At 67.4% G+C, this 55139-nt stretch carries 55 protein-coding genes (1 of these 55 cut by a window edge); 38 read left to right on the forward strand and 17 right to left on the reverse strand.

Features of this window, described 5'->3' with window-relative positions; genetic code table 11:
- Positions 1–128 precede the first annotated feature (128 nt).
- The gene (locus AC1VNX_RS14815) at positions 129–425 is read left to right on the forward strand and encodes a hypothetical protein (protein WP_483157371.1); all 297 of its coding nucleotides are present in this window, start codon (positions 129–131) and stop codon (positions 423–425) included.
- Between the two features lie 446 nt (positions 426–871).
- Here AC1VNX_RS14815 and AC1VNX_RS14820 read toward each other — a convergent pair whose 3' ends face one another.
- On the reverse strand, positions 872–1186 hold the full coding sequence (locus AC1VNX_RS14820; protein ID WP_483157372.1) for a hypothetical protein: 315 nt from the start codon (positions 1184–1186) through the stop codon (positions 872–874).
- A gap of 189 nt (positions 1187–1375) precedes the next feature.
- On the reverse strand, positions 1376–2200 hold the full coding sequence (locus tag AC1VNX_RS14825; RefSeq protein ID WP_483157373.1) for a ferritin-like domain-containing protein: 825 nt from the start codon (positions 2198–2200) through the stop codon (positions 1376–1378).
- Between the two features lie 263 nt (positions 2201–2463).
- Between AC1VNX_RS14825 and alaS the strand changes: the two genes are divergently transcribed.
- The 24 genes from alaS (at position 2464) to AC1VNX_RS14945 (ending at position 28967) form a co-directional block, all read left to right on the forward strand.
- Positions 2464–5088, forward strand: a complete 2625-nt coding sequence (gene alaS, locus AC1VNX_RS14830; protein ID WP_483157374.1) for an alanine--tRNA ligase — start codon at positions 2464–2466, stop codon at positions 5086–5088.
- Positions 5089–5123: 35 nt separating this feature from the next.
- Entirely contained in the window at positions 5124–6140 is a 1017-nt protein-coding gene (locus AC1VNX_RS14835) for a 2-dehydropantoate 2-reductase (RefSeq protein WP_483157375.1), read from the forward strand.
- Between the two features lie 189 nt (positions 6141–6329).
- Entirely contained in the window at positions 6330–6608 is a 279-nt protein-coding gene (locus tag AC1VNX_RS14840) for a hypothetical protein (protein WP_483157376.1), read from the forward strand.
- Between the two features lie 141 nt (positions 6609–6749).
- On the forward strand, positions 6750–6944 hold the full coding sequence (locus AC1VNX_RS14845) for a hypothetical protein (RefSeq protein ID WP_483157377.1): 195 nt from the start codon (positions 6750–6752) through the stop codon (positions 6942–6944).
- Between the two features lie 102 nt (positions 6945–7046).
- The gene (locus AC1VNX_RS14850) at positions 7047–8306 is read left to right on the forward strand and encodes a D-amino acid dehydrogenase (RefSeq protein WP_483157378.1); all 1260 of its coding nucleotides are present in this window, start codon (positions 7047–7049) and stop codon (positions 8304–8306) included.
- A gap of 182 nt (positions 8307–8488) precedes the next feature.
- Positions 8489–9472, forward strand: a complete 984-nt coding sequence (locus AC1VNX_RS14855) for a Bug family tripartite tricarboxylate transporter substrate binding protein (protein ID WP_483157379.1) — start codon at positions 8489–8491, stop codon at positions 9470–9472.
- 90 nt (positions 9473–9562) lie between these two features.
- Positions 9563–10321, forward strand: coding sequence for an SDR family oxidoreductase (locus AC1VNX_RS14860; RefSeq protein ID WP_483161958.1), 759 nt, complete (start codon positions 9563–9565; stop codon positions 10319–10321).
- 56 nt (positions 10322–10377) lie between these two features.
- Positions 10378–10926 carry a cupin domain-containing protein gene (locus tag AC1VNX_RS14865; RefSeq protein WP_483157380.1) on the forward strand — a complete coding sequence of 183 codons (549 nt, stop codon included), beginning with the start codon at positions 10378–10380 and terminating at the stop codon, positions 10924–10926.
- 14 nt (positions 10927–10940) lie between these two features.
- The gene (locus AC1VNX_RS14870; protein WP_483157381.1) at positions 10941–11795 is read left to right on the forward strand and encodes an alpha/beta fold hydrolase; all 855 of its coding nucleotides are present in this window, start codon (positions 10941–10943) and stop codon (positions 11793–11795) included.
- A 41-nt stretch (positions 11796–11836) separates the two neighbouring features.
- A complete protein-coding gene (locus AC1VNX_RS14875) occupies positions 11837–12682 on the forward strand; it encodes an IclR family transcriptional regulator (RefSeq protein ID WP_483157382.1) in 846 nt (281 codons plus the stop codon).
- A gap of 10 nt (positions 12683–12692) precedes the next feature.
- Positions 12693–13532 (forward strand): SDR family oxidoreductase, encoded by an 840-nt coding sequence (locus tag AC1VNX_RS14880; protein WP_483157383.1) that lies wholly within the window; start codon positions 12693–12695, stop codon positions 13530–13532.
- The gene (locus AC1VNX_RS14885; RefSeq protein WP_483157384.1) at positions 13525–15225 is read left to right on the forward strand and encodes a thiamine pyrophosphate-binding protein; all 1701 of its coding nucleotides are present in this window, start codon (positions 13525–13527) and stop codon (positions 15223–15225) included. The genes AC1VNX_RS14880 and AC1VNX_RS14885 overlap by 8 nt, the downstream gene beginning before the upstream one ends.
- 14 nt (positions 15226–15239) lie before the next feature.
- A complete protein-coding gene (locus tag AC1VNX_RS14890) occupies positions 15240–16037 on the forward strand; it encodes an aspartate dehydrogenase (protein WP_483157385.1) in 798 nt (265 codons plus the stop codon).
- 12 nt (positions 16038–16049) lie between these two features.
- Positions 16050–17525, forward strand: a complete 1476-nt coding sequence (locus tag AC1VNX_RS14895; RefSeq protein ID WP_483157386.1) for an aldehyde dehydrogenase — start codon at positions 16050–16052, stop codon at positions 17523–17525.
- A gap of 13 nt (positions 17526–17538) precedes the next feature.
- Positions 17539–18510, forward strand: a complete 972-nt coding sequence (locus tag AC1VNX_RS14900; protein ID WP_483157387.1) for a VOC family protein — start codon at positions 17539–17541, stop codon at positions 18508–18510.
- A 14-nt stretch (positions 18511–18524) separates the two neighbouring features.
- A complete protein-coding gene (locus AC1VNX_RS14905; RefSeq protein ID WP_483157388.1) occupies positions 18525–19520 on the forward strand; it encodes a Bug family tripartite tricarboxylate transporter substrate binding protein in 996 nt (331 codons plus the stop codon).
- 28 nt (positions 19521–19548) lie between these two features.
- Positions 19549–20727 (forward strand): FAD-dependent monooxygenase, encoded by a 1179-nt coding sequence (locus AC1VNX_RS14910; RefSeq protein WP_483157389.1) that lies wholly within the window; start codon positions 19549–19551, stop codon positions 20725–20727.
- Between the two features lie 34 nt (positions 20728–20761).
- Positions 20762–20986, forward strand: a complete 225-nt coding sequence (locus tag AC1VNX_RS14915; protein ID WP_019652127.1) for a recombinase-like helix-turn-helix domain-containing protein — start codon at positions 20762–20764, stop codon at positions 20984–20986.
- 17 nt (positions 20987–21003) lie between these two features.
- Positions 21004–22050, forward strand: coding sequence for a Rieske 2Fe-2S domain-containing protein (locus AC1VNX_RS14920; protein WP_483157390.1), 1047 nt, complete (start codon positions 21004–21006; stop codon positions 22048–22050).
- Between the two features lie 19 nt (positions 22051–22069).
- Complete coding sequence (locus AC1VNX_RS14925; RefSeq protein ID WP_483157391.1) at positions 22070–23038, forward strand: PDR/VanB family oxidoreductase; 969 nt, start codon at positions 22070–22072, stop codon at positions 23036–23038.
- 44 nt (positions 23039–23082) lie between these two features.
- The gene (locus tag AC1VNX_RS14930) at positions 23083–24189 is read left to right on the forward strand and encodes a porin (protein WP_483157392.1); all 1107 of its coding nucleotides are present in this window, start codon (positions 23083–23085) and stop codon (positions 24187–24189) included.
- A gap of 40 nt (positions 24190–24229) precedes the next feature.
- On the forward strand, positions 24230–25576 hold the full coding sequence (locus AC1VNX_RS14935; RefSeq protein ID WP_483157393.1) for an MFS transporter: 1347 nt from the start codon (positions 24230–24232) through the stop codon (positions 25574–25576).
- A 656-nt stretch (positions 25577–26232) separates the two neighbouring features.
- The gene (locus AC1VNX_RS14940; RefSeq protein WP_483157394.1) at positions 26233–28473 is read left to right on the forward strand and encodes a M1 family metallopeptidase; all 2241 of its coding nucleotides are present in this window, start codon (positions 26233–26235) and stop codon (positions 28471–28473) included.
- A gap of 68 nt (positions 28474–28541) precedes the next feature.
- Positions 28542–28967 (forward strand): hypothetical protein, encoded by a 426-nt coding sequence (locus tag AC1VNX_RS14945; RefSeq protein WP_483157395.1) that lies wholly within the window; start codon positions 28542–28544, stop codon positions 28965–28967.
- Between the two features lie 10 nt (positions 28968–28977).
- Here the strand turns inward: AC1VNX_RS14945 and AC1VNX_RS14950 are convergent, their stop codons facing one another.
- The 3 genes from AC1VNX_RS14950 to AC1VNX_RS14960 are packed head-to-tail and all read right to left on the reverse strand — an operon-like array spanning position 28978 to position 31968.
- Positions 28978–29727: a transporter substrate-binding domain-containing protein gene (locus tag AC1VNX_RS14950; protein WP_483157396.1), complete on the reverse strand. Its 750-nt coding sequence runs from the start codon at positions 29725–29727 to the stop codon at positions 28978–28980.
- Between the two features lie 49 nt (positions 29728–29776).
- A complete protein-coding gene (locus AC1VNX_RS14955) occupies positions 29777–31258 on the reverse strand; it encodes a sensor histidine kinase (protein ID WP_483157397.1) in 1482 nt (493 codons plus the stop codon).
- Positions 31255–31968, reverse strand: coding sequence for a response regulator (locus tag AC1VNX_RS14960; RefSeq protein WP_483157398.1), 714 nt, complete (start codon positions 31966–31968; stop codon positions 31255–31257). The genes AC1VNX_RS14955 and AC1VNX_RS14960 overlap by 4 nt, the downstream gene beginning before the upstream one ends.
- 181 nt (positions 31969–32149) lie before the next feature.
- Here AC1VNX_RS14960 and AC1VNX_RS14965 point away from each other — a divergent pair, with 181 nt between their 5' ends.
- The gene (locus AC1VNX_RS14965) at positions 32150–33046 is read left to right on the forward strand and encodes an alpha/beta fold hydrolase (protein ID WP_483157399.1); all 897 of its coding nucleotides are present in this window, start codon (positions 32150–32152) and stop codon (positions 33044–33046) included.
- Positions 33047–33056: 10 nt separating this feature from the next.
- On the opposite strand, the gene AC1VNX_RS14970 is transcribed toward AC1VNX_RS14965, so the two are convergent.
- The 3 genes from AC1VNX_RS14970 to AC1VNX_RS14980 form a co-directional block, all read right to left on the reverse strand.
- A complete protein-coding gene (locus AC1VNX_RS14970) occupies positions 33057–33902 on the reverse strand; it encodes a substrate-binding domain-containing protein (protein ID WP_483157400.1) in 846 nt (281 codons plus the stop codon).
- A gap of 81 nt (positions 33903–33983) precedes the next feature.
- Complete coding sequence (locus tag AC1VNX_RS14975) at positions 33984–34190, reverse strand: type II toxin-antitoxin system antitoxin (RefSeq protein ID WP_483157401.1); 207 nt, start codon at positions 34188–34190, stop codon at positions 33984–33986.
- A gap of 39 nt (positions 34191–34229) precedes the next feature.
- Positions 34230–35129 (reverse strand): SPFH domain-containing protein, encoded by a 900-nt coding sequence (locus AC1VNX_RS14980; RefSeq protein ID WP_483157402.1) that lies wholly within the window; start codon positions 35127–35129, stop codon positions 34230–34232.
- A 223-nt stretch (positions 35130–35352) separates the two neighbouring features.
- On the opposite strand from AC1VNX_RS14980, the gene AC1VNX_RS14985 reads away from it, so the two are divergent.
- A complete protein-coding gene (locus tag AC1VNX_RS14985) occupies positions 35353–35841 on the forward strand; it encodes a Spy/CpxP family protein refolding chaperone (protein WP_483157403.1) in 489 nt (162 codons plus the stop codon).
- Between the two features lie 13 nt (positions 35842–35854).
- Here AC1VNX_RS14985 and AC1VNX_RS14990 read toward each other — a convergent pair whose 3' ends face one another.
- The 3 genes from AC1VNX_RS14990 to AC1VNX_RS15000 all read right to left on the reverse strand — a co-directional run bounded on the left by AC1VNX_RS14990 (position 35855) and on the right by AC1VNX_RS15000 (position 40994).
- A complete protein-coding gene (locus tag AC1VNX_RS14990; RefSeq protein ID WP_483157404.1) occupies positions 35855–36625 on the reverse strand; it encodes a TIGR04325 family methyltransferase in 771 nt (256 codons plus the stop codon).
- Positions 36626–36715: 90 nt separating this feature from the next.
- On the reverse strand, positions 36716–37612 hold the full coding sequence (locus AC1VNX_RS14995) for a response regulator (protein ID WP_483157405.1): 897 nt from the start codon (positions 37610–37612) through the stop codon (positions 36716–36718).
- On the reverse strand, positions 37590–40994 hold the full coding sequence (locus AC1VNX_RS15000) for a hybrid sensor histidine kinase/response regulator (RefSeq protein WP_483157406.1): 3405 nt from the start codon (positions 40992–40994) through the stop codon (positions 37590–37592). Before AC1VNX_RS15000 ends, AC1VNX_RS14995 begins: the two co-directional genes overlap by 23 nt.
- Positions 40995–41238: 244 nt before the next feature.
- Here AC1VNX_RS15000 and urtA point away from each other — a divergent pair, with 244 nt between their 5' ends.
- The 8 genes from urtA to AC1VNX_RS15040 all read left to right on the forward strand — a co-directional run bounded on the left by urtA (position 41239) and on the right by AC1VNX_RS15040 (position 48327).
- Positions 41239–42507 (forward strand): urea ABC transporter substrate-binding protein, encoded by a 1269-nt coding sequence (urtA, locus tag AC1VNX_RS15005; RefSeq protein WP_483157407.1) that lies wholly within the window; start codon positions 41239–41241, stop codon positions 42505–42507.
- Positions 42508–42592: 85 nt separating this feature from the next.
- A complete protein-coding gene (urtB, locus tag AC1VNX_RS15010; RefSeq protein ID WP_483157408.1) occupies positions 42593–43507 on the forward strand; it encodes an urea ABC transporter permease subunit UrtB in 915 nt (304 codons plus the stop codon).
- Positions 43508–43535: 28 nt separating this feature from the next.
- A complete protein-coding gene (gene urtC, locus AC1VNX_RS15015) occupies positions 43536–44729 on the forward strand; it encodes an urea ABC transporter permease subunit UrtC (RefSeq protein WP_483157409.1) in 1194 nt (397 codons plus the stop codon).
- Positions 44730–44748: 19 nt separating this feature from the next.
- Positions 44749–45492 carry an urea ABC transporter ATP-binding protein UrtD gene (gene urtD, locus AC1VNX_RS15020; protein ID WP_483157410.1) on the forward strand — a complete coding sequence of 248 codons (744 nt, stop codon included), beginning with the start codon at positions 44749–44751 and terminating at the stop codon, positions 45490–45492.
- A 1-nt stretch (position 45493) separates the two neighbouring features.
- Positions 45494–46195, forward strand: a complete 702-nt coding sequence (gene urtE, locus AC1VNX_RS15025; RefSeq protein WP_483157411.1) for an urea ABC transporter ATP-binding subunit UrtE — start codon at positions 45494–45496, stop codon at positions 46193–46195.
- A 38-nt stretch (positions 46196–46233) separates the two neighbouring features.
- Positions 46234–47466, forward strand: coding sequence for a formamidase (gene fmdA, locus AC1VNX_RS15030; protein WP_483157412.1), 1233 nt, complete (start codon positions 46234–46236; stop codon positions 47464–47466).
- Between the two features lie 14 nt (positions 47467–47480).
- Positions 47481–47822, forward strand: coding sequence for a zinc ribbon domain-containing protein (locus AC1VNX_RS15035; protein WP_483157413.1), 342 nt, complete (start codon positions 47481–47483; stop codon positions 47820–47822).
- Positions 47823–47976: 154 nt separating this feature from the next.
- Complete coding sequence (locus tag AC1VNX_RS15040) at positions 47977–48327, forward strand: alpha/beta hydrolase (RefSeq protein WP_483157414.1); 351 nt, start codon at positions 47977–47979, stop codon at positions 48325–48327.
- 104 nt (positions 48328–48431) lie between these two features.
- Here the strand turns inward: AC1VNX_RS15040 and AC1VNX_RS15045 are convergent, their stop codons facing one another.
- The 3 genes from AC1VNX_RS15045 to AC1VNX_RS15055 are packed head-to-tail and all read right to left on the reverse strand — an operon-like array spanning position 48432 to position 51345.
- Positions 48432–49118 (reverse strand): RraA family protein, encoded by a 687-nt coding sequence (locus tag AC1VNX_RS15045; protein WP_483157415.1) that lies wholly within the window; start codon positions 49116–49118, stop codon positions 48432–48434.
- Positions 49119–49132: 14 nt separating this feature from the next.
- Positions 49133–50119, reverse strand: coding sequence for a Bug family tripartite tricarboxylate transporter substrate binding protein (locus AC1VNX_RS15050; RefSeq protein ID WP_483157416.1), 987 nt, complete (start codon positions 50117–50119; stop codon positions 49133–49135).
- Positions 50116–51345, reverse strand: a complete 1230-nt coding sequence (locus tag AC1VNX_RS15055; protein ID WP_483157417.1) for a pyridoxal phosphate-dependent aminotransferase — start codon at positions 51343–51345, stop codon at positions 50116–50118. Before AC1VNX_RS15055 ends, AC1VNX_RS15050 begins: the two co-directional genes overlap by 4 nt.
- A 102-nt stretch (positions 51346–51447) precedes the next feature.
- Here AC1VNX_RS15055 and AC1VNX_RS15060 point away from each other — a divergent pair, with 102 nt between their 5' ends.
- Positions 51448–52452 (forward strand): LysR family transcriptional regulator, encoded by a 1005-nt coding sequence (locus tag AC1VNX_RS15060; RefSeq protein WP_483157418.1) that lies wholly within the window; start codon positions 51448–51450, stop codon positions 52450–52452.
- Positions 52453–52516: 64 nt separating this feature from the next.
- Positions 52517–53812, forward strand: coding sequence for an aspartate carbamoyltransferase (locus tag AC1VNX_RS15065; protein ID WP_483157419.1), 1296 nt, complete (start codon positions 52517–52519; stop codon positions 53810–53812).
- Positions 53813–53839: 27 nt separating this feature from the next.
- On the opposite strand, the gene AC1VNX_RS15070 is transcribed toward AC1VNX_RS15065, so the two are convergent.
- A complete protein-coding gene (locus AC1VNX_RS15070) occupies positions 53840–54190 on the reverse strand; it encodes a VOC family protein (protein WP_483157420.1) in 351 nt (116 codons plus the stop codon).
- A complete protein-coding gene (locus AC1VNX_RS15075) occupies positions 54187–54480 on the reverse strand; it encodes a hypothetical protein (protein ID WP_483157421.1) in 294 nt (97 codons plus the stop codon). Before AC1VNX_RS15075 ends, AC1VNX_RS15070 begins: the two co-directional genes overlap by 4 nt.
- Before the next feature lie 175 nt (positions 54481–54655).
- Here AC1VNX_RS15075 and AC1VNX_RS15080 point away from each other — a divergent pair, with 175 nt between their 5' ends.
- The gene (locus AC1VNX_RS15080) at positions 54656–55015 is read left to right on the forward strand and encodes a hypothetical protein (protein WP_483157422.1); all 360 of its coding nucleotides are present in this window, start codon (positions 54656–54658) and stop codon (positions 55013–55015) included.
- A gap of 2 nt (positions 55016–55017) precedes the next feature.
- On the opposite strand, the gene AC1VNX_RS15085 is transcribed toward AC1VNX_RS15080, so the two are convergent.
- A protein-coding gene (locus AC1VNX_RS15085) for a glycoside hydrolase family 3 N-terminal domain-containing protein (RefSeq protein WP_483157423.1) crosses the window boundary here: on the reverse strand, positions 55018–55139 show its 3' portion. 2206 nt of this gene lie beyond the right edge of the window; only the last 122 of its 2328 coding nucleotides appear in the window; its start codon lies beyond the right edge, outside the window — the gene reads right to left on this strand; its stop codon occupies positions 55018–55020.

Here is a 55139-nt window from a genome sequence, read left to right on the forward strand (position 1 = left end):
GGCTTGTGGTAGAGGTGGTCTGAGGTGAGAAAAAGGGTAGCCCGAGGGTAGGCGCGTTCCGACAGACTCGGCGGCGCGCGGGGAGGAACATGGCTTGCACCGCATCTCCCTGCGGAAAGGAGCGTGAAATGACGTTCGACTTCTTGTTTCGCCCGAATCACACCGCGTACTTGCGACGCGCGGCGGCCCTCCTGGAAGAAGCCCAGATGGCGCGCATCGAGCATCAGGCGGCAGCAGAGCATCACAGCGCGCTTGCCCGGATGTACGCCGAACGCGTCAGGCGTCTTGAGAACGAGCTCTATCGCCAGCCGCAGGGCGCGGCGCATGGAGCAGGGCTGGCGACAGAAGCCGGCTCCGCGGACGAGCGGCCCCAGCTGTATTCGCTGGACGGAAGCCGCAAGCCGGGGCTGACCTCGGCCAGCTGAGCCAGCGTGCGGCGAGCCTCGGCTGGTGGGGGCCGCATTGCGGTGGGTAAAAAAATACCCGCCGAAGCGGGTTCGAGTTGCCCTTGTGGGCACGCTCCAAGCACTGACAGAGAGCTCTTCTTTTATGCGGCCCTGTTGCGTGACAGCGTCGGTATCGTCGGCGCTCGCCCTCTGAGCGCATGTCAGCCGGACACAGGTAGTCGCCGTAGGACACTTATTAAAACGTGAACTATTTGGCAAATTTGCGGAGATGCCGGGCCTTTGAGGGCCGCGCGGTCGTATTCATCGCTTCGAAGTGTCGGTCCCGTCCGACAAGGCGGCGGCGCATGAAGCCCTAGATTTTGTGGGCTCGCTTTGAAGTGCGAGTTCTCTGTGCGTGACAGCACCAAGAGGTTCAACCCAGCCTTCGCGCTGGGTTTTTTTTGCGGCGTCTTGTCGTTCCCCCTTCAGAAAAGCTCGAACCGGAAGGTCGTGGTCTGGGGCTGGCTCAGAAGCGGGGTCGCGATCTCGCTGGCATGCTCCCAGGCCTCGCGCCAGAGGCGGGCGTTGACGATCTGCGATTCGCTCATCGAGTCGATGCCGGATTCGAGCTGGTTCAGCCAGGCCCGGTAGCACTTCAGCAGGCGCGAGGAGGGGCCGATGCGCTGCTCGAGCAACCGCAGGAACGTGAAGCGCACCTCCATCAGGTCCCGTATGGTCAGGCTGGTGCCCTCCAGCCTGACTGTGTAGAGCTGCTCGCGGTTGGCTGTGTGATCGAACATCGGGACGCGCATGCAACAAGGCCGCGAACCGACTTGCCAGCAGCGCGATGCAGCCGCGCTTGTCCGAAGGTCTCAGGCCTTGTCTCTATCTGGGTAGAAAGGGGGGCGGAAATATTAGCCAAGCACCTGTTGTGCGAAATGGAATCCAGGTTCCGGTTTGCAGCTACACGGGAACGCCCTGCGTGCCGGTCAGCGCAGGAATACATGCTCCATGAACTGCCTGATCGGGTACTGGATCACCGTCTGCACCTTCGCCGGCAGCTCCAGCGGCCGCATCAGCATCTTGAGCGTGGTGCCCGGGCTCAGGTGGGTGCGGATGGTGTTGTTCATGTCGGCGCTCAGGCGCTGCACATAGGCCGTGTCGTCGGCGCGTTCGGGCGATCGTGTCCTGACCACGTGCCGGATCGCGCAGTCGGCGTCCTCGCTCTTGAGTTCGAGCGTGCGCCGGCCGATGGTGCCCATCACGCGCAGGCGGCCCAGTTTTTCCTGCTCGCGGTAGCGCCGGTAGTAGCGGTAGAAGTGCTTGTAGTGATTGACCTCGTCGGTGGCGATGCGGGTCGCCAGGTCCTGCAGCACGGGCTCGTCGGTGCAGCGGGCCATGGCGCGGTAGTAGGTGGCGGTGCCGGTCTCGACCACGCAGCGGGCGGTCATCTCGAGGCCTCGGGTGGGGGCGAGCAGCTCGACCTTGCAGTAGGTCGCGTACTCCTCCAGGAAGTTGCCGTAGGCGGTGTCCCAGTCGAACTCCGGCCACACGTGGCGCACGTAGGCGCGCAGGGCCTTGCCGTGCTGGAGCTCCTCGAGTTCCCAGTGCTGGGAGAGCCAGTCGGTGACTTCCTGGTCGCCCTGGAAGAAGTCGACCAGGTTATGCGTGTACAGGTCCGAGCCGCTCTCGATGAAGGAGGCGGAGGTCACCAGGTAGAAGAGGTTCTCGTCCGGGCGTACCTTGTCGAGCGCGATGCGCGAGAAATCCAGGTCTTCGATCGTCCAGTGCCGTTCGGCATCTTGGCTTGCCATGCGAACTCCTTGATCTTTTTGTCCGTACAAGTACGGATGGCGCAGACCGTCTTTGGTTCTCGTTTTTTGCGCCAGGACACATAGTAGCCGTGGAGTCCGGATCGTGCCGTCTTCCGGGAGGCCCCGGGCGGCGCGGGTGGCATGGCCAAACCTATAATCGTTTGTTCAAGCAAATCAAGCAGTTAGGCCGGTTCGCCGCAGTGGGTTCGACATGAGGGTCGCCATCGCCGCGCCGCCCTCGACGGCAGAAGACGAATCCAAAGATGAGCCAGCCCACATTCACGGTCGCGGACATCCGCAAGACCTTTATCGATTTCTTCGCTTCCAAGGGCCACACGGCCGTCGCGTCGAGCCCTCTCGTGCCGGGCAACGACCCGACGCTGATGTTCACCAATTCGGGCATGGTGCAGTTCAAGGACGTGTTCCTCGGCACCGACAAGCGCCCCTACAAGCGCGCGGCCTCCGTCCAGGCCTGCCTGCGCGCCGGCGGCAAGCACAACGACCTCGAGAACGTGGGCTACACCGCGCGCCACCACACTTTCTTCGAGATGCTGGGCAACTGGAGTTTCGGCGACTACTTCAAGCGCGAGTCGCTCACCTGGGGCTGGGAGCTGCTCACGCAGGTCTACAAGCTGCCGGCCGACAAGCTGCTGGCCACCGTCTACCACGAAGACGACGAGGCCTACGACATCTGGACCAAGGAAATCGGCCTGCCGCCCGAGCGCGTGATCCGCATCGGCGACAACAAGGGCGGCAAGTACAAGTCCGACAACTTCTGGATGATGGCCGACACCGGCCCCTGCGGTCCGTGCTCCGAGATCTTCTACGACCACGGCCCGCACATCCCCGGCGGCCCCCCGGGCAGCCCCGAGGAAGACGGCGATCGTTTCATCGAGATCTGGAACCACGTGTTCATGCAGTTCGACATGCAGGAAGACGGCAGCGTGGTGAAGCTGCCCGCTCCCTGCGTCGACACCGGCATGGGCCTGGAGCGCCTGGCCGCGATCCTGCAGCACGTGCACAGCAACTACGAGATCGACATCTTCGACGCGCTCATCAAGGCTGCAGCGAAGGCCACCGGCACGCAGGACCTGTCGAACAACTCGCTGAAGGTGATCGCCGACCACATCCGCGCCACCTCGTTCCTGGTGGCCGACGGCGTGATCCCGTCGAACGAAGGCCGCGGCTACGTGCAGCGCCGCATCATCCGCCGCGCCATCCGCCACGGCTACAAGCTGGGCCAGAAGAAGCCCTTCTTCCACAAGCTGGTGCCCGAGCTGGTGAAGCTCATGGGCGATGCATACCCCAAGCTCGTGGCCGATGAAAAGCGCATCACCGATACGCTGAAGGCCGAAGAAGAACGTTTCTTCGAGACGCTGGCCAACGGCATGGAAATCCTCGACGCGGCGCTGGCCGATGGCGCCAAGACGCTGCCCGGCGACGTGGCCTTCAAGCTGCACGACACCTACGGCTTCCCGCTCGACCTCTCGGCCGACGTGTGCCGCGAGCGCGGCGTGAGCGTCGACGAGGCCGGCTTCAACGCCGCCATGGAAAAGCAAAAGGCCGCTGGCCGCGCTGCCGGCAAGTTCAAGATGGATCGCGCCGTCGAATATGCCGGCGCCGGCAACACCTTCACCGGCTACGAGAGCCTGGAAGAAAGCGCCAAGGTCGTCGCGCTGTACTTCGAGGGCGCGGCCGTCAACGAGCTGAAAGAAGGCCAGAGCGGCATCGTCGTGCTCGATACCACGCCCTTCTATGCGGAAAGCGGCGGCCAGGTCGGCGACCAGGGCGTGCTCGTTGCCGAAGGCGTGCAGTTCGGCGTGGAAGACACGCAGAAGATTAAGTCCGACGTGTTCGGCCACCACGGCACCCAGACCCAGGGCACGCTGAAGGTCGGCGACGCGGTCAAGGCCGCGGTCGACACCGCGCGCCGCGCCGCCACCATGCGCAACCACTCGGTCACCCACCTGATGCACAAGGCCCTGCGCGAAGTGCTGGGCGGCCACGTGCAGCAGAAGGGGTCGCTGGTCGACGCCGACAAGACGCGCTTCGACTTCGCGCACAACGCGCCCGTCACGCACGAGCAGATCCTCGAGATCGAGAAGCGCGTGAACGCCGAGATCCTCGCCAACTCCGAGACGCACGCCCGCGTGATGGACATGGAGTCGGCCCAGAAGACCGGCGCGATGATGCTGTTCGGCGAGAAGTACGGCGAGACCGTGCGCGTGCTCGACATCGGCACCAGCCGCGAGCTGTGCGGCGGCACCCACGTGGGCCGCACGGGCGACATCGGCCTCTTCAAGATCGTCAGCGAAGGCGGCGTGGCCGCCGGCGTGCGCCGCATCGAGGCCGTCACCGGCGCCAACGCGCTTTCCTACCTGCAGGACCTGGAATCGACCGTGCAGAGCGTGGCCGCCACGCTCAAGTCGCCGGCCGCCGAGCTGCAGGGCCGGCTCTCGCAGGTGCTGGAGCAGGTGAGGGCGCTCGAACGCGAAGTGGGCGTGCTCAAGGGCAAGCTCGCTTCGTCGCAGGGCGACGAGCTCCTGTCGCAGGCCGTGGACGTCAAGGGCATCAAGGTGCTCGCTGCCAAGCTCGACGGCGCGGACGCCAAGACGCTGCGCGAGACCATGGACAAGCTCAAGGACAAGCTCAAGACCGCCGCCATCGTGCTGGCCGCCGTCGATGGCGACAAGGTGCAGATCGCGGCCGGCGTCACGGCCGACAGCACGGCCAAGGTCAAGGCCGGCGAGCTGGTCAACTTCGTGGCCCAGCAGGTCGGCGGCAAGGGCGGCGGCAAGGCCGACATGGCCATGGCCGGCGGCACCAACGCGGCGGGCCTTCCGGCCGCGCTGCAATCGGTGCAGGCCTGGGTCGCGGAACGCGCCTGACGGCCAGTCGCACAACCGGAACAAGCACGCCACCCATGCCAGAAGCGATCCCCGGTGAAGTGCTTGTGATGGGGGCGGGCACCATCGGGTGCTTCATCGGCGGAAGCCTGGCGGCAGCGGGCGTGCCCGTCACCTTCGTCGGCCGTCCGCGCGTGCTCGAGAAGCTCGCCAAGCATGGCCTGACGCTCACCGACATCGACGGCGCGAAGCGAACGTTGCCCGCCGACACGCTGCGCCTGTGCGGCCAGGTTCCCGTCGGCGCGCGGCCTTCGCTGGTGCTGCTGTGCGTGAAGAGCGGCGCAACTGCCGAGGCAGCGGGCGAGCTGGCCTTCGCGCTGCCGGCGGGTGCGGCGGTGATCTCGCTGCAGAACGGCATCTCCAACTGCGCGGCAGCCGCACAGACCGGCCCTTCGCTCAACGTGCGCGCGGGCATGGTTCCCTACAACGTGGCCGAGATCGGCCCGGGGGCCTTCCATCGCGGCACTCCCGGCCGGCTGGCCGCCGAAGACGACGCGGTGCTGCGCCCCTGGCTTCCCGTGTTCGAGCGCGCCGGCGTGCCGCTCGACCTGCATGCCGATCTGCTGCCCGTGCAGTGGGGCAAGCTCATGCTCAACCTCAACAACCCGGTCAACGCGCTCTCGGGCCTGCCGCTGCGCGAAGAGCTCATGCAGCGCGGCTACCGCCGCTGCTTCGCGTCGCTGATCGACGAGGCGCTTGGCATCCTCAAGGTCGCCGGCATCGCACCGGCGCAGGTCGCGGCGGTGCCGGCGCACCGGCTGGTGAGCCTGCTGCGATTGCCTGACTGGGTCTTCCGCATCGTTGCGGCTCGCATGCTGCGCATCGACGCCAAGGCGCGCTCCAGCATGGCCGACGACCTCGCGCTCGGCCGCCGCACCGAGATCGACGCGCTCAGCGGCGAGGTGGTGCGCCTCGCGCAGGAGCACGGCCTGAGCGCGCCGCGCAATTCGCGCATGGTCTCGCTGCTCGAGGCCTGGCCGCAACAGCCGAAGCGCTGGACGGCACGGCAATTGCAGGACGCGCTGGGCTTGTAGCGTTCGGCCCGGGGGCCTCGCTGGCGCACCGGGCAGGGTTGGCAGATGTGGCGCCATGCATCGAAGCGTGCGCGATGGTCGGCTTGCGTCGAAAAGCATCGATATCGCGCAGTGTTGCGCTACAAAAGAGACGGTGAGCCCAATGAGGTGTGTGTCGTCGATTGATCTCTCGGAGTGCGAATGTTGTTGATGCGTCCGCTCTTCTTGCTTGCGCTGTCTGGCTTGGTCACTTACCTGGTCGAGTTCTACAGCTTTGCTCTTGCTCATTCGGGGGCCGGCATTCTTGTAGTGCTGGTTTGTCCCGGCATCTTGGTCATTGTTGCCAACTGGTTGACTGGCGTGCCAGGTTGGGCCGCTGCTGTAGCAGTCAATGCGGTCTGCTACGAGTTGGTTTGGCGACTCGTCCTCCTGAGCAGGCGCAAAGAGCCCCTCGATCGCGCGAGTGACAAGGCGCGAGGCTCTGATTGATAGCCAATAGGAATTTCCGCAAAGTGGTGTCAATCCGATCGGCAAGAAGCGCGTAGCTCAGATCGAACGAATTGGTCGTCTGAAGTCCCCAACTCAGCATCGAACTACCACAACTCAATGCAACCGGCGACCTCGCAGACCATGAAAGCACTGCTCAAGACCGCTCTGGTGATTGGCGCCTTCGTCATTGGAGGCTGGTTGCTTCCCATGCTGGTTTGCGCACTTCCCGGAATTTCGGATTCGCTGGTCTGCGGTCACAATTTTTGGGTATTGATCCCGCCATGTGCGCTACTTGGCGCGATTGCTGCATGGCTTGCCGTGCAGCGAATCCGATAGCGCATCTTGCAACCCCTGCGGCAATCCGAGCTCATTGGATTTGCCGGTGTTCCTTGCATGTACCCTCGGCGACATCGCAGCAGCTTTCAAAGGGTTGTTCTCATGCAGGTCCTGATTCTCGGCAGCGGTGTCATCGGTACCTCGATGGCCTATTACCTGGCGCGCACCGGGCACGAGGTAACGGTGCTGGAGCGCCAGCCGGCGCCCGCGCTTGAAACCAGCTTCGCCAACGCTGGGGAGGTCTCGCCGGGCTACTCGGCGCCATGGGCCGGGCCCGGCGTGCCGGTCAAGGCCGTCAAGTGGATGCTGATGCAGCACAGCCCGCTGGTCATCAAGCCCATGCTCGATCCGGCGATGTGGCGCTGGGGCCTTTCGATGCTGCGCAACTGCACGCAGGCGCGCTACGAGATCAACAAGAGCCGCATGGTTCGGCTCGCCGAATACAGCCGCGATTGCCTGAAGGAGTTGCGCGCCGACACAGGCATCGCCTACGACGAGCGCATGCAGGGCACGCTGCAGTTGTTCCGCACGCAGCAGCAGCTCGACGGCACCTCGAAGGACGTCGAAGTGCTCCAGGCCTCGGGCGTGCCCTACCAGCTGCTCGACCGCGAGGGCTGCGTGCAGTACGAGCCCGCGCTCGCGGCGGTGAAGGGCAAGTTCGTCGGCGGCCTGCGGCTGCCGGGCGACGAGACCGGCGACTGTTTCAAGTTCACGCAGGCGCTGGCCAGGCTGGCTGAGGCCGAGGGCGTGAAGTTCAGGTTCGGCGTGAACATCCAGGCTCTCGAACACGATGCGGCCAGGGGCATCACTGCGGTGCGCACCGATACCGGCAGCTTCACGGCAGAGCGCTACGTGGTCGCCCTCGGCAGCTATTCGCCCGCGCTCGTCAGGCCGCTGGGCATCCGGCTGCCGGTGTATCCGGTCAAGGGTTTCTCGATCACCGTGCCGATCACCGACGCGGGCGGCGCGCCCGAATCGACGGTGATGGACGAGACCTTCAAGGTGGCGGTCACGCGCCTGGGCGATCGCATCCGCGTGGGCGGCACCGCGCAGCTCTCGGGCTTCGACCTGCGGCTCAACGAGCGCCGGCGCGACACGCTCGAGCACGTCGTGACCGACCTGTTCCCCAAGGGCGGCAACGTGCGCGACGCCTCCTTCTGGACCGGCCTGCGCCCCATGACGCCCGACGGCACGCCCGTGATCGGCGCCACCCGCGTTCCCAACCTGATGCTCAGCACAGGCCACGGCACCCTCGGTTGGACCATGGCCGCAGGCACTGGCCGCGTGATGGCCGACCTGATCGCGGGCAGGGCGCCAGCGATCGACATGGAAGGCCTGACCGTGGCGCGCTACGGCGGCTGAGGCTCTTCCTTCCCTCCTTGCGCCAATGCAGGGCGGCCCGAAAAGGCCGCCCTGTTTTCGTTGTGACACAAGGATTCGGGTTTTCCCTTAGTCATGAAGTTGTCTTCTTCGATATTCTTCGTGGCGTTCCATTAATAAATCGTTGTTTCTTTAGTGAAACAAAACCGAGCCAAACGGACACGATGAAACAGACACGCCGCCTTGCCATCGCCGCCGCCATTTCCATGGCCGCCGCTTGCGCCTCCGGACTCGCCTGGGCAGCCGACAGCTACCCGGCCAAGCCGATCACGCTGGTCGTCGCCTATCCGGCCGGTGGCGACACCGACGCGCTGGCGCGGCTGTTTGCCGAGAAGCTGTCGACGCGCGTCGGCCAGCCCGTGGTGGTCGACAACCGCCCCGGCGCCAGCGGCATCATCGGCAGCGCCTACGTGTCGAAGGCCACGCCCGACGGCTACACGCTGCTGCTCGCGCCCAGCACCTTCTCGATCGCGCAGCTGGTGCTCAAGACCAACGGCTCGGGCTACGACGTGCTCAGCGGCTTCACCCCCATCGTGCAGACGGGCAGCCAGCCGCTGTTCCTGGTGGCCGGCGGCAACAGCGGTCTCGCGACGGTGAAAGACGCCGTGGCCGCCGCCAAGGGCGGCAAGACGCTGAGCTACGCGAGCCCTGGCAGCGGCTCGCCGATGCACATCCTGGGCGAGATGTTCGCCCGCGCCTCCGGCACCACGCTCGCGCACGTGCCCTACAAGGGCGTGGCGCCCGCCATCAACGACGTGCTGGGCGGCCACGTGCCCGTCACCTTCATCACGCTGGGCCCAGTGGCGCCGTACATCGCCAACGGCAAGCTGCGCCCGCTGGCCGTGGCCTCGGCCCAGCGCTCGCCGCTCGCGCCCAACGTGCCGACGCTGGCAGAGCAGGGCTACAAGGACGTCGAAGTGACGGCCTGGAACGGCCTCTGGGGCCCGCGCAACCTGCCGCCCGAGATCGTGAAGACGCTCAACGGCCACTTCAACGAGATCCTGAAGATGCCCGAGATCGTCTCGCGCATGGCGGTGCTCGGTACCACGCCCGTGGGCGGCGACGCCGACGTGCTCGGCAAGACCAATGCCGCCGACTACGCGCGCTTCGGCAAGGTCATCAAGGAGCTCGGCATCCAGGCCGACTGATCTTCCGGTCTTCGTTTCCACCAGCTTCATTCCATGACCGACCTCAAAGCCATCGCCGACCCATCGAGCCTGCAGGCGCTGCTCGCCGAGATGCCCGCCAACCTGCTGGCCGGCCGCCGCGTGCTCGTGACCGGCGGCGCGCGCGGCCTGGGGCTCGCCTTCGCCCAGTGCATCGCCGCCGCGGGTGCCAGCGTGGTGCTGGCCGACATCCTCGGCGAGCTGGCCGAGACCGAGGCGAAGGCGCTGCGCGAAGCGGGCCGCAACGCTCATGCGCTGCCCGTCGACTTGGTCAACCCCGGCTCCATCGTGGCCTGCGCCGACGAAGCCATCCGCCTGCTCGGCGGCCTCGACGGCCTGGTCAACAACGCTGCCATCACCAACTCGGGCGGCCGCGACGCGCACCAGCTCGAGATCGACGTGTGGGACCGCGTGATGAACGTCAACGTACGCGGCAGCTGGCTCATGGGCCGAGCCTGCCGCCGGGCGCTGGCCGAAAGCGGTCGCGGCTCTGTCGTCAACCTCGCTTCCGACACCGCGCTGTGGGGCGCACCCAACCTGCTGGCCTACGCGTCGAGCAAGGGCGCGGTCATTTCCATGACGCGCTCGCTGGCGCGCGAATGGGGCGGCGACAACATCACCGTCAACGCCGTGGCGCCGGGCCTCACGCTGGTCGAGGCCACCGAATACGTGCCGATGGCGCGCCACCAGAAGTACCTCGAAGGCCGCGCCATCCCGCGCGAGCAGCAGGCCGCCGACGTGTGCGGCGCCACCGTCTTCCTTCTTTCGGGGCTCGCGCGCTTCGTGACAGGCCAGCTTCTGGCCGTCAACGGCGGCTTTGCGATGCACTGAGAACGAACGCACAACGAACGAACGCCCCCGATTTTTCCGACCAAGGAGTGAACCCCATGAGCGACCTGTCCGAACAGCAGAAGATCAACCCCGCTGCCGCCAGCACCCTGGCCCAGCCCGAAGGCAGCAGCCTCGCGGAGTGGATGAACACCCGCATCGCGCGCTACGAGACCCGCAAATACGACTGGGACGCGCTGAAGTTCCAGGCCGACTTCGACCCGAAGTTCCGCCGCGCCCAGATGCGCTACGTGGGCACCGGCGGCACCGGCGTCGCGGCCGACGTCAACACCGTGCCCGCCGAGCACTTCACCTTCTCGACCATGGTGATCCCCGCCGGCCACGAAGGCCCGCCGCACCTGCACACCGACGTGGAGGAAGTGTTCTTCCTGATCCGCGGCAAGCTCAAGGTGGTGATCGAGAAGGACGGCGAGCGCTTCGAGACCATCATGACCGACCGCGACCTGATCTCGGTGCCGCCCGGCGTGTACCGCGAGGAGATCAACATCGGCGACGAAGACGCGCTGATGTGCGTGATGCTCGGCGCGAAGAAGCCGGTTACGCCGACGTACCCCGCCGACCACCCGCTGGCCAAGATCAAGCGCTGAGCGGACGCACGGCCATGAACCTCTCCACCGACGCCCTGAATCTGCCGGCCTCCGAGCTGGCAAGGCTCGACGCCAGCTTTCCGTCCCGCGATGTCGCGGTCGGCGGCGGCGCCGTGGTGTCGGTGCGCGAATGCGGCAAGGGGCCGGCCATCGTGTGCCTGCACGGCATCGGTTCGGGCGCGGCATCGTGGATCGACACCGCCGCGCTGCTCGCGGCGCAGGCTCGCGTGATCGCCTGGGATGCGCCGGGCTATGGCAACTCGACGCCGCTCGAAGCCGCCGCGCCGGCCGCCGCCGACTACGCGGCGCGGCTGGGCCGACTGCTCGACGCGCTCGGCATCGACTCGTGCGTGCTGGTCGGCCATTCGCTGGGTGCGATCACCGCCGCGTCGGCCGCGCGCAGCGATGCGCGCATCCGCCGGCTGGTGCTTGTCAGCCCGGCCATCGGTTACGGCGCTGCCTCGCGCGCGGAGGCGCGGGCCAAGGTCCGCACCGAGCGCCTCGCCACACTCGACGAGCTCGGCATCGCCGGCATGGCCGCCAGGCGCTCCGGGCGGCTGGTTTCCGACAAGGCCAGCGAGCACGCCCGCCAGTGGGTGCGCTGGAACATGGCCCGCCTGAACGACCACGGCTACCGCCAGGCTGTCGAGCTTCTGTGCAATGCCGACCTGCTGGCCGACCTGCCGCCGCCCATGCCGGTGCGCGTGGCCTGCGGCGCGCTCGACGTTGTCACGCCCCCGGCGGCATGCGAAGAAGTCGCGCGCCGGTGCGGAGTGCGGCTCGAATTGTTGGACGATGCGGGCCACGCCGGCTATGTGGAGCAACCGCAAGCCGTCGCGAAGCTGCTGAGCGAATCCCTCGCCGGCTGACCGCAACCACTACAGAGACATCCAAGGAAGGAAACACAGGCATGGCCAGCAACAACAACGACGGCAACGAGGCGATGGAAGAGGCCGCCGACCGCTACAACGTGCCCGCGCTGGAGCGCGGACTGCGCGTGCTGTGCGAGTTCAGCCGCGAAAGCCGCACGCTTTCGGCGCCCGAACTGGCGCGCCGCTTCGACCTGCCGCGCTCCACCGTCTTCCGCCTGCTCACCACGCTGGAGAACATGGGCTTTCTCGAGCGCACCGAGGGCGGGCGCGACTACCGCCTGGGCCTGGCTGTGCTGCGCCTGGGCTTCGAATACCTGGCCTCGCTGGAGCTCACCCAGCTCGGCACGCCGCTGCTCAACCGGCTGTGCGACGAGCTGCGCACGCCCTGCAACCTGGTGGTGCGCGACGGCCGCTCCATCGTCTACGTGGCCAAGGTGGCGCCGCCCACGCCCTTCGCCAGCTCGGTCACCGTGGGCACGCGGCTGCCGGCCCATGCCACGGTGCTGGGCCGCATCCTGCTCGAAGACCTCACGCTGCCGCAGCTGCGCGCCCTCTATCCGGAAGACAAGCTCGAAACCTTCTCGCCGAGCACGCCCAAGACCGTGAACGAGCTCTTCGACATGGTGCAGGCCGACCGCCAGCGCGGCTACGTGCTGGGCGAGGGCTTCTTCGAATCGAACATCTCCAGCATCGCCGCGCCGGTGCGCGACCACAGCGGCCACATCGTGGCGGCGCTGGGCGCCACCGTCACCGCCAGCCACATCGAGGAGAGCCGCATCGACGAGATGGTGCAGCGCGTGCGCGGCACCGCCGACGAGATCTCCGGCCTGCTCAATTACTCGCCCACGCGCACCGCCAACGTGGTGCCGCTGCGCTCAGCCTGACACCGGGACCATGACAACCCCAGCTCTTCCTTCCTCCTTCTTCGCCGCCGATGCGCTGGCCGGCCGCGTGGCCGTGGTCACGGGCGGCTCGTCGGGCATCGGCCTGGCCACCGTCGAGTTGCTGCTGGGCTGCGGCTCCGCGGTCGCGCTGTGCGGCCGCAATGTCGAGCGGCTCGATGGCGCCGTGGCCGGCCTGCGTGCGCAGTTCACCGGCGCGAAGCTCTTCGCGCAGACCTGCGATGTGCTCGACGCCGCCTCGGTTCGCTCCTTCGCCGCTGCCAGCGAAGCCGCGCTCGGCCCGGCCTCGATGCTGGTCAACAACGCGGGGCAGGGCCGGGTCTCGACCTTCGCGGACACCGACGACAAAGCCTGGACCGAAGAGCTGAACCTGAAATTCTTCTCGGTCATCAACCCCACGCGCGCCTTCCTGCCGCAACTCGCGGCGCAACGCGCCGCGCTGGGCGATGCCTCCATCGTCTGCGCCAACTCGCTGCTGGCGCGCCAGCCCGAGCCGCACATGGTTGCCACCTCGGCCGCGCGCGCCGGGCTGCTGAACCTGGTGCGTTCCATGGCCACCGAGTTCGCGCCGCAGGGCGTGCGCGTCAACGGCATCCTGATCGGCCTCGTGGAGTCGGGCCAGTGGCGCCGCCGCTTCGAGGCGCGCGAAGACAAGTCGCTCGACTGGGCCGCATGGAGCGGCCAGCTCGCGAAGAACAAACACATCCCGCTGGGTCGCCTGGGGCTTCCGACCGAAGCCGCGCGGGCGATCCTTTTCCTGGCTTCACCCCTCGCGTCGTACACGACGGGCAGCCACATCGACATTTCCGGAGGCCTGTCACGCCATGCATAACCCCAACAACACCGTCACCGTCGGCGCCGTCGTCGCCGCTTTCCTCGAACAGTGCGGCGTCAAGGCGGCCTTCGGCGTGATCTCGATCCACAACATGCCGATCCTCGACGCCTTCGCGCAGCGCGGCACGGTGCGTTTCATCTCGGCGCGCGGAGAGGCCGGCGCGGGCAACATGGCCGACGCCTACGCACGTTCCACCGCCAGCCTGGGCGTGTGCATCACCAGCACCGGGCCCGCCGCAGGCAACATCGCGGGCAGCATGGTCGAGGCCCTGACAGCCGGCGCGCCTGTGCTGCACATCACCGGCCAGATCGAGACGCCGTACCTCGACAAGGGCATGTCTTACATCCACGAGGCGCCCGACCAGCTCACGATGCTCAAGGCCGTGTCGAAGGCCGCGCTGCGCGTGCGCAGCGTCGAGACGGTGCTTGGCACGCTCAAGCGCGCGGTGCAGCTCGCGCTGACGGCGCCGACCGGCCCGGTCAGCGTCGAGATCCCGATCGACATCCAGTCGGCGCTGACCACGATGCCGGCCGACCTGTCGCCGCTGCCCATCGAGCGCCCCGTGCCGTCGGCCGCCGCGCTCGACGCGCTGGCCGCGCGCCTCGCCGTTGCCAGGCGCCCGATGCTGTGGGTCGGCGGCGGTGCCCGCCATGCCCGCGCCGCCATCCAGCGCCTGCAGAAACTCGGCTTCGGTGTCGTCACCACGACGCAGGGCCGCGGCACGGTGCCCGAGGACGACGCCGGTTCGCTCGGCGCCTACAACATCCAGAAGCCGGTCGAGGCCCTCTACCAGACCTGCGACGCGATGCTCGTGGTCGGTTCGCGCCTGCGCGGCAATGAAACGCTCAAGTACGAACTGAAACTGCCCCGCCCGCTGTACCGCATCGACGTCGACGCCGCCGCCGAAGGCCGCTGCTACGCGTCCGAAGCCTTCGTCTGCGGCGACTCCGCGCTGGCCCTCGAAGGCCTGGCCGACCGCCTCGAAGCCGCCAGTTACAAGGCCGACCCGCAACTGCTGGTCGACCTGCGCGCCGCGCACGACCAGGCGGTTGCGGCGCTGCGCGACGGCCTCGGCCCTTACGCCGAACTCGTGCGCCAGCTCCAGTCGGCGGCCGGCCGCAACTTCAACTGGGTGCGCGACGTGACCGTCTCCAACAGCACCTGGGGCAATCGCGAGCTGCGCGTCTTCGAACCGAGCGCGGGCGTGCACGCCACGGGCGGCGGCATCGGCCAGGGCATGCCGATGGCCATCGGCGCGGCCATCGGCGCGGCGGTGACGGGCTCGGGCCGCAAGACCTTCTGCCTGGCCGGCGACGGCGGCTTCATCCTGAACCTGGGCGAGCTGGCCTGCATGGTGCAGGAGAAGGCGCCCATGGTGATCGTGCTCATGAACGACAAGAGCTACGGCGTCATCAAGAACATCCAGGACGCGCAATACGGCGGGCGCCAGTGCTACGCCGAGCTGCACACGCCCGACTACGACCTGCTGTGCAAGTCGATCGCGCTGCCGCATGCCCGCGTGCAGGACCTGGCCGACCTGCCCGCACGCATCGGCGAGGCGCTAGCGGGCGAAGGTCCGTTCCTGCTGGAGATCGACATGCTCTCGATCGGCAGCTTCAAGACCACCTTCGCCGGCCCGCCGACCAATACGGTCACGCAGATCCCGGCGCTCGGCACGGTGGGCAAGTGAGCGAAGGCCGTTCCATGCCCACGCCCACGCGCATCGCACTCATCGGCTGCGGAGCCATCGGCACCTCGGTGCTGCAACTGCTCCACGGCGATCCCGCGCTGAAGGTGGTGGCTGTCGTCGTGCCCGCCGACGCCATCGCCGCCGCGCAGAAGGCTGCACCCGACGCGCAGGTAGGCAGCGCCTTGCCCGCCGACGGCATCGACCTCGTGGTCGAGACGGCCGGCCATGCCGCCATCGAGCAGCATGTGCTGCCGGCGCTGGCACGCGGCACGCCCTGCGTGGTCGCGTCGGTCGGTGCGCTGTCGGCCACCGGCCTTGCGGAGAAGCTCGAAGCCGCGGCGGTTGCCGGCAGGACGCAGGTGCAGCTGATTCCCGGCGCCATCGGCGCCATCGACGCGCTGGCTGCCGCCCGCATCGGTGGCCTCGACAGCGTGCGCTACACAGGCCGCAAGCCGCCGCAGGCGTGGAAGGGCACGCCGGCCGAACAGGGACGCGACCTCGGCGCGCTGGCGTGCGAAACCGTGATCTTCGAAGGCAGCGCGCGCGAAGCGGCCTTGCTCTATCCGAAGAACGCCAACGTGGCCGCCACCGTCTCGCTCGCGGGGCTGGGGCTCGACCGCACGATGGTGCGGCTCATTGCCGACCCCGCCACCGCCGAGAACGTTCACACCGTCGAAGCCGAGGGCGCCTTCGGCAGCTTCGAGCTGACCATGCGCAACAAGCCGCTCGCGGCCAACCCCAAGACCTCCGCGCTCACCGTCTACAGCGCCGTGCGCGCGCTGCGCAACCGCGTGGCCGCGCTCGCCATCTGAGCCCGACATTCCATGATTTCTTCCGAACTCCTTCCGATCTGCATCGCCGGCGAATGGCGCCTGGGCGGCGGCGACATCTACGAAAGCCTCTACCCGGCCACCGGCGAGCCCATCGCGCGCCTGCGGGCCGCGAGCCTGGCCGACGTCGAGGAAGCCATTGCCGGCGCCGATCGCGCATTCCGCACCAGCGGCTGGGCCCAGCGCCTGCCGCACGAGCGCGCGGCCGCGCTGCACCGCGTGGCGCAGCTGATCCGCGAAGAGAGCGAATCGCTCGCGCAGAAGCAGCGCCTGGACAACGGCAAGCCGATCAACGAAACCCGCAACCTGGTGGCGAGCGCCGCCGGTACCTTCCAGTTCTTCGCCGCCGCGCTGGAGACACTGGAGGAAACCATCACGCCGTCGCGCGGCGCCTTCGTGACCATGAGCGTGCACGAGCCCATGGGCGTGGTCGCCGCCATCACGCCGTGGAACTCGCCCATCGCCAGCGAGGCGCAGAAGCTGGCGCCCGCGCTGGCGGCAGGCAACGCGGTGGTCGTGAAGCCCGCCGAAGTCACGCCGCTGATGGCGCTGGAGCTGGCCCGCATCTGCGAGAAGGCCGGCGTGCCCAGGGGCATCGTCAGCGTGCTGCCGGGCAGGGGCTCGGTGATCGGCGACGCGATCACCAAGCATCCGCTGGTCAAGCGTGTGTCGTTCACCGGCGGCACCACCACCGGCAAGCACATCGCCCACATCGCGGCCGACAAGATGATGCCGGTGTCGCTGGAGCTCGGCGGCAAGTCGCCGACCATGGTGCTGGACGACGCCGACCTCGACCACGCGGTCAACGGCGTGCTCTACGGCATCTTCAGCTCGTCGGGCGAGTCGTGCATCGCGGGCTCACGCCTCTTCGTGGCGCGGAGCATCTACGACGAGTTCCTCACGCGGCTGGCCGAAGGCGCCAATGCGCTGCGCGTGGGCGATCCGGCATCGGAGCGCACACAGATGGGCCCGCTGATCACGGCGAAACACCGCGAGGGCATCGAGCGCTACGTGGAGCTGGGCGTGTCCGAAGGCGGCAGGATTCGCACGGGCGGCGTACGCCCGCATGGCGACGGCTATGACCGGGGCTACTTCTACAAGCCGACCATCCTCGAAGGCCTGAGCAACGGCGCCCGCATCAGCCAGGAGGAAATCTTCGGCCCGGTGCTGGTGGCCATGCCCTTCGACAGCGAGGAAGAGCTGATCGCGCAGGCCAACGACAGCGTCTATGCGCTGGCTGCCGGCGTGTGGAGCCGCGACTTCAAGCGCGCCTGGAAGCTGGGCCGCGCGGTGCAGGCCGGCACGGTCTGGGTCAACACCTACAAGCAGTTCTCCGTGTCCACGCCCTTCGGTGGCTGGCGCGACAGCGGCCTGGGCCGCGAGAAGGGCCGCGAAGGCATCTTCCAGTACATGGAGCAGAAGAGCATGTACTGGGGCACCAACGAACAGCCGCTCCCCTGGGCGAACTGAAGAGGACCGCACCATGAGCGTACTTGGCATCGACCAGATCACCTACGGCGCGGACGACCTGCCCGCCTGCCGCCAGTTCTTCCAGGACTGGGGCCTTTCGCTGAAGTCGGAGGCCGCCGACGAACTCGTCTTCGAATGCCTCAACGGCTGCAAGGTGGTGGTCGCCGCGCTGGACAAGCCGGGCCTGCCGCCCGCGATGGAAGAGGGTCCGACGCTGCGCGAAGTGGTGTGGGGCGTGGAAAGCGAGGCGGACCTCGCCCGCTACGCCGACGCCATCGCGCAAGACCCGGGCTTCTTCGACACCACGGTGGACGGCGCGCGTCGTATCGGCTGCATCGATCCCAGCGGCCTGGCAGTGCGCCTGCAGGTCGGCCGCAAGCATGCAGTGCAGGTGGAGTGCGGCGCCATGAACACCTGGAACGCCAAGCCGCGCGTCAACCAAGCCGCGCCGATCTACGAGCGCGCCGTGCCCATCGAGGTCGGCCACGTCGTGTTCTTCGTGAGCGACGTGAAGGCCACCAGCGCCTTCTACGCCGATCGCTTCGGATTCGTGGCCTCCGACAGCTACCCCAACCGCGGCGCCTTCATGCGCTGCGCGGCCGAGGGCGGTCACCACGACCTGTTCCTGCTGCAGATTCCCTCGGGCAAGCGTGGGCTGAACCATGTGGCCTTCACCGTGCGCGACATCCACGAGGTGTTCGGCGGCGGGCTGCACTTCTCGCGCTGCGGCTGGGAAACCCAGCTCGGCCCGGGCCGCCACCCGGTGTCGTCCGCCTACTTCTGGTACTTCAAGAACCCGGCGGGCGGCCTCATCGAGTACTACGCCGACGAAGACCAGCTCACCGCCGACTGGCAGCCGCGCGAGTTCGAGCCGGGCCCCACGGTCTTCGCCGAATGGGCGGTGGACGGCGGCCTCGACGGCAACACCCGCCGCCAGAAGAACGCGGAAGGTCCCAAGGGCGCCTTCCTGACCGAAAAGAAATGAACTCCTCGACTCCCATGCAACGACGTTTTTCCTTCTCCGTCCTGTTCGCCGCACTCACGGCCTTCACGCTCGCCGCGCCCGTGCACGCGCAGCAGAGCGAGGCCCAGAAGCAGCTCTCCAGCGAGCGCTTCACCATCATCTCGCCGTTCCCGCCGGGCGGCCCTGTCGACACGCTGGCCCGCGTGCTCTCCGACGGCCTGGCCAAGCGTTACGGCCAAGCGGCGGTGGTCGACAACCAGGTGGGCGCGGCCGGCAACATCGGCATGGAGAAGGTCAAGCGCGCCAAGGGCGACGGCCACACGCTGCTGGTGATCCCGGCGGGCAACGTCACCATCAACCCGACGCTGATGCCCAACTTCCCCTTCGACATGGCGAAGGACTTCGTGCCCGTCACCATGCTCGCGAAGGCGCCCAACGTGCTGGTGGCCTCGCCCGAATCGGGCATCAGGAATGCGAAGGACCTGGTGGCGCAGGCCAAGGCCAAGCCCGGCACGCTCTCGTATGCCTCGCCCGGCGTGGGCAGCGGCCTGCACCTGGCGGGCGAACTCTTCAAGCAGCAGGCCGGCATCGACATGCTGCACGTGCCCTACAAGGGCACGGCGCCTGCGCTCAACGACGTGCTCGGCGGCACCGTGCCGCTGATGTTCAGCAACCTGCCGGCGACGCTGCCCTTCCTGAAGAACGGCAAGCTGGTGGCCATCGGCGTGACCGAGGCCAAGCGCAGCGCGGCGGCGCCGGAGATTCCGACGCTGGCGGAGCAGGGCATCCAGGGCGTGACCGTGACCTCGTGGTACGGCCTCATGGCGCCCAAGGGCACGCCGCCGGCGGTTGTCGAGCAACTCGCCAAGGACGCGGCCGAGATGCTGTCGAAGCCCGATGTGCGCGAGCGCCTGAAGCTGCAGGGCATGACCGACGCGGCCATGAAGCCGGCCGAGTTCGCCACCTACATCCGCGATGAGACGGCGGTGTGGGCCAAGATCATCAAGGCCCGCAACATCGTCGCCGAGTGAGCCGGCGCAGGAACGAAGGCAAAGTCTCATGAAGACCACCAGCGAATCCACCATCGGCATCGTCGGCGCGGGCATCGGCGGGCTCGTCGCGGCCATCGCGCTGCGGCGCGCAGGCCACGACGTGGTCGTGTTCGAGCAGGCGAAGCAGTTCGCCCGCGTCGGCGCCGACATCAACCTCACGCCCAACGCCGTGCGCGCGCTCGACGGCCTCGGCGTGGGCGAGGCGGCCCGCGTGACGGCGGCGCGTCCCTCGCACCGCATCAGCCGCACCTACGACACCGGCGAGGAAACCTCGCGCCTGGAGATGGCCGAGACCGCCGAGCAGCGCTACGGCGCGCCGCAGCTCACCATCCACCGCGCCGACCTGCTGGCGGCGCTGGCCGGCATGTTCCCGGTGGAGCAGGTCGCGCTCGGCAAACGCGCCGAGAAGATCGCGGCCGATGAGAAGGGCGTGAGCCTTTCGTTCGCGGATGGCACCGAGGCGCGCGTCGGCGCGCTGATCGGCGCCGACGGCATCCACTCCTGCGTGCGCACGGCGATGTTCGGCGCCGAGAGCCCGCGCTTCACCGGCATCGTGGCGTACCGCGCCGTGGTGCCCGCCGAGCGCGTGGCCGGCGTGCCCAACCTCGGCGCCTTCACCAAGTGGTGGGGGCCGAATCCGCAGAGCCAGATCGTCACCTTCCCGCTGAACCGGGGCAAGGACATCTTCATCTTCGCCACCACGCCGCAGGACAGCTGGCACCTGGAGTCGTGGACCGCGCCGGGCAGCGTCGACGAGCTGCGCGAGCAGTACGTGGCCTACCACCCCGAGGCGCGCGCGCTGCTCGACGCCTGCGACACGGTGCTGAAAACCGCGCTGTACGAGCGCGACCCGATGCCCGCCTGGACGCGAGGCCGCATGGCGCTGCTGGGCGACGCCGCGCACCCGATGCTGCCCTTCATGGCGCAGGGCGCGGGCATGGCCATCGAAGATGCCGTGGTGCTGTCGCGCCACCTCGACGGCGTGGCGATGGCCGACCTGCCGGCCGCGCTGCAGGGCTTCGAGACCGCCCGCATCGAGCGCGCCAGCCAGGTGCAGCTCGGCTCGCGCGGCAACAACTGGCTGCGCGAAGGCGGCAACGCCGACTGGGTCTACGGCTACGACGCCTGGGCCGCGCCGCTCGCGACACCGGCCATGGCCGCCGTAGCAGCAGCAACAGCAGCCTGATTCTTCATTTCACCTCGCCCCACGGAGGCACACGATGCAAACCCAAGACCGCTACCTGCAACCGCACCAGGCGCGCCGTCGCCCCGCGACCACCTACGAAGACCTGCTGGGCGACGTGATCGAGCGCGCCTTCGCAGATGGCATCCACGACCTGCCGGGGCTGGTGCAGCGCCTGAACGACAGCGGCCTCGCCACGCCGGGCGGCCAGCAGTGGACCGAAGAGCTCTACCGCAAGGAAATGGCCGCGCTGGCTGCCTGAGAGGGAAAAGGAACATCATGACCATCGCCATCCACCCCGTTCCCGCGGACCCGGTCGACCATCTGCTCGAGATCGGCCTGAAGGACCTCTGGTATCCGATCTGCCCCTCGGATTTCATCAAGGAGAACCCCGTCTCCCTGCGCCGCCTCGGCCGCAAGCTTGCGCTGTGGCGCGACGGCGAGGGTGTGCTGCATGCGCTGGAAGACCGCTGCCCGCACCGCGGCGCGCCGCTGTCGCAGGGCGTGGTGCTGGGCGACCGGCTCTCGTGCCCGTATCACGGCGTGGAAGTGCGCCACGATGGCGTGGTCACGCGCGTGCCCGGCAGCCCCGGCTGCAAGCTCGAAGGCTCGAAGGCCACGATGCACTTCCATGTGCAGGAGCGCGCGGGCGCCGTGTTCATCTACAACTCGAAGGAGCCGGTGGACGTGCCGCCGCCGCTGGTGCTGCCCGAGCAGCTCACCGACGATGGCGAGTACAGCAACTTCCTCTGCTACACCGAGTGGAAGGGCGACTACCGCTACGTGCTCGACAACGTGATGGACCCGATGCACGGCACCTACCTGCACAAGCAGTCGCACTCGATGGCCGAGGGCGATTCGAGCGCGAAGTTCGGCATCCGCCAGACCGACATCGGCTTCGTGTTCGAGAAGGAAGGCCAGCGCAACGTCAACTTCGACTGGACCGAGTGGGCCGACACCGGCATCCACTGGATGCGCCTCGAAATCCCGTACCCGAAGACCGGCGGCCCCGGCGGCAACTTCATCATCATCGGCGCCTTCTCGCCCATCGTGAAGGGCATGACGGCCACCTTCTTCTGGCGCGTGCGCAAGCTGCAGCCGGGCTGGCAGCGCGACACCTGGCGCTTTCTCTACCGCAACCGCCTGGAGGCGCGCCACTGGCACGTGCTGGAGCAGGACCGCGTGATGCTGGAAGAGATGGAGCCCGACGCCAACCAGCACGAGAACCTGTACCAGCACGACCTGGGCATCGTTCGCCTGCGCCGCCACATGCGCAATCTGGCGGTCGCACAGCTCGCTGAAACGAGCGAGGCCGCGGCGGCCTGACAGGGGAGAGAACTTCGCCATGTCTTCTCCAACGCTCAACGCCCTCGTGCACACCATGCGCTACGAGGCCGACGGCATCGTGAGCGTCGAGTTCCGGCCGGCCACGCCCGAGGTGGATTTCCCTGCCTTCGAGGCCGGCTCCCACATCGACCTGCACCTGCCCAACGGGCTGGTGCGCAGCTACTCGCTGTGCAACCCATCGAGCGACCGCCAGCGCTACGTGGTGGGCGTGCTCAACGACCGCAAGAGCCGTGGCGGCTCGCGCTACGTGCACCAGCAGCTGCGCGTGGGCATGACGCTGCCCATCTCGGCCCCGCGCAACAACTTCAAGCTGGAAGAGGGCGCGGAGCGCTCGGTGCTCGTGGCCGGCGGCATCGGCGTGACGCCCATCTGGTGCATGCTGCAACGGCTGGTGGCCATCGGCAAGCCGGTCGAGATCGTCTACTGCGCCCGCACCCGCAAGGAAGCAGCCTTCTGCGAGGCCATCGAGGCGCTCGCCAAAGAGAAGTCGGTGCAGCTCACCTGGCACTTCGACGACGAGAAGGGCGCGCCGCCCAGGCTGGCCGAACTGCTGTCGGGCAAGGGTGCTTCGAGCCACTACTACTGCTGCGGGCCCACGCCCATGCTCGATGCCTTCGAGAAGAGCTGCGAGCAACTGGGCTATGCCAACGCGCACATCGAGCGCTTCGCCGCCGTGCAGGTGGAATCGGGCGCCGCCTCACAGGCCTGCGTGGTGGAGTGCGCCAAAAGCGGCAGGAGCGTCGAGGTGCCGGCGGGCAAGTCGATTCTCGACAGCCTGATCGACGCCGGACTCAACCCCGACCACAGCTGCAAGGAAGGCGTGTGCGGCGCCTGCGAGACGGCGGTGCTCGAGGGCGATATCGACCACCACGACGGCATCCTCACCAAGATCGAACGTGCGTCCAACAAGACCATGATGATCTGCGTCTCTCGCTGCAAGGGCGAGCGGCTGGTGCTCGACATCTGAACAGGGCCGAAGGCCGACAGAAGAAAACTACCCGAGACAACTCAATGAAAAAGTACCTGATCGCGCTGGCTGCGGCCAGCGGGGCTGGCGCAGCGCTGGCCCAATCTTCCCTCACCCTCTTCGGCGTGGTCGATGCAGCCGTCACCTACACCAAGGGAAGTGGTGCCGGGTCGGCCCACAAGACGCAGCTGACCAACAGCGGCAACATGTTCAGCCGCCTGGGCTTTCGCGGCACCGAGGACCTGGGAGGCGGCTACTCCGCCAACTTCTGGCTGGAGATGGGCCTGCAGAACGACAGCGCGCAGGGCTTTCCCTCGAACACCAACAACCAGGCCAGCGGCAACGGGCCGGCGGGCGTGCTGAGCTTCAACCGCCGCTCCACCGTGAGCCTGGCCGGTCCCTTCGGCGAAGTGCGACTGGGCCGCGACTACGTGCCGGCCTTCTGGAACACGGCCATCTTCGATCCCTTCGGCACGGGCGGCGGCATCGGCGCCAACCAGATCTACTTCTCGGGCCTGGGCGGCCTCGTCGCGCCCACCGGAACGCGCGCATCCAACAGCATCGGCTACCTGCTGCCTGCCAGCCTCGGCGGTTTCTATGGGCAGGTGATGTACGCCATGGGCGAGAACGACTCCAACTCGGTGCTGCCGGGCACGCTGGTGTCGAACAAGCACGACGGCGACCACACTGGCGCGCGCTTCGGCTACCAGGGCGGCGGCCTCAACATCGCGCTGGCCACAGGCCGCACGCGCTATGCGAGCGGCGACCTGCGCGTGACCAACCTCGGCGCCTCCTACACCTTCGATGCCTCGCTCATGAACCTCAAGCTCACGAGCGAGCTGTACAAGGAGTCGAAGGGCACCACCGATGCCAAGGGCGTGCTGGTCGGCTTCCAGCTGCCCATCGGGCCCGGCGAGATCAAGGCCTCGTATGCGCGCTACCGGCTGGAGCCGGCGGGCGCGCTGCTGAAGGCCACCTCGGCGAAGCTGGCCATCGGCTACGTGCACAACCTCTCCAGGCGAACGGCGCTGTACGCAACCATCGCGCGCATCAGCAACAGCAACGGTGCGTCGCAGGCGCTCTCGGGCGCGATCACCGCGCCGAACCGTGCCTCCAGCGGCACCGAGTTCGGCATGCGCCACATGTTCTAGGCGCGCGCGCCTCATCACCTTCACCCCGGCAGGAACGGCCATGCACAGCAGCAGAAACGACAGCAACAGCGGCAAGAACGACAGGAGCCTTCGTTGGTACGGCGTCATCACGCTGTTCGTGATCGTCGCCATCTCCTACGTGGATCGCATCAACATCGCGGTGCTGATCACCGACGCGGCCTTCCTGAACCACGTGGGCCTCGCGGCCACCGACCGGGTGAGCCAGGGCTTCCTGGCGACGGCCTTCATGCTGGGCTACGGCGTGTCGGCCTTCGTGCTCACACCGTTCTGCTCGGCACTCTTCGGTGTGCGGCGCAGCCTGGTCTACGGGCTGATCCTCTGGGGCGTGGTGACATGGGCCTCGCCGATGTTCCACAGCTACGGCCTGCTGCTGGCCTCGCGCGTGCTGCTGGGCGTGTCGGAGGGGCCGCTCTTCTCGCTGGCCTCGGCGTACATCAAGGCGCACTTCCGCAGCGACGAGAACGGCAAGCCCAACGCCTTCGTCAACATGGGCACGGGGCTGGGGCTGGCCATCGGCTATCCCCTGGTGGGCTGGCTGCTCACGCAGTTCGCGTGGGACAGCTCCTTCCACGTGCTCGGCGTGCTGAACATCGTGCTGGGCATTCCGCTGGTGCTGGCCTTCGTGCGCATGCCGGCGGGACATGGCGATGGCGTGAAGCCGTCGTCCTTCGGCGAGGCGATGTCGCGCGTGGGCGGCATCGTGAAGGGCGCGCTGCAGACGCGGCACCTGTTCCTCATCACGCTGCTGACCTCGGCGGCGCTGGCCTACCTCTGGGGCAGCAGCAACTGGCTGCCGACCTACCTGCGCGAGGCGCGCGGCTTCTCGATGCGCGAGATGGGCTGGCTGGCCTCGCTGCCGCAGTACGCCACCGTGCTCGCGGTGTTCGTGGGCGGCGTGCTGATCGACAAGGCGGGGCGTGAGCGCGTGCCCCTCATCTTCATGGGCGCGAGCGTGGGCGTGGCGCTGTCGGTGCTGATGGCCATCAATGCGCAAGACCCGTATGCGGCGGCGTGCTGTCTGGTGGCGGCCAACTTCTTCTGGGGCCTGCAGAGTCCCGCCATTCCGAGCACGGTGCAGTACTGCTCGCGGCCCGAGCACACGGCCAGTGCCTTCGGCGTGACCAACGGCGTGGGCAGCCTCGTGGCGGGCTTCATGCCGGCGCTGATGGGCGGCGTGATCGGCGCGATGTCGCATGGCGTGGGCGCCAGTCCCGCTGCATCGGCGGCTTCGTCGGCCTCCGGTTTCTTCGCTGGCTTCGCATTGCTCATCGGCACGCAGATCGTGGTGTTCGGCTGCGGCTTCATGCTGTGGCTGCGCGACCGCTCGCACGGCGCGCACACAGTCTCTGGTTCACAGCTTTCATAGGCTTTTCGAAGGCTTGTACCTTCGTACTGTGGCCGTCGCGTCACAGTGTCGTGTGCCGTTTTCCGTCATCTGCGTGAGCAGGTGTTTCGGCGGCTGAACCATCTTCGTATTGCATGGCATGCACCGCATGCCATGACGCCATTCGGCCTATGGCGCGCGAACATTTTGAGAAAGAAAAGTTCCGCGATTCGTTGAGTGCGCAGCGTCCATCAGCTACAACTGCGTGACATCAATGGACGAGGGAATGCGCGTGAAATCAACGACAAGAGCCGCAGCAAGTCTTGCCATCGCCAACACGGCCAGCACTGTTTCCGCTTCGCGCAAGTGCATCGCGCCGACGATGCGCAGGCACTGACGAAGGCCTTCGCGCTACAAGCCCGCCTCCGCATCCCATCACCCGCGATCGACGGGAATGGAACCGCTCACCCCACGAATCCTGGGACCGCCGCTTCGCGCGCGGTGTGACCCTGCATGACTGTGTGGTCCTGACGAACGCTTGAGTTCGCCGGGAGGGCACCGTGTTGCCCGTTTCTTCCCGATTCCCCCCGTTGTCCATCTCACTCATCACCGCGCGCGTCTTGCGCATCGCAGGCTATCCGCCGGCGCATGCGAAGGCGGCGCATGTTTCTTCTTACCAAGAGTACTCAGAGGCGATCATGAAAAGATTCAATACACCCGTGGTCAATCATCTTGCCATCACCGCAGTGACCCTTGCCGTCCTCACGGCTTGCGGCGGCGGCGGAGACAGTGGCGGCGCTTCGCTGGGCGGTGCCGGCACCGGTCTCAGCGCACCTTCGGATCAGGTTGTTTCCGCTCCCGTGTCCGATCCCACCGCGAAGGCTCCGGACGATGGCGTGCCCAACCTGGCGAACAACTCCGCTGCGGCCGTCGACCGCTCTGCCAGGCCGATGGAGCTGCCCGATACCGTCTGGCCCAGCAACTACAAGTTGTGGTTCCGACCCGATGCGGCGCTCAAGACCTTCGTGGGTCGCGGCGACGTGGAGATCGAAGTGCTCAAGCCGGTGGACGCCATCGTCGTAGCCGCGCACAACCTGAACTTCGCCAAGGGCCGCACCACGCTGCGCAAGGTGTCGAACCCCGGCGAGGCGATCCCGCTCATTCCCACGCCGCAGACGCTGGGCGACTTCGTGCAGCTGCGGCTGAACGACGGCCAGATCGCCAAGGGCAAGTACCTGCTGCACATGGAGTGGGACGGCAAGATCCAGTTCTCCGACGCCGAGTACTGCCCGCCCGCCGAGGTGGCGCGCAACCCGTTCTGCTCGGCCGCCACCGGCATCTTCAAGGTGGGGCTCTCCACGCCCGAAGGCGTGAGCAGCGATGCCATCGTGACGCAGGGCGAGACCAACTACGCGCGGCAGTGGTTCCCGGGATGGGACGAGCCGGCCTTCCGCCACACCTTCGAGATCTCGGCCGAGGTGCCGGGCGACTGGAAGACGGTGTCCAACGGCGCGCAGACCGAGGCGACCAAGCTGCCCGACGGCTACCAGCGCGTGGCCTTCGAGAAGACGCCCTCGATGCCGATGTACCTGACCTTCTTCGGCGGCGGCAAGTTCGACATCCTGGCCGACAAGTTCAAGAACCCGCTGGACGGCAGCGAGATGCCGCTGCGCTGGTTCACGCCGCCGGGCCGCTCCGACTGGGCCAAGTTCGCGATGGAGTGGACCAAGGTGTCGATGGACTACTACTACAACTACACGGGCATCCCGCTGCCTTTCAAGAAGTTCGACACCGTCGCGGCCAACGACAGCTACAACAACAAGCCCAACACCGGCTTCGGCGGCATGGAGAACTGGGGCTCGATCTTCGAGTTCGCCGACTCGGTGCTCACCAAGCCGGGCGACACGCCCACGCTGTACTCGGTGACGGTGGTCACGCACGAGGTGGCGCACCAGTGGTTCGGTGACCTGGTCACGCTCGACTGGTGGGATAACGTGTGGCTCAACGAGTCGTTCGCGCGCTGGTTCGAAAGGCGCACCACGATCAAGTTCCACCCCGAGTACTACAGCTTCTCCGACTACGTGCTCGACAAGCACAACGTGATCGTGGCCGACCTGAAGAACACGGCCGTGCCGGTGCAGCGCAACCTCAACGACGCGGGCTCGTTCGGCTTCATCAGCCCGTCGATCTTCGTCTACAACAAGGGCAGCCACGTGCTGGAGACCATCCAGAACTACATCGGCGAGGAGGCGATGCAGAAGGGCCTGCGCATCTACCTGAAGGACTACGCCTTCGGCAACGTCACGCCCTCGCGCCTGTGGAGCTCGCTGGAGAAGGCCAGCAACGGCAAGAAGGTGAGCGAGATCGGCGACAGCCTGATCCGCCAGACCGGTATTCCGCTGCTCACGGTGGACGCGCAGTGCGCGGGCAACAGCACCTACGTGAACATCACGCAGGAGGCTTTCCCCAACCAGAACCTGTATCCGGCATCGACGTGGACCATTCCCGTCACGCTGGCCTACGGCGACTCGATGGAGCAGCGCAAGACCTTCGTGATGTCGGGCAACAGCACGCAGGTGGAGCTACCCGGGTGCACCGCGGTGCTGGCCGGGCCGACCGGGCAGGACTACTACGTGAGCAACTACAGCGCCCCCTCGTGGAGCGCGCTGCTGGCCAAGGCGCAGAACTTCGCGGGCAACAAGCCGCTGCTGCTGAACATCGAGCGCGATGCGTTCCGGCTGCTGGGCGTGGGCCGCATCACTCAGGCGCAGTACGACCAGATCAAGGGCGTGCTGAACCTGCCTGCGCCACTGCTGGCGAAGACGCAGGTGAGCGAGCAGAAGACGGTGGCGGTGGCCACCGGCGCGGAGAAGGAGGAGTACCCGCATGCGCTGCGCTTCCAGGGCAGCCTGAAGCTGCGCGACAACGAGAAGCGCTGAGCATCGTCTGAACCCGGCACGTGCCGCCCGCATCAACGGCGGCGCGTGCCCCTTCGACAAGGACCATCATGAACACAGCATTGAAATGGCTGGCCATGGGTGCATCGGCATTGCTGCTGGCTGCCTGCGGCGCGAACAGCGGCAGCAGCATTGGCACCGCACCCGAGGCCGAACTGGTCGGCACCTACGCCGTGAAGCAGAACGGCGCGCTCAAGGAGCTCATCAAGATCGAACGGCAGGGCGACGGCTACGTGATGCGCGACAAGGTGCGCACGCCCGAGTGGAGCGAGCCGAAGATGACGATGAAGCCCGTGACGCGCGAGCACTGGACCCGCATCACCACCGACAAGGAGAACACCGCCTTCGTCGGCGTGGCGAGCGAACAGCTCGGCGTCTTCAAGGTGCCGGCGGGCTGGCAGAAGAACGGCTTCCAGACCTCGACCGGCTACTTCCTGTTCTATTCGCGCGGGCCGGTAGAGGCGTACAAGCTCTGAAGCAGCGAGCTCAGGCGGCGGGCGCCACGCTTGCGCCCTCGATGCGGTGGCGCTTGAGCGCATCGGCCACGAAGCCGGTGGCCTTCATCTCCTCGACGAAGGCCGCGAGCAGAGCCTGCGCTTCGGCACCACGGCTGGCGGGCGTGCCCATGGCCTGCTTGATGACCATGAAACGCCCCGGCAGCACACGTACGCCGGGCGCGCGCTTCGCCTCGCCCTCGAGCATCTGGCGGATGCCGGCCGCCACCTCGACTTCGCCGGAGCGCAGTGCCGCAAGGGCAGGCCCCGCGCCCTGGAGGCGGACGATCTCGGCCGCCTTGATCTCGCGCGTCAGGAACAGGTCGTAGGCGCTGCCCGCGCCGACGGAGATGCGATGGCCCTCGGCGTCGACCTGCGTGTTGTCGGTGAGCGCCGAGGCTTCGGGCACGAGGTAGCTGCCTTCGATCAGCACGTAGGGCGAGGTGAAGAGAAGCCCTTCGCTGCGCGCCGGGTCGATGGCGAAGAAGCCGATGTCGGCCTTCTCGTTCTTCACCGCGTCGACCGATGCGGCGGCCTTCTCGAACACCACCAGCTCGATGGCCACGCCGAGGCGCCGCGCGAACTCGCGAGCCAGGTCGACGGAGACGCCCGCCGGCTCGCCGGTGGCCGCGTCCTTGCTGGCGAGGATCGGGTTGCCGAGGTTGATCGAGGCGCGCAGCGTGCCACTGGGCGCGAAGGCGGAAACGAGGGCGGGGGAGATCGTTGTCTGCTGCTGAGTCATGGCGTCCTGGCGTCGATGGAGAGAGAGACCCGCCAGTTTACGGGCGGCCCTATGACCCGGCCGGCGTCACGATCCCGAGCGAGCCCAGCGGCCCGAGCGGCAGCCGCACCGTGACGCGCAAGCCCGGCCCCACGCCGGTGTCGCCCAGTGCGATGGCGCCGCCGTGCGCGTCGACCACCGATCGCACGACGGCCAGGCCGAGGCCGCTGCCGGTCTGAGTCTGGTCGGGGTCGCGGAAGAAGCGGTCGAACACGCGCTCGCGCAGCGCCGGCATGATGCCCGGTCCCTGGTCGGACACCGTCAGCACGGCCATGTCGTCGTCGCGCCGGATGCCCACGCTCACCACCGAGCCCACGGGGCTGTACTTGGTCGCGTTGTCGATCAGGTTGTCGATCATCGAGACCAGGCTGTCGCGGTCGCCCATGAGCTCGACGGGCTCGTCCTCCACGAGTTCGATTTCCACCTCGCGCACATGCGCCAGCGCCGAAAGCGCCGCCAGCCGCTCCTGCACCAGGTCGTCCAGCCTCAGCGCGCGCGGCGCCGAGGTATTGGCGTTGCTGCGCATGAGCCGCAGCAGCTGGCCCACCAGCCGCTCGGCGCGCGCGTTGCTGTTGAGCATGCGGGCGAAGAGTTCGTCCTGGCGCTCGGTGGGAATGTGCTCGACGAGCAGCGACTGCAGTGCCTCGACGTTGACGCGCATCGCCGCGATGGGCGTGCGCAGCTCGTGCGCCGCATCGGCGATGAAGCTCTGCTCGCGCGCGATGCTGGCGCGCAGCCGCTCCATCAGCGCGTTGAAGTTCTGCACCATCGGCTGCAGCTCATCGTGCCGCGGCTGCGTCGACACTGGCGCCAGGTCGTGCGGGCCGCGCGAAGCGATCTCGTTGGCCACCTTGCGCCACGGCCGCAGCGCGAGCCTGATCGACAGCCATGCCGGGAACAGCAGGAAAGGAATGCTGATGACCAGCGGCAGTATGTAGTAGCCCCGCGACTGGAAGGTGAGCCACACCTGCTCGGTGCCGGGCGTGACCAGCGTGACGCGCGTCTTGCCCGAGGGCGATTCGATGGTGCGCGCGCGCCAGTTGCTGCCGTTGACCTGCACCGTCTCGCCGATGTCGGGGCGGCTGTTGACGATGCCGTCGGGCGGCAGTCCGCGCGAGCGGTAGATCTCATGGCCGTTCTGCCAGACGATGACGCTCGGCGCCAGGGCGGCATCGTCGTTGTCGTCGCCGCTGCCGAAGGCGTTGCGCAGCGCGAGGTCCATGGAGCGCAGGCTCTCGTACTGGCGGGCAGGCTGGTCGGTGAGGTTGCGCGCGACGACGAGCATGCTGCGCTGCGAGGCGTCCAAGATCGACAGGTCTTCGTTGAACGCGGAGCCCAGCAGCACCGCGACGGCGAAGCTCCACAGCAGCGTCATCACCGCGACCTGCGCGAACATGAGGCGGCGCACCAGCGAGGGCCGCCGGATGCGCTGCCAGCCGCTGCGCAGCAGCCGCGCGGGCGCGCGCGCCATCGAGGCGAGCACCGCGTTCACGTGTGCTCCAGCGGCGGCGGTTGCTGCTGCTGCGCGGCGAGGTAGATCACGTAGCCGATGCCGCGCACGGTGCGGATGTAGCCGTCGCCGATCTTGCGGCGCAGGTTGGAGACGTGCACGTCGAGCACGTTGCTGCCGACGCCCTGGCCCTGGACGGTGCCCTGCGAGCCCGTCGCCATGAGTTGCTCGAGCACGCGGCGCGCGACCACGCGGTCGGCGCGCCGCACAAGCAGGCTCAACAGGCGGAACTCGCTGCGCGACAGCGAGACCGGCACGCCGTCCACCCGCACGCGCTGGGTCGGCTCGTGCAGCCAGAGGCCGCGTACCTCGAAGGTGGCGCCGTCGCCGCCGTAGCTGCGCCGCGCCAGGGCGCGCACGCGCGCGAGCAGCTCGGCCAGCACGAAAGGCTTGACCATGTAGTCGTCGGCGCCGCTGTCCAGGCCCTGAAGGCGGTCGTGCAGGCCGTCGCGCGCGCTGAGGATGAGCACCGGCAGCCGCTTGCCGTCGCGCCGCAGCCGGTCGAGCACGTCGAGGCCATCGCCGTCGGGCAGGCCCAGGTCGAGCAGCAGCAGGTCGCAGCCCTCGGTCTCGAGGATGCGCTGCGCCTCCTCGACGCGGCGCACCCACACCACCTCCATCCCCTGGGCCTGCAAGGCGACGCGAATGCCGGTGGCAAGGTCGAAATCGTCTTCGGCCAGGAGGATCTTCATGGCGGGCAATCTACCCGCCGAAGCTGAAGGATTCCCAAAGAAACAGGCGCGCGAACGTGCCCTGGGGCACGCGAGGGAGCAGGGCGCGAGGCGCCGGAATTTCAGCAGACCTTCATCTATGCGGCTCACCATGCGGGGGTGTTCGCCCCACACCACCAGAAAAGAACAGAACGGGACATCGATGAGCCTTTTCGAAGCGCGCCTCTTCGCCGGCAATTTCCGCTCGCCGGAAGCCCACTCCTTGCTGCTGGCTTCGTATGCCCGCGTGCTCGCGCGCTGGCCCGTGCCGCATGAAAGCCGCTACGTCGAGACGCGCTACGGCCGCACGCACCTGCTGGCCTGCGGGCCGGCCTATGCGCCGCCGGTGGTGCTGCTGCACGGTGGTGGCGGCAACGCCGCCACCTGGATCCACAACATCGCCCGGCTTGCGGGCTCGCTGCAGGTCTATGCGGTGGACATCATCGGCGACGCCGGCCGCAGCGAGGGGAAGCGGCCCGCGACGGAAGACGCGTACTGCAACTGGCTCGAAGACGTACTGATCGGCATCGGCCGGCCCAAGGTGGGGCTGTGCGGCGCCTCCTTCGGCGCATGGCTGGCGGCCGCCTACACGCGCCAGACCATGCGCCGCGTCGGCAAGCTCGCGCTCCTGGCGCCGCCGAACCTGGAGTCGATGCGCATCGGCACCATGCTGCGCGCGGGCCTGGCCGCGGCCTTTCCGACCGAGCGGCAGGTGCGGGCCTTCCAGGCGCTGGTGTCCTCGCCGATGGCCCCCGAGCCGCCGCCCTGGGCCATGGACGACTGGCTCGTGCGCTGGCGCTGCCAGCGCGCCCATCCGAGGCCGCCGGGCCGCATGACCGACGCCGACCTGCGCGTGCTGCCCAGGAGCACTCTGCTGATGCTCGGCGAGGACGAGGTGCTCTACGACCCGGTGCGCGCCTGTGCCCGCGTGAGGGCGCAGGCGCCGCACGTACGCGTCGAGCTGCTGCCCGACGCGGGCCACGCCATTGCCTTCGACCAGGCCGAGAAGGTTGGCGATGCGCTGGTCGAGTTCTTCCTGCGCGACGGCTGGACGCTCTGACGTCGTGCGCTCAGCGCGCCGTCAGCGGCTCCAGCCCGGTCTTGGCGATGGTGGGCGCCGCGGCGGGCGAGTTGAGATAGCGGATGAGCTGCCGCGCCGCGTCGGGCTGCTTCGAGCCGGTGGCGATGCCGGCGGAGAACACCGTCACGCGCTGCACTTCGGCCGGCAGCGGGCCGATGTAGTCGATGCCCGCGATGGGCAGCAGCTCGCTGACCTGCTGCAGGCCCAGCGCAGCGTCGCCGCGCGCGACCACCGAACCGACGCGCTCGCTCAGGATGCGCTTGCTCTTGGGCTTGACCTGGTCTTCGATGCCCAGCTTCTTGAGCAGCTCGGTTTCGTAGTAGGTGCCGCTCGCGCTGGCCGAGTAGGCAATCGACGGCGCGGCGATCAGCGTGCGCTTGAGCGCGTCGACGGTGCTGATGTCGGGCTTGGGCGCTCCCTTGCGCACCGCGAAGCCGATGGCGGAGCGCACCAGGTCGACCTGGCTGCCCGGCACCACCTTGCCCTGGGCCACCAGCGCGTCGAGCGCGGGGCGCGCGAGGATCACCACGTCGGCGGGCTCGTTGCGCGCGAGGCGGCTGGGGATGGAATCGTCGGCGTTGCCCATCGAGGCGCCGTAGGCGGTCTTGACGCTGCGGCCGCTGCTGCGCTCGAACTCGGGGCGCAGGTCGTTGTAGGCGGCGGTGAAGCCGCCCGAGGTCATGACGTGGATGTCGGCGCCGGGGGCGGGTTTGCTGCTGCTGTTGGTGCCGAGGCTGCCGCAGCCCGCGAGCGCGATGGCCGCGATCAGCGGGATGGCGGCGCGGCGGGTAACGGACAGGGCGGGGCTGAGAGGGCCGAGAAAAGGCTTCGTCACGATGTCTCCAGAGGGAAGTTGGCTGCAAGGGCCATCTTAGAAGCCGGACCTGTCATTCGGCTCTCAGCGGATTCGGGGTTACTACCGAGGCGCGGCGGACTCGTCGCCGGGCGTGTTGCCGCTGGCATCCGACGCCGGCAGTCGCCCGCGCCGGGCCAGCCCCTCGCGCAGCAGGAACTCGACCTGCGCGTTGGCGCTGCGCAGTTCCTGCGCGGCGAGGCGCTCGATCTCGGCCCACAGGGCCGGATCGATGCGCAGGGGATAGGCTTTCTTGCCGGGACTGGCCATCGGGTGGGTACGGATCGGAGAGCGCTGTCGACTCGCGCTTCAGGTGTAGAGCGTACCGGTGTTCACCACGGGCTGGGTCTCGCGGTCGGAGCACAGCACCACCAGCAGGTTCGACACCATCGAGGCCTTGCGCTCGTCGTCGAGCACGACGAGGTTGCGCTCCGACAGGCCCCTGAGGGCGGCCTCGACCATGCCGACGGCGCCCGCCACGATCTGGTGCCGCGCGCTCACGATGGCCACCGCCTGCTGGCGGCGCAGCATGACCTGCGCGATCTCGGGAGCGTAGGCCAGGTGGGTGAGCTTGGCGTCGAGCACTTCGACGCCGGCGCTGGCGAAGCGGCGGTTCAGGTCGTCCCGGAGGGCGTCGGCTACGGTGTCGAGGCCGGCGCGCAGCGTGGTTTCGTCGCTCGGCAGGTCGTCGCCGCTGTCGTAGGCGTAGAGGGTGGCGAGGTGGCGGATGGCGGCCTCGGCCTGGATGGCGACGAACTTGTTGTAGTCGTCGATCTCGAATACGGCCTGCGCCGTGTCGTAGACCCGCCAGACCACCGCCGCGCCGATTTCCACCGGGTTGCCGCGCTTGTCGTTCACCTTCAGCGGCGGGGTGTTGAGATTGCGCGCGCGCAGCGAGATCTTCTGGCCGCTTTGCAGCGGGTTGGTCCAGCGCAGGCCCTCGGAGCGGTCGGTGCCCTGGTATTCGCCGAAGAGCGTGAGGATGATGCCCTCGTTGGGCTGCAGCATGTAGAGACCGGGAACCAGCACGAGGCCGACCACGATCAGCAGGATGCTCGGGGGCAGCGGCATCAGGCGCTGCACCATCGCCCAGACGCCGATGGCGATCAGCAGCAGCGCCACCGCGGACACGCCGTAGCCGTTGATCGACCGGTAGGGGCGCTCCATGCGGACCGGTCGCGGATTGATGTTGGGGGTCTTCTCTTGCATCACAGCCTCCGTTGAAAGTGATATCACTCTAATATCTTTTTGAGGCCAGTCAAGATGTTTTCGATGTCCCGCGGATGCGCCGGATTTCCGCCGCCGGGCGCCGGCAGCAAGGTAAAGACGGCGCGCTTTACGCCTGCTTTACGGGCTCGCAACGCAGGCGACAGCCGTCGCGCCTGAAATGCGCGGTGGCCCTTCGAGGGCCGGCCACCGAAGGACTCCCGCCATGACGATGAACCGCTCCCTGCAACGCCTCGCAATCGCCGCGGCCCTTGTCGCCATGAGCGGCCATGGATTCGCGCAATTCGGCGGAGGCGGCGGGGGCATGGGTGGAGGCCGGCGCGGCGCGCGGACAGACAGCGCCCCGAGTCCGCGCAACGGAGATGGCCTTTCGACGCCTGCGACTGCTGCGGGAAAGATCCGCGACAAGCTCTACGACCTGTGCCTGCAGCTCATGGTCACCCCCGAGCAGTCGCCGCTGTGGGACCGTTTCTCCGACGCGGTGTGGGACCTCGCCGGCCGCCCCGGCATGACGGCCGCCGCGCCATCAGACGACCTGAACGCCGTGCAGTTCGCCCAGCAGCGCGCCACGCTGGCACAGGACCGCGCGCGACGCCTGCAGGCAGTGAGCGATGCGCTGGCGAAGCTCTACGACACGATGACGCCCGAGCAGCGCCACACGGCCGACCAGAATCTGCCGGGCGTCATTCCCTGACGCCGCTGACCGGTCAGTCGACCAGGTCGAAGCAGCAGCCCGCGTAGTAGGGCTTGTCCCCGCCCTCGACGAAAGGCACCTCGATGGGCTTGCCCTCGTTGCGCCACACGTCGCGCTTCCTGTAGCCCGAGCGCGCGAGGTCGGCCAGCAGCTCGTCGTGATGCTGGATGCGGTAGGGGCAAACCGCGATGCCGATGCTGTTGAGCGTGTAGATCGTGCGCTCGGGGTGCACGGCCGTGGTGTTCATCACGATGCGCCGGGGCTTCACGGCAAGCTCGGAAAGGATCGTGTCCATGCGCACCGGCAGGTACTGCAGGCTGCCCGACACGTACAGCACGTCGCAGCCGCTCGCGTCGTGGTAGTCGGTGGTGAAGCCGAGCTGCTGCGTGGCCTCGCGCTTCACGGCCATCGCGCGGCCGCTCTCGACCACGCCGGGCACGTCGCACACCGTCCAGCGCAGCGTGTCCGGATAGCTCAGCACGCGCCGGAAAGCGTAGTACTTGATGCCGACGTGCCCGCCCAGGTCGAACACGCGCGTGAGGCCCGCGTCGATGGAGCGGCCCAGCCAGAAGAGTCCGGGGTAGTCGTAGAAATAAATCTGCGGGCTGTAGAGCTCGCCCGCGTCGGCGTTGGCATAGCCCACGGCCTTGGAAGAGGGCGCGCCGGCCTCGGCCGCGGCGAAGCTCTCGAACGAACCCATGAAGAGGTTCTCGTCGGTGTTGCTGAGGAACTTGCGCCTGTACGCGCTTTCGCGAGCAGGAAGGGGCAGCAGGCTGGTGAGCATCTCGTTCTCCGTTGGCTCGCCCATTCTGGGCGCAACAGGAGCGTGAGAGGGCTATAGCCCAGTGCGGTTGGGGCAGTTACCCCATGGGGGTTACATACCGCTGGCCAGCGCCGCCGCCGCCGCCCGCGTCTCCACCCCCAGCTTCTCGAAGATGTGCTCCAGGTGCTTGTTCACCGTGCGGGGGCTGGTGCCCAGGATCTCGCCGATGTCGCGGTTCGTCTTGCCCTTGGCGAGCCACGACAAGACTTCGGTCTCGCGCGGCGTGAGGGCCGCATCGGCCAATCGGGCTGCAGGCCCCTCGCGCTGGATGGCGAAGAGCAGCATCGTTTCGCCCAGCGCCGCCGCGCCCAGGTTGCGCACCGACAGCCGCATGCCGGTGGCCGTGCCGACCGCGATGGCCGCGCCCGGCGCCAGCGCGGCTTCGAGCGAGGCGGGAAGCAGGCCCGGCGCCACCGGCTCCTCGAGCGCATGCAGCCACAGCGCAGCCTGCGGCGAGCGCCAGGCGATGCGCCCGCGCGTGTCGACGAAGACCACGCCCATGCCGGCCACGTCCACCGCGTCGCGGGCCATGCGGGTGATGCGTGCGTTGCGTGCGTGCGTGTGCAGCCGCGCCAGCACCTCCTGCGCGCGGATCGGCTTCACCACGTAGTCGACGCCGCCGCACTCGAAGCCCTCGACGACGTGCGAGGTTTCCGACAGCCCCGTCATGAACAGCACCGGGATGTGCGCGAGCGCCGGGTTGGCCTTGATGCGCCTGCAGGTCTCGAAGCCGGAGAGGCCCGGCATCAGGCCGTCGAGCAGGATCGCGTCGGGCACCACCAGTTCGAGCCGCTGCAGCGCGGCCTCGCCGTCGGCCGCCACCAGCACGGTGTAGCCGCTGGCCTCCAGCGTGTCGCACAGCATGCCGAGGCTGCTGGGGGCGTCGTCCACCACCAGCACCACGGGGCGTTCGGCCGAAGGCGATTCAGGGAGCGAGGGTGTCAGCATCTTCTGCCAGTGCGTTGCGGAGTTTGTCGAGTTCGAAGCGCGCGACCATGCCGCGCAGCCAGGTGCAGGTGGCAGCCGCGGCGGGCGAGGCTGCGGCCAGCCGGTCGAGTGCGGTGTGCAGGCCGCGCACGTGGCCCATCTGCGCGAGGCGCATGAGTTCGGCGCGGTCGTCTTCCTGGAGGTCGAGCTGCCGGGGGCGCTGCGGCGTGCCTTCGCCGTCGTCGAGGGTGTTCGGCGGCAATGCGTCGCCGGCCGCCAGCCATTCCAGGCCCAGGTGGCGCTCCAGCGTGGCGATCAGCTCCGATTCGATCACCGGCTTGCCCACGAAGGCCTGGCAGCCCGCCGCACGCAGCCGCTCGGCCTGGTTCTCGAACATGTTGGCCGAGACGATGATGATCGGAATGTCGCGGAAGCCCGAGGCGCGCACCGACGCGGCGGTCTGCCAGCCGTCCATGTCGTCCATCGTCAGGTCGAGCAGGATGGCCGAGGGCAGCTCCTCGCGCAGGCTGTCGAGGCACTCGGTGCCGCTCGCGGCCTCGCGCACTTCGAAGCCCAGCGGCGCGAGCATGCCGGCGAGCATTTGGCGCTGCACCGGCTGGTCGTCCACCACCAGCAGCGTGCGGCGCTCGCCGATGTAGCCCGAGACGGGCTGGCGCACGGCTCCCGCCTTGCCGGCCTGCGGCCCGGGGTCGGCCACCTCGCGCAGGTACACGCGCACGCTGAAAGTGCTGCCCTGCGACGAGGTCGATGCCAGCTTGAGCTCGCCGCCCATCAGCGAGGTGAGCAGGCCGGTGATGGTCAGGCCCAGCCCCGTGCCCGGCTCGCCGCGCCGGCGGCCCGCCGCGCCGCGCTCGAAGGGCAGGAAGATGCGTTGGTGGTCCTGCGGCGCGACGCCGATGCCGGTGTCGGCCACGTCGAAGCGAAGCACTTCCCGGCGCGCGTCCACGTGCAGCGTGACGGTGCCGCTGTCGGTGAAGCGCACCGCGTTCGTCAGCAGGTTGATGAGAATCTGCCGCAGCCATTTCGCGTCGGCATGCACCCACGGCGGCAGCCGGCCCGCGTGCGTATAGACGAAGGCAAGGCCCTTGTTCTCGGCCTGCGGCCGAACCATGTGCACCAGCTGGTCGAGGAATGCCGGCAGCGCCAGTGGCGCGGGCTCCAGCTGCAGCCGGCCGGCCTCGATGCGCGCCAGGTCGAGCAGGCCGTCGATCAGGCCCAGCATGTGCTCGCCGCTGCGGTGGATGGTCTGCACCGCTTCTCGCGGCGGCTTCACCGAGTCGCCCTTCAGCAGGATCTGCGAGTAGCCCAGGATGCTGTTGAGCGGCGTGCGCAGCTCGTGCGTCATGCCGGCCACGTATCGGGTCTTGGCCTGGTTGGCGGCCTCGGCGGCTTCCTTGGCGGCCTGCAGCGCGGCGTCGGTGCGGCGGTGGGCCTCGATCTCCAGCGCCAGCAGGTTGTTGTGGCGGTTCGACTCCTCCTGCGCCATCTGCCGGCTCTCGCTGCCCAGCACCACCCACCACGCGGCCACGGCGGCCACCACCGACAGCAGCGCGAACACCTTCAGGAAAGCAGTGGCCAAGACCGGATCGCTGGTGCCCGCCAGCGCCTCCTGCGCGTACACCACGCCCACCACGGTGGCCAGCAGCGCGATGAGCGATGCCGCCACCAGAAGGTAGTGCGCCACGCGGAAGTTCAGCCGCGCCGAGAGCGCCGGCGGCAGCAGCGCCTGCAGCCAGCCGCTCATCTGCTCGGCCGCGCGCGAGTCGGTCTTGCAGCGGTCGTGGCAGCGCGACTCGAGCGTGCAGCACAGCGAGCAGATCGGTGCGCTGTAGGCCGGGCAGTGGGCCATGTCCTCCGACTCGAAGCTGTTGTCGCACACCGAGCATTTCACGCTCTGGCCGGGCGCCCAGCGTTCGATGTCCGTGCGCGCCAGGTAGTAGCGTCCGCGCGTGCGCCAGGCCAGCAGCGGCGACAGCGCCATGGCGGTGGCCAGCGCGATGAAGGGCGAAAAAGCCTTCGCCCAGTGCCCCAGCGCGCCGGAGTAGGCCAGCATCGCGAGCGCGGCCGCCATCAGCATCGAGACCAGCCCCACCGGGTTGATGTCGTACAGGTGCGCGCGCTTGAACTCGATGGTCTTCGGGCTCCAGCCCAGCGGCTTGTTGATGACCAGGTCGGCCACCAGCGCGCCCACCCAGGCGATGGCGATGTTGCTGTAGAAGCCCAGCACGTGCTCCAGCGCGGCGAACACGCCCAGCGCCATCAGCAATATTGCGATGACCACGTTGAACACCAGCCACACCACGCGCCCCGGGTGACTGTGCGTGAGCCGCGCGAAGAAGTTCGACCATGCGAGCGAGCCCGCATAGGCGTTGGTGAGGTTGATCTTCATCTGCGACACCAGCACGAACAGCACCGTGATGCCCAGCACCCAGGCCGGGTCGCGCAGCACGTACGAGAAGCCCGTGAGGTACATCTGCGTGGGCTCGATCGCGTGGTTGGCCGGTATCTCGTGCTGCAGCGCCAGGAAGGCGAGAAACGCGCCGCCCATCATCTTCAGCATGCCCGGCACGATCCAGCCCGGTCCGGAGACGAGCACCGCCGTCCACCAGCGCACGCGGTTGGCGGCGGTCTTCTCGGGCAGGAAGCGCAGGTAGTCGACCTGCTCGCCGATCTGCACCACCAGCGAGAAGGCCACAGTGGCGGCAGCGCCGAACATCAGCGGGTCGAAGCCGCTGCTGTCGGAGGTGCGGCCCACCAGCCCGGTGAAGTCGGCATAGAGCTCGGGCTTGTTCACCAGCACCGCGACGAAGGGACAGACGAAGAGCACGATCCAGATCGGCTGCGTCCACAGCTGCAGCCCCGATATGAGCGTGATGCCCCGTGCCACCAGCGGAATGATGACGATGGACGACACCATGTACAGCAGCCACAGCGGCCAGTCCAGGTACATCTGCAGCGCCAGCGCGAGGATGGCCGCCTCCAGCGCGAAGAAGATGAAGGTGAAGCTCGCGTAGATCAGCGAGGTGAGCGTGGAGCCCAGGTAGCCGAAGCCGGCGCCGCGCGTGAGCAGGTCCATGTCCACGCCGTGCCGTGCCGCGTAGTACGAGATCGGCAGGCCCGTGAGGAAGGTGATGAGCCCCACTACCAGAATGGCCCACAGCGCATTCGAGAAGCCGTAGCTCAGCGCGATGGCGCCGCCGATGGCCTCCAGCGCCAGGAACGAGGTGGCGCCGAAGGCCGCGTTGGCCACGCGGAACTCCGACCACTTGCGAAAGCTGCGCGGCGTGTAGCGCAGGGCGTAGTCCTCCAGCGTCTCGTTCGCGACCCAGGCGTTGTAGTCGCGGCGGATGCGAAAGATCTTCTGTCCGGAGACGGATTGCATGGCGGGTTCTCGCGGCGGCGGTTGCATGGGGCGGGTACAGCAAGAAGCGCTCCCTGTGCCCTTGTTTCGCCGATCTCCGGCTCGCGAGTCTGCGGGCAGGGCTGGTTCCCGCCGCTACGTTGAATGACGTATTCGCGCATACGCCACTGATTTCTAAAGTTCCAGCCATGGTGCTCGGGGCACCGTCCGATGCACTGTGATGGTGCGCGGCCTTCCTTTCCCACAACCTGCCTGGAGTTTCCTGATGTCGCGTGATTCAGAAGATCTTTCCCTCGATGCCCTGGCATTGCGCCGCCGTCGCCTGCTGCAGGGCGCGGCCGCGCTGCCCGTGATGGGCCTGAGCGGCCTGAGCTTCGGCCAGGGCCAGTTCCCCACGGCCAAGGTCAACACCACCAAGCTGGCCGTGACCGACACCGAGGTGACGGTCGGCCAGCTGCATTCGTCCACCGGCACCATGGCCATCTCGGAGACCGGCTCCATCCAGGCCGAGCAGCTCGCCATCGACCAGATCAACGCCATGGGCGGCATCCTGGGCCGCAAGATCAAGGTCATCAAGGAAGACGGCGCCTCCGACTGGCCCACCTTCGCCGAGAAGTCGAAGAAGCTGCTGGTCAACGACAAGGTCGCGGCCGTGTTCGGCTGCTGGACCAGCGCTTCGCGCAAGGCGGTGCTGCCGGTGTTCGAGAAGGAGAACGGCCTCTTGTACTACCCGACCTTCTACGAAGGCCTGGAGCAGAGCAAGAACGTGATCTACACCGGCCAGGAAGCCACGCAGCAGATCATCTGGGGCCTGGACTGGGGCGCGAAGGAGAAGAAGGCCAAGACCTTCTTCCTGGTGGGCTCCGACTACATCTGGCCGCGCACCTCGATGAAGATCGCGCGCAAGCACATCGAGAACTTCCAGAAGGGCTCGGTCAAGGGCGAGGAGTACTACCCGCTGGGCCACACCAACTTCAACTCGCTGATCAACAAGATCAAGGTGGCCAAGCCCGACTGCATCTTTGCCGCAGTGGTTGGCGGCTCGAACGTGGCCTTCTACAAGCAGCTCAAGGCCGCGGGCATCACCGGCGACAAGCAGTTCCTGCTGACGCTGGCCGTGACGGAAGACGAGATGACCGGCGTGGGCGGCGAGAACTTCGCGGGCTTCTATTCGTCGATGAAGTACTTCCAGACGCTGGACAACGCGAACAACAAGAAGTTCGTGGAAGCCTTCAAGGCGAAGTACGGCAAGGACGCCGTGATCGGCGACGTGACGCAGGCGGGCTACCTCGGGCCGTGGCTGTGGAAGGCGGCGGTGGAGAAGGCCGGCAGCTTCGACGTGGACAAGGTGGTGGCGGGCTCGCCGGGCATCGAGCTGAAGACGGCGCCCGAGGGGTACGTGAAGCTGGATGCGAACCATCACCTGTGGAGCAAGGCGCGCATCGGGCAGGGGCAGCTCGATGGCACGTTCAAGGTGGTGGCGGAGTCGGCTGAGCTGATCAAGCCGGATCCGTTCCCGAAGGGCTATCAGTAAGCCAGCAAGCAGGCCGTCGGCCCTCACCCCAACCCTCTCCCGCTGGCGGGAGAGGGGACAACTCCAACATTCCGGACTTCCCGCCATGACTCTGTCGGACATGATGAACATCGGCCTCATGCAGGGCTTCGCGGGGCTGAGCCTCTTCGCGGTGCTGCTGCTGATGGGGCTGGGCCTGGCGATCATCTTCGGCCAGATGGGCGTGATCAACATGGCTCATGGCGAGTTCATGACCATCGGCGCCTACTCGATCTACCTGGCTGCACGCATCACCGAAAGCCTGGCGCCGGCGTTCATGCCGTACTACTTCCCGATCGCCATCGGGCTGGCCTTCGTCTTCGCCTTCATCACCGGCTGGATCGTGGAGTGGGCGTTGATCCGCCACCTCTACAAGCGCCCGCTGGACACGCTGCTCGCCACCTGGGGCGTGAGCCTGGGCCTGCAGCAGATCTTTCGCACCTTCATCGGCCCGAAGGAAGTGAGCCCCACGCTGCCCGAATGGCTCATGGGCTCGTGGACGCCGCATGAAGGCCTCGACATTCCGATCAACGGCCTGTTCGTGCTGGCGCTCACCGCGCTGGTCACGGGCGGCGTGCTCATCGCGCTGCACAAGAGCCGCTGGGGCCTGAGGGTGCGCGCCACCGTGGCCAACCGCACGATGGCCAACGCCACCGGCATCGACACGAAGAAGACCGACCGCCTCACCTTCGCCATCGGCTGCGGCATTGCCGGCGTGGCGGGCGCGGCGTTCACCACCATCGGCTCCACCGGGCCGACCTCGGGCTCGCTCTACATCGTCGACGCCTTCCTGGTCGTCACCTTCGGCGGCGCGGCCAGCCTCTTCGGCACGGTGGTCTCTGCCTTCGGCATTGCACAGACGCAGTCGGTCTCCGAGTTCTTCATGACCGGCTCGATGGCCAAGGTGCTGACGCTGTCGCTGATCGTCTTCATCCTGATGCTGCGGCCACAAGGGCTATTTGCAGTCAAGGTGCGCCGCTGAATCCGATTCCCTCCTGGAGAACGTTCCGATGAATTTCATCAAGGCCTCGATCCAGCGCTACCAGCTGGGCAGCCTCCTGCTGCTGGTGCTGCTGCTCGCGGTGGTGCTGCCGCTGTCGCTCGACATCTTCCGCCTCAACCTCGTGGGCAAGTACCTCACCTACGCCTTCGTGGCAGTGGGTCTCGTCATGGTGTGGGGCTACGGCGGCGTGCTGAGCCTGGGGCAGGGCGTTTTCTTCGGCATCGGCGGGTATGCGATGGCGATGTTCCTCAAGCTGGAGGCATCCGACCCGGTCTCCACCAAGATCCAGACCACGCCGGGTATTCCGGACTTCATGGACTGGAACCAGATCACCGAGCTGCCCACGCTGTGGCTGCCCTTCAAGAGCCTGCCGCTGAGCCTCGCGCTGGTGGTGCTGGCGCCGATGGCACTGGCCTGGCTCATCAGCTTCGCGATGTTCAAGCGGCGCGTGGGCGGCGTGTATTTCGCGATCATCACGCAGGCGGTGGCGCTGATCTGCACCGTGCTCATCATCGGCCAGCAGGGCTACACCGGCGGCGTGAACGGCATGACCGACCTGAAGACCCTGCTGGGCTGGGACACGCGCACCGACAGCGCCAAGTACGTCCTCTACTACGTCTGCGTGGCCCTGCTGGTGGGCAGCATCCTGCTGTGCCGCTGGATACAGACCAGCAAGCTGGGCACGCTGCTGCTGGCCATGCGCGACAAGGAAGACCGCGTGCGCTTCTCCGGCTACGACGTGTCGAATTTCAAGGTCTTCATCTTCTGCCTGGCGGCGGGTCTCTCGGGCATCGGCGGCGCGATGTTCGCGCTGCAGGTGGGCTTCATGTCGCCAAGCTTCGTGGGCATCGTGCCGTCCATCGAGATGGTGATCTTCTGCGCGGTAGGCGGGCGCATGAGCCTGGTGGGCGCCGTGTACGGCGCACTGCTGGTGAATGCGGGCAAGACGCTGTTCTCGGAGAGCTTTCCGGATCTGTGGCTGTTCCTGATGGCGGCGCTCTTCATCGGCGTGACCATGGCCTTCCCGATGGGGCTCGCGGGCGTGTGGGAAGAAAAGATCCGCCCGTGGTGGAAGTCGCGCCGGCAGGCACTGCGCGATGCGGCCGTGAAGCCTCCGGTTGCCCCGGCCGCGCCTGCAGCACCGGTCGTGACGGAACCCGAGCCCAAGCTGCCCGAAGGCATCGGCAGCCAGCGCGCCTGAACACACGCGGAGCAACCTCATGAGCAATACCGACTTCGCGCTCGCGGTCGAAGATCTCACCGTCTCCTTCGACGGTTTCAAGGCCATCGACGACCTGACGCTGTACATCGACCGCAACGAGCTGCGCGTGATCATCGGCCCCAACGGCGCGGGCAAGACCACGCTGCTCGACCTGATCTGCGGCAAGACGCGCGCAAGCGCCGGCAGCATCAAGTTCAGGAACACCGAACTCACCAGGATGGCCGAGCACAAGCGCGTGCGCCTGGGCATCGGCCGCAAGTTCCAGACGCCCTCCATCTACGAGAACCTCAGCGTGTTCCAGAACCTGGAGGTGTCGTTTCCCAAGGGGCGCTCGGTGTTCGGCGCGCTCGCCTTCAAGTGCGACGACGAAGTCAAGGCCAGGGTGCAGGCGGTCGCCGAAGAGATCGGCCTGGCCGACAGGCTCGGCACCGAGGCCGGCCTGCTGAGCCACGGCCAGAAGCAGTGGCTGGAGATCGGCATGCTGCTGATGCAGGAGCCGGAGCTGCTGATGCTCGACGAACCCATCGCCGGCATGAGCGCGCGCGAACGAGAGCTCACGGCCGACCTGCTCAAGCGCATCTGCCAGAACCGCGCGGTGATCGTCATCGAGCACGACATGGCCTTCGTGAAGCAGATCGCGCACAAGGTCACGGTGATGCACCAGGGAAAGATCCTCGCCGAGGGGCCGATGGAGAAGGTGCAGGCCGATCCGAAGGTCATCGACGTCTACCTGGGCCACTGACATGAGCAACATCAACCTGAAGGTCGAAGACCTGCACGTCGCCTACGGCCAGAGCGAGGCGCTGCATGGCATCTCGTTCGACGGCCATGCCAACGAAACCATCGCCATCATGGGCCGCAACGGCATGGGCAAGACCACGCTGTTCAAGAGCCTCATGGGCGTGCTGCCGCTGAAGAGCGGGCGCATCGAGGTGGCGGGGCAGGACGTGTCGCGCGACGAGAGCTTTCGCCGAGTGGCCAAGGGCATCGCCTACGTGCCGCAGGGCCGGATGATCTTTCCGACACTGACAGTGGAAGAGAACATCCAGACCGGGCTCGAGAACTCGAAGACCCGCCGCATTCCCGAGGAAATCTACGCGCTGTTCCCCGTGCTGTGGGACATGAAGAGCCGCAAGGGCGGCAACCTCTCGGGCGGCCAGCAACAGCAGCTCGCCATTGCGCGCGCGCTCGTCACCGACCCCAAGGTCCTGCTGCTCGACGAGCCCACCGAGGGCATCCAGCCTTCGATCATCAAGGACATCGCCAAGGCGCTCAACGAGATCCGCAAGCTGCGCGGCATCACCATCGTCGTGTCCGAGCAGGTGCTCAGCTTTGCGATGGACGTGGCTGATCGGCTCTTCGTGATCGAAGGTGGACGCCTCGTGCACGAGACCGCGCGCGACAAGACCGACGTGGATCACATCAAAGCCTATCTCTCTGTCTGATTTCCGCTCAACCACAACCCAACCAGGAGCCACTGCAAATGACGGACACGCTGATCAAGGTCGACCTGACCAAGCCGCCCACCGAGAACGAGATGATCCACAACCGCTGGCATCCGGACATCCCGATGGCCTGCTGGGTCAACCCGGGCGACGACTTCATCCTGGAGACCTTCGACTGGACCGGCGGCTTCATCAAGAACAACGACAGCGCCGACGACGTGCGCGACATCGACCTGAGCACGGTGCACTACCTCTCGGGGCCCGTGGGCGTGAAGGGCGCCGAGCCCGGCGACCTGCTGGTGGTCGACCTGCTGGACATCGGCGCGAAGCAGGACAGCCTCTGGGGCTTCAACGGCTTCTTCTCGAAGAAGAACGGCGGCGGCTTCCTCACCGACCATTTTCCTGAGGCGCAGAAATCGATCTGGGACTTCAAAGGCATGTTCACCAGCTCGCGGCACGTTCCGGGCGTGAACTTCGCGGGCCTGATCCACCCTGGCCTGATCGGCTGCCTGCCCGACAAGCCGATGCTCGACATGTGGAACGAGCGCGAGAAGGCGCTCATCGCCACCGACCCGGACCGCGTGCCCGGCCTGGCCAATCCGCCCTTCGCGGGCACCGCCCACATGGGCAAGATGACCGGCGAGGCGAGGGCGAAGGCCGCCGCCGAGGGCGCGCGCACCGTGCCGCCGCGCGAACATGGCGGCAACTGCGACATCAAGGACCTCTCGCGCGGTTCCAAGGTGTTCTTCCCGGTCTACGTTGACGGCGCCGGCCTGAGCGTGGGCGACCTGCACTTCAGCCAGGGCGACGGCGAAATCACCTTCTGCGGCGCCATCGAGATGGCCGGCTGGGTGCACATGAAGGTCACGCTCATCAAGGGCGGCATGGCCAAGTACGGCATCAAGAACCCGATCTTCAAGCCCAGCCCCATCACGCCGCAGTACAACGACTACCTGATCTTCGAAGGCATCTCGGTCGACGAGAGCGGCAAGCAGCACTACCTCGACGTGAACGTGGCCTACCGCCAGGCCTGCCTGAACGCCATCGAGTACCTGAAGAAGTTCGGCTATTCGGGCGCGCAGGCCTATTCGATCCTCGGCACCGCGCCCGTGCAGGGCCACATCAGCGGCGTGGTCGACGTGCCCAATTCGTGCGCGACGCTGTGGCTGCCCACGGGCATCTTCGATTTCGACATCAACCCGAACGCATCGGGCCCGGTGAAGTTCATCGACGGCAGCATCGACATGCCGCTGTCGCACGACCTGCGTTGAAGAAAGGCCCGCCCATGCCCACCTACGACTACGCCTGCGGGCATTGCGGCGGCTTCGAGGCGCTGCGGCCCTCGGGCCTGCGCGACGAGCCGGCCGCGTGCCCCGACTGCGGAAGCGCATCGCCGCGCGTGCTGTCGGCGGCGCCCCGGCTCGCGCTGATGGCCTCGGGCACGCGCCGCGCGATGGAAACCAACGAGCGCGCGCGGCATGAGCCGGCCAGTTCGCGCGACTATGCGCGGCTCAGGCATCCGGCGGGTTGCGGCTGCTGTGGTTCAGGCAAGCGTGGGGCGACGGTGACTGCGCCGAGCGGCGCGAAGTCGGCGCCATCGCGGCGGCCCTGGATGATCAGCCACTGAAAACGGGGCGCGGCCCGTATCGAAGGGCTTCTTTTCAAGGGCCGCATTGTTTCAATCCCGTGAACGCCGCGGTTCATTTTGCGTGCGTTTTTCGGGGGCATTCAGGATCAAACTTCTCCTCACCAACCAACCGTTTGCCCTGAAGGAGATTGAAATGAATGCCTCGAAGATCCTCGCCGCTGCTGCTCTCTCGCTCCTGGCTGCTGCCGGAGCACAAGCAGAAACCTACGACGGCGTGCACGTCGTGAACTCTTCGGTGACCCGCGCCGAAGTCGCACCGCAAGCCGCTGCCGCCGCACGCGCCGGCAACGAATACAGCGATGCGTCGAGCGCCGGTGCCCAGACCTTCACGTCGACCGCCAACCGCGCGACCGTGCAGGCCGAAGCTGTTGCCAAGGCGCACGACCCGCTCGCCAGCCTCGACCGCCGCGCGTTCTACCGCGACGAAGTGCCGGCCGCCTACAAGAAGCCCAGCGTGTCGTTCACGCGCCAAGCCGGCCTCTAAGCCGAACCGGCAAGCATGAAGAACGGGCCTTCGGGCCCTTTCTTCGTACCCTTTCTTCGTGCCCGCTTCGTGTTGTCCGCGTCATCGGCTGATGACGCCCGACGCTAGAGGGTCTCGTTTTCCTTGAGCACGCCTGCGTTGCGCAGGGCTGAGTCCAGCCATTTGGCCGCCGTGTTGCCGTTCTTGATGGCCTCGATGCGCGCGGCCTCGTCCTCGACCTTCTTCGCTGCTGCCTGAAGAAGCGTCTGCACTTTCTCCCGTTCGACAACGACCACGCCATCCGCATCGCCGATGACGAGGTCACCGGGGCGTACCGCCACGCCGCCCACCGACACCGGATGCCCGATGCGCCCCGAGGCCAGCTTGGTCGGCCCGTTGGGATTGGTGCCGACCGAGAACACCGGGAAACCCATTTCGTCGATTTCCACGCTGTCGCGCACCGCGCCGTCGATCACCACGCCCGCGATGCCGACCTGCCTGCAGGCGTTCATCATGATCGTGCCCATGAGGGCCGCGCTCTGGTCGCCCTTGCCGTCGATCACGAGCACGTCGCCGGGCCTTGCCAGCGCGATGGCGGCGTGGATCATCAGGTTGTCGCCGGGCCGCACTTCCACCGTGAGCGCGCTGCCCGCCAGTTTCATCCGGTGGCGCAGGGCCTGGATGCGGCCGTGCAGGGCGCCCCGGCGACCGGCCACGTCGGCGAGGATGGCGGGCTGGAAGGCCGAGGCCTGGCGAATCAGGTCGGAGGAGACGCGCTCGAAGTCGCGGACGATGTCTGGAAGCTGGTTCATTCGCTGGTTCCCGTTCATTCGGCCTTGACGTCGGCGTCCTTCACCACGCGGCCCCACTTGCGCTTGTCGGCCGCCAGGAAGGCGCGGAACTGCTCCGGCGTGCTTCCCACGGGCTCCAGCCCGTCGGCGATGAGCCGCTTGGCGATCTCGGGCATCGCGAGCACCTTGGCGACTTCGCGCTGGATGCGCTCGACCACGGCCGGCGGCGTGTTCTTCGCGGCGCAGATGCCGGCCCAGGTCACGGGGTCGAAGTCGGGAACGCCGGCTTCCGCCACGGTCGGGATGTCCGGAAAGGCCGGCAGCCGGCGCGGGCTGGCCACCGCCAGCGCGCGCAGCTTGCCCGAGCGGGCGTACTGCATCGAGCTCACGGGCTGGTCGAAGATCATCGAGACCTGGCCCGCGATGAGGTCCGTCATCGCCTGGCCGGTGCCCTTGTAGGCCACGTGGACGATGTCTATGCCCGCGCGGCTCTTGAGCATTTCGCCGGCAAGGTGCCCGCCCGTTGCCGTACCGGAGGATGCGAAGTTGATCTCGCCCGGTTTCTGCTTGGCGTAAGTGATGAGTTCCTTCACGCTCTTCACCGGCAGGTTCGAATTGACCAGCAGCATGTAGGGCGCGTTGACCACCTGCGTGACCGGCACGATGTCCTTCTCGGAGTCGAAGGGTATGCTCTTGAGCACATGCGGCTGGATCGACAGCGTGCCCGTGGTGCACATCAGCAGCGTGTGCCCGTCGGCAGGCGCCGCAAGCATCGCCGACGCGGCGATGTTGCCGCCGGCGCCGGGCCGGTTGTCGATCAGCACCTGCTGCCCGAGCCCTTCGGCCAGCTTCGGCCCGATCAGGCGCGCCACCATGTCGTTGGAGCCGCCGGGCGAGAAGCCCACGAGGATCTTGATCGGCTTCGAGGGGAAGGTGTCGGCGGCCCATGCGTGGGTGGCGCCAAGCCAGGCGGTGCCGATGGCAAGCGCCGGCAGCAGCTTGAGAAGGGTGCGGAGTTTCATTGCGGTTCCTGGTTGATGGCTTGACCCGAGAGTTCGTCGCGCGCCCGTGCGATGCGCCGGCAGCCTTCCTGCAGCTGTTCGGTGCTGGCGGCGAAGGAGATGCGGAAATGCGTGGGCACCCCGTAGGCGCTGCCTTGCAGGGCGGCAAGGTCCTGCGAATCGAGCAGGTGCATCACCCAGTCGTCGCTGCTGTCGATCACCGTGCCCTTGCCGGTGCGAAGGCCGAAGAGAGCGCTGCACGAGGCGAAGACGTAGAACGCGCCGTCGGGCACCTCGCAGCGGATGCCGTCGATGGCGTTGAGCGCTGCGACCACCATGTCGCGCCGCTTCTCGTACTCGCGCCGGTTGCTGGCGATGGTGTCCTGCGGCCCCGTGAGCGCCGCGACGGCTGCCGCCTGCGCGATCGAGTTCGGGCCGGAAGTGCTTTGCGACTGCAGCTTGACCATCGCCTTGATGAGCGCCGAGGGGCCTGCGCCGTAGCCGATGCGCCAGCCCGTCATCGCATAGGCCTTGGACACGCCGTTCACCGTCAGCGTGCGCTCCTTGAGGTCGGGCGCCGCCTCGGTCATGGTGGCGAATTCGAGGTCGCCGTAGATCAGGTGCTCGTAGATGTCGTCCGTCAGTATCCAGACATGGGGGTGGCGCCGCAGCACCTGCGCCAGCGCCTGGAGCTCGGCGCGCGTGTAGGTCGCGCCGCTGGGGTTGTTCGGCGAGTTGAGCATCAGCCAGCGCGTCCTGGGGGTGATGGCTCGCTCGAGGTCGGCGGGCTGGAGCTTGAAGCCCGCGGCCGCCGGGCAATCGACGAAGACCGGAACGCCGCCGGCCAGCAGGGCGATGTCGGGGTAGGACACCCAGTAGGGCGCCGGCACGATAACCTCGTCGCCCGCCGCGACCGTGCACATGAGCGCGTTGAAGATCACCTGCTTGGCGCCGGTGCCGACGATGATCTCGCCCGGCGTGTAGGCCAGCCCGTTCTCGGTCAGGAACTTGCCCGCGATGGCTTCCTTCAGCGCCGGCGTGCCGCCCACGTCGGTGTAGCGCGTCTGGCCGTCCGACATGGCGCGGATGGCGGCTTCCTTGACGTGGCCGGGCGTCTCGAAGTCGGGCTCGCCCGCGGTGAGGCCGAGGATGTCCCGGCCCATCGCGCGCAGCTCGCGCGCCCGCTGGCCGGCCATTGAACTGGGAGAGGGCTTGATTCGATTCAGGCGTGGTGCGATGTGAAGCATGCACGCAGTATCAAAGTGCTCCCGCCGCGGGACAAACGAGAAATCGGACCGTCGCGGTATTCCTTTTTTTCCTGGCGGGCCACGGGCGTACATTCCGCAGGCATGAACTTCACCTTCAAGCAGCTGGAGGCCTTTCTCTTCAGTGCCAAGCTCCAGAGCTTCAGCGCCGCGGCGGTGAAGCTGCACACCACGCAGTCGGCCATCTCCAAGCGGCTGGCCGAGCTGGAGGATTCGCTGGGTGGCCCCTTGCTGCACCGCACCTCGCACGGCCTGGAGCTGGCCCACTCCGGCCGCGAACTGCTGCCGCTCGCGGAAGAGGCCATGCGCCTGTGGCAACGCATCGAGCACGACATCAGCCTCGACAAGACACTGCGCGGCACCTTCCGGGTGGGCGTGACGGAACTGATCGCGATGACCTGGCTCACGCGGCTGATCCAGCTGCTGCAGAAGCTGCATCCCGAGGTGACGCTGGAGCCGGTGGTCGACGCGGGGCTGACGCTCTTCGAGCGCCTGGAAGCCAACAAGCTCGACCTGACGATCATGCCGGGCACCTTCTGGGGACAGGCCTTCGAATCGATCAAGGTAGGGCAGGTCGACCAGGCCTGGATCGCGAGCCCGAGGCTGGGCATTCCGCAGCGGGCGCTGAAGCCGCACGAATTCGCCGACTACCCGGTGATCGAGCAGCCCGCCGGCGCCTCGAAGAACAGGTTCTACGAGGCCTGGCGCGCCGAGCACGGCTTCCGCTTCGGCAAGGTGCTGCTGACGAACAGCACGACCGTCTTGCGCGAACTGACGATCAGCGGCTTCGGCATCAGCCAGCAGGCGCTCGACTACGTGCGCCCGGACATCAGGAGTGGCCTGCTGCGCGTGGTCAGGAGCGATCCCATGCCGCCGCCGCTGGTCTACAGCGCGGTCTACCGGCGCGACAACGCCAGCCCCGCGCTGGCGCGCATCGTCGAGCTGGCCGTGAAGACCTGCGACTTCACCTTGCGGGCGAGCCAGCACGAGGTGGCGCCGGCCGGTCCTCAGCGGGGCTCGGGCTCGACCTTGCGGCAGCGCTCGGTGCGGCAGGTGGCGAAGAAGCCTGCGAGGAAGGCGAGAAGGTAGATTTTTCTCGTTTTTTCTTGTCGACACTTCAAAAATATACGCATTGAGTATATATTCGCGGTCCATGAACATGCCGCAACAGGTGCTCCTCCGCGACGCGATGCGTCAACTCAACATGACGCGCGACGCTTTCGCCGAGCGCATCGGCAGTCGCAGAAGGGCGCTCGACGCCTGGTTGCTGCCCGACGAATCCAACGAATTCAGGGCCATGCCCGAGGTCGCGCGACGCTTCGTCAGCGAAATCCTGACTTCGGACGGCCGGCGCAGTGAATATACGCAAAGCGCACATGAAGGGGCCCTGCGCAAGTCGATGGCCGTCGAGGGCTCGCTGCACCTGCTCTCGGTCAGCCAGTTCAACCGCGACGCCATCGACGAGCTGTTCCAGCTGGCCGACGTGATGCAGCCCATCGCGCGCCGCCGCAAGGTGAGCCGCGTGCTCGAAGGAGCGGTGCTGGCCAACCTGTTCTTCGAGGCCAGCACGCGCACCCGCGTGAGCTTCGGCGCCGCGTTCTGCCGGCTGGGCGGCTCGGTGTGCGACACCACCGGCTTCACTTTTTCGTCGATGGCCAAGGGCGAATCGATCTACGACACCAGCCGCGTGATCAGCGGATACGTCGACGCCATCGTGGTGCGGCATCCGGAGCGGGGCTCGGTGGCGGAGTTCGCGCGCGCCACCAACGTACCCGTCATCAACGGCGGCGACGGGCCGGGCGAGCACCCGAGCCAGGCGCTGCTCGACTTGTACACCATCCAGCGCGAGTTCTCGCGCCTGGGCAAGCTGGTCGACGGGGCTCACATCGCGATGGTCGGCGACCTGAAATACGGGCGCACCGTGCACTCGCTCATCAAGCTGCTGGCGCTGTACAAGGGCCTGAAGTTCACACTGATCTCGCCGCCTTCACTGGCCATGCCGACGGAGATCGTCGAGGCAGTGAGCCGCAACGGCCATGTGGTCGAAATCGCCGCCACCCCGGCGCAGGGCCTGGCCGGCGCGGACATCATCTACGCCACCCGCATCCAGAAGGAGCGCTTCGCGCATGACGAAGTGCTGGAAGGCTTCGACAACGCCTTCGAGATCAACCGCGCGCTCGTCGAATCGGCCTGCAAGCCCGAGGTGGTGGTGATGCATCCGCTGCCGCGAGACAGCCGCTCGGGCTCGCACGACCTCAGCGTCGACCTGAACAACGATCCGCGCCTGGCTATCTTCCGCCAGACCGACAACGGCATCCCGGTGCGCATGGCGATCTTCGCCACGCTGCTCGGCGTGGACAAGCTGGTGAGCCGCTCGATGCGCGACGCCGCGTGGACGCCGCCCTCGCACATAGGCCCGGACGACAGCATCTTCCACGGACTCGATTGACGGACCGGGCTTCCTCGTTTCGTCCCGTCAGGCGTGAGCGAGGACGTTGACCAGCTTGCCGAACGGATCGCGCACGTAGAAGCGGCGCACGCCCCACGGCTCGTCGACTGGCCCGTATTCGATGGCGAAGCCCGCGGCCTTCATGCGCTCGAAGGCCGTGTCCACGTCGTCCACCTCGATGGACAGCTCGGGCACCGGCGTGCCCGAACCGCCTTCCGAAGCGAAGCTCAGCTGCACCGTCATTCCGGCCTGCGAGCCGTAGGTCTGGATCCAGCCGTGGTCCATGAGCAGGTCGAGGCCGAGCACGTCCTTGTAGAAGACGGCGGCACGTGCGGGGTCGGAGGTCGCGAAGTTGGCGACCAGTCGCTTGACTTTCATGGCGCGGGTTTCCTGATGGTGAATGTCCGGGGTTGGCCATCGCGCTCGACGTGCAGCAGCTCGCCTTCGACGCGGATGCCGGTCCACCGCTCGATGCGCCCGTCGGAGTCGATGATTTCGACGGCGTCTTCGGACGTCACTCGGTAGCTGAACACCGGGGCGGCCAATGGGCCGTTTTTCTGGCCGATGGTGGCGGTCACGTGGCCTGCCGGGTGGAAGCGGTAGCTGCCGACGAGGGTGTCGGACACGAGGTCGAGGTACTTGTCGATGGGCAGGCGATGGCTGGGCATGGGGTTCGCGGGAGTTGAATGATGTTCGGGTACTTGCATCATCGCGCCGAAATAGTGCGCCGCACGTGCTCACGCGCACCTAAGCGAACTCTCACAGCACCCTAAGCAGACTCTCACCGGCCCATAAGTACCGCGTCCTAGAGTGAACCCATCGTCATCACTCAAGGAGACAACCATGAGAGTTCGAAACACTGTCCTGTGCATCGCGGCCGCACCTGCGCTGATGCTGGCCTCGCTCGCACACGCGGGCGGCCGTGCCGAGCCGGACTATCCGCAGATCTCGCATTCGACGCAGTCGCGCGACGCGGTGGCCGACGAGGCCATGCGCGCCAACAACGGCATTCATGCGACCGAGGTTGCCGAGTCGCAGCCGCAGCCGGGCGTGTCGGGCGCGGACCGTGCACAGGTGCAGGCCGAGGCGGTTCGCGCGAACAACAGCATGCATCCGACGGAGCTCATGGAATCGCAGGTGGCGCCGCCGGTGGCATCGGCGAACTTGCCTGCATCGTCGGTCGCCCACGCGACCGGTGAATAAGCTCACTCGCGCGTGAGCACGAAGCGCTTGCGGATGCCGCTCGCGGCCGAAGGCGCCACCCACAGGTCGAACTCGCCGGGCTCCACGGTCGGCTTCATATCGCGGCCGATGAAAGACAGGTCAT

It is taken from the genome of Variovorax sp. TLI9-5A, assembly GCF_056867935.1.

Bases quoted from the DNA above. Each gene is read 5' to 3' on its own strand.
- AC1VNX_RS14865 (WP_483157380.1), top strand. From the start codon at position 10,378: ATGAGCGACCTGTCCGAACAGCAGAAGATCAACCCCGCTGCCGCCAGC.
- AC1VNX_RS15055 (WP_483157417.1), bottom strand. From the start codon at position 51,345: ATGCTTCACATCGCACCACGCCTGAATCGAATCAAGCCCTCTCCCAGT.
- AC1VNX_RS15000 (WP_483157406.1), bottom strand. From the start codon at position 40,994: ATGCAATCCGTCTCCGGACAGAAGATCTTTCGCATCCGCCGCGACTAC.
- urtB (WP_483157408.1), top strand. From the start codon at position 42,593: ATGACTCTGTCGGACATGATGAACATCGGCCTCATGCAGGGCTTCGCG.
- AC1VNX_RS14880 (WP_483157383.1), top strand. From the start codon at position 12,693: ATGACAACCCCAGCTCTTCCTTCCTCCTTCTTCGCCGCCGATGCGCTG.
- AC1VNX_RS14960 (WP_483157398.1), bottom strand. From the start codon at position 31,968: ATGAAGATCCTCCTGGCCGAAGACGATTTCGACCTTGCCACCGGCATT.
- AC1VNX_RS14900 (WP_483157387.1), top strand. From the start codon at position 17,539: ATGAGCGTACTTGGCATCGACCAGATCACCTACGGCGCGGACGACCTG.
- AC1VNX_RS14935 (WP_483157393.1), top strand. From the start codon at position 24,230: ATGCACAGCAGCAGAAACGACAGCAACAGCGGCAAGAACGACAGGAGC.
- AC1VNX_RS14850 (WP_483157378.1), top strand. From the start codon at position 7,047: ATGCAGGTCCTGATTCTCGGCAGCGGTGTCATCGGTACCTCGATGGCC.
- AC1VNX_RS14975 (WP_483157401.1), bottom strand. From the start codon at position 34,190: ATGGCCAGTCCCGGCAAGAAAGCCTATCCCCTGCGCATCGATCCGGCC.
- fmdA (WP_483157412.1), top strand. From the start codon at position 46,234: ATGACGGACACGCTGATCAAGGTCGACCTGACCAAGCCGCCCACCGAG.
- AC1VNX_RS14860 (WP_483161958.1), top strand. From the start codon at position 9,563: ATGCCCGCCAACCTGCTGGCCGGCCGCCGCGTGCTCGTGACCGGCGGC.
- AC1VNX_RS14825 (WP_483157373.1), bottom strand. From the start codon at position 2,200: ATGGCAAGCCAAGATGCCGAACGGCACTGGACGATCGAAGACCTGGAT.
- AC1VNX_RS14995 (WP_483157405.1), bottom strand. From the start codon at position 37,612: ATGCTGACACCCTCGCTCCCTGAATCGCCTTCGGCCGAACGCCCCGTG.
- urtC (WP_483157409.1), top strand. From the start codon at position 43,536: ATGAATTTCATCAAGGCCTCGATCCAGCGCTACCAGCTGGGCAGCCTC.
- AC1VNX_RS14965 (WP_483157399.1), top strand. From the start codon at position 32,150: ATGAGCCTTTTCGAAGCGCGCCTCTTCGCCGGCAATTTCCGCTCGCCG.
- AC1VNX_RS14915 (WP_019652127.1), top strand. From the start codon at position 20,762: ATGCAAACCCAAGACCGCTACCTGCAACCGCACCAGGCGCGCCGTCGC.
- urtE (WP_483157411.1), top strand. From the start codon at position 45,494: ATGAGCAACATCAACCTGAAGGTCGAAGACCTGCACGTCGCCTACGGC.
- AC1VNX_RS14895 (WP_483157386.1), top strand. From the start codon at position 16,050: ATGATTTCTTCCGAACTCCTTCCGATCTGCATCGCCGGCGAATGGCGC.
- AC1VNX_RS14920 (WP_483157390.1), top strand. From the start codon at position 21,004: ATGACCATCGCCATCCACCCCGTTCCCGCGGACCCGGTCGACCATCTG.
- AC1VNX_RS14890 (WP_483157385.1), top strand. From the start codon at position 15,240: ATGCCCACGCCCACGCGCATCGCACTCATCGGCTGCGGAGCCATCGGC.
- AC1VNX_RS14930 (WP_483157392.1), top strand. From the start codon at position 23,083: ATGAAAAAGTACCTGATCGCGCTGGCTGCGGCCAGCGGGGCTGGCGCA.
- AC1VNX_RS14875 (WP_483157382.1), top strand. From the start codon at position 11,837: ATGGCCAGCAACAACAACGACGGCAACGAGGCGATGGAAGAGGCCGCC.
- AC1VNX_RS15075 (WP_483157421.1), bottom strand. From the start codon at position 54,480: ATGCCCAGCCATCGCCTGCCCATCGACAAGTACCTCGACCTCGTGTCC.
- AC1VNX_RS14870 (WP_483157381.1), top strand. From the start codon at position 10,941: ATGAACCTCTCCACCGACGCCCTGAATCTGCCGGCCTCCGAGCTGGCA.
- urtA (WP_483157407.1), top strand. From the start codon at position 41,239: ATGTCGCGTGATTCAGAAGATCTTTCCCTCGATGCCCTGGCATTGCGC.
- AC1VNX_RS15065 (WP_483157419.1), top strand. From the start codon at position 52,517: ATGAACATGCCGCAACAGGTGCTCCTCCGCGACGCGATGCGTCAACTC.
- AC1VNX_RS15080 (WP_483157422.1), top strand. From the start codon at position 54,656: ATGAGAGTTCGAAACACTGTCCTGTGCATCGCGGCCGCACCTGCGCTG.
- AC1VNX_RS15050 (WP_483157416.1), bottom strand. From the start codon at position 50,119: ATGAAACTCCGCACCCTTCTCAAGCTGCTGCCGGCGCTTGCCATCGGC.
- AC1VNX_RS15040 (WP_483157414.1), top strand. From the start codon at position 47,977: ATGAATGCCTCGAAGATCCTCGCCGCTGCTGCTCTCTCGCTCCTGGCT.
- AC1VNX_RS14925 (WP_483157391.1), top strand. From the start codon at position 22,070: ATGTCTTCTCCAACGCTCAACGCCCTCGTGCACACCATGCGCTACGAG.
- AC1VNX_RS14840 (WP_483157376.1), top strand. From the start codon at position 6,330: ATGCGTCCGCTCTTCTTGCTTGCGCTGTCTGGCTTGGTCACTTACCTG.
- AC1VNX_RS15045 (WP_483157415.1), bottom strand. From the start codon at position 49,118: ATGAACCAGCTTCCAGACATCGTCCGCGACTTCGAGCGCGTCTCCTCC.
- AC1VNX_RS14950 (WP_483157396.1), bottom strand. From the start codon at position 29,727: ATGACTCAGCAGCAGACAACGATCTCCCCCGCCCTCGTTTCCGCCTTC.
- AC1VNX_RS14940 (WP_483157394.1), top strand. From the start codon at position 26,233: ATGAAAAGATTCAATACACCCGTGGTCAATCATCTTGCCATCACCGCA.
- AC1VNX_RS15060 (WP_483157418.1), top strand. From the start codon at position 51,448: ATGAACTTCACCTTCAAGCAGCTGGAGGCCTTTCTCTTCAGTGCCAAG.
- AC1VNX_RS14910 (WP_483157389.1), top strand. From the start codon at position 19,549: ATGAAGACCACCAGCGAATCCACCATCGGCATCGTCGGCGCGGGCATC.
- AC1VNX_RS15070 (WP_483157420.1), bottom strand. From the start codon at position 54,190: ATGAAAGTCAAGCGACTGGTCGCCAACTTCGCGACCTCCGACCCCGCA.
- AC1VNX_RS14820 (WP_483157372.1), bottom strand. From the start codon at position 1,186: ATGTTCGATCACACAGCCAACCGCGAGCAGCTCTACACAGTCAGGCTG.
- AC1VNX_RS14835 (WP_483157375.1), top strand. From the start codon at position 5,124: ATGCCAGAAGCGATCCCCGGTGAAGTGCTTGTGATGGGGGCGGGCACC.
- AC1VNX_RS14855 (WP_483157379.1), top strand. From the start codon at position 8,489: ATGAAACAGACACGCCGCCTTGCCATCGCCGCCGCCATTTCCATGGCC.
- AC1VNX_RS14985 (WP_483157403.1), top strand. From the start codon at position 35,353: ATGACGATGAACCGCTCCCTGCAACGCCTCGCAATCGCCGCGGCCCTT.
- urtD (WP_483157410.1), top strand. From the start codon at position 44,749: ATGAGCAATACCGACTTCGCGCTCGCGGTCGAAGATCTCACCGTCTCC.
- AC1VNX_RS15035 (WP_483157413.1), top strand. From the start codon at position 47,481: ATGCCCACCTACGACTACGCCTGCGGGCATTGCGGCGGCTTCGAGGCG.
- AC1VNX_RS14980 (WP_483157402.1), bottom strand. From the start codon at position 35,129: ATGCAAGAGAAGACCCCCAACATCAATCCGCGACCGGTCCGCATGGAG.
- AC1VNX_RS14885 (WP_483157384.1), top strand. From the start codon at position 13,525: ATGCATAACCCCAACAACACCGTCACCGTCGGCGCCGTCGTCGCCGCT.
- AC1VNX_RS14990 (WP_483157404.1), bottom strand. From the start codon at position 36,625: ATGCTCACCAGCCTGCTGCCCCTTCCTGCTCGCGAAAGCGCGTACAGG.
- AC1VNX_RS14845 (WP_483157377.1), top strand. From the start codon at position 6,750: ATGAAAGCACTGCTCAAGACCGCTCTGGTGATTGGCGCCTTCGTCATT.
- AC1VNX_RS14815 (WP_483157371.1), top strand. From the start codon at position 129: ATGACGTTCGACTTCTTGTTTCGCCCGAATCACACCGCGTACTTGCGA.
- AC1VNX_RS14905 (WP_483157388.1), top strand. From the start codon at position 18,525: ATGCAACGACGTTTTTCCTTCTCCGTCCTGTTCGCCGCACTCACGGCC.
- AC1VNX_RS14945 (WP_483157395.1), top strand. From the start codon at position 28,542: ATGAACACAGCATTGAAATGGCTGGCCATGGGTGCATCGGCATTGCTG.
- alaS (WP_483157374.1), top strand. From the start codon at position 2,464: ATGAGCCAGCCCACATTCACGGTCGCGGACATCCGCAAGACCTTTATC.